This window comes from Ruegeria sp. HKCCD6119 (assembly GCF_013110585.1).
In the GTDB taxonomy this organism is placed as follows: domain Bacteria; phylum Pseudomonadota; class Alphaproteobacteria; order Rhodobacterales; family Rhodobacteraceae; genus Ruegeria.
In genome coordinates this window covers 454,287-509,147 of the sequence record NZ_WVQV01000002.1, presented here as the reverse complement: position 1 = coordinate 509,147, position 54,861 = coordinate 454,287, and the positions used below count along the sequence as shown (strand labels likewise).

Here is a 54,861-nt window from a genome sequence, read left to right as displayed (position 1 = left end):
CGGGTCAGGTCGGGCTGTGGCTGTTGTGGATTGCGGCAACGCTTACATTGATCACCGGCTATGACTATCTACTTAAGGCCATGCCTCATCTGAAGGAGAGCTAACCGATGGATGTTCTGTATTTCGCCTGGGTGCGCGAACGCATCGGCTTGCCAAAGGAAAAGGTCGAAACGCAAGCGGCGACGGTCGGCGAATTGGTGGCAGAACTGAGCGCTCGGGAAGAGCGCTATGCCGCGGCATTTGCCGATCTGTCCGCGCTGCGCGTTGCGTTGGATCAGGAGCTGTCGGATTTCGATGCGTCGCTGTCAGGTGTTCGGGAAGTTGCGTTTTTCCCGCCGATGACGGGCGGTTGACCGATGCGGATCGCGGTTCAGGAAGAGGCATTTGATCTGGGGGCCGAGGCCAATGCCTTTGCCGCCGGGGATGATTCCAACGGCGCCATCGTCACCTTCACCGGCGTTGTGCGTGATCTGGCGAGCGGTGATCTGGATGTGATGGAGATCGAGCACTATCCCGGTATGACCGAACGCGCCCTGACCAAGATCGCCGAAGAGGCGCAGGCGCGTTGGGCATTGGGCGATGTGCTGGTGATTCACCGCCATGGACGTCTGGCCCCGGGCGACAAGATCATGATGGTGGCCACCGCTGCACGGCATCGCAAGGATGCGTTCGAGGCGGCGGAGTACCTGATGGATTACCTGAAATCCCGTGCTCCCTTCTGGAAGAAAGAAATCACCCGGTCGGGTGCGGAATGGGTTGCCGCCAAGGATGAGGATGAAGACGCGCTGACCCGGTGGTGAGGATGCGTCGAGCGGGCGGATCGGCTGTCGCGGCCTTATTTCGGCAGATCATTGAACGGGCAAACATCGTCTTCGAACGGAACTCTCTTGCGGCGGAACATGGCACCCTCAACGCATTCCGGGTCGCTGATCCTGTCCATGCGGAAATGCCGAAAATCATCTCGCTGCGGATCCCAGGCAACCAGGTACCAGAGCGGTGGCAGGATCAGCATAGCTTGCGGTTCAACTTCGCGAAAACTCTGGACACCTTTGGCGTCGCGATAACCAAAGCGCAGGTAAAGCCGGTTCAGAAACGCCTGTTCGAAGGCGGGCAGAAGGGCCGCATCCATGGGTCCGAGGTCTGACAGGTTCTGCTGAGGCGACAATTGTCCAACGTAGAGGCAATCGAGAAAGCGACGCAGATCGCGCACCCGGTCCGCTGGCAGGGATTTTTCGATCTTGGCCAGACCTGCATCCGCCAGATCCGAGAACGGCAATGCACGTGCCGCCCGCATTGACGCCACGCCGAGCAGCAGGGCAAAAACCTCGGTTGCCGACAACCGGGCGGTTGTTAGGACGGATTGCGGATCAAGTTGCAGCCCGCCACCCCGGCCACATTCGGAATAGATTACAAATCCCTGATCACGCAGTGCAGCGATGTCGCGCAGGATGGTGCGGCACGAGACGCCGACCTCTGCGGCCAGCGCATCTACGGTGGAACTGCTGTTGCGTCGTAGGATAAGGGCGATGGCGTCTTGTCTGGTCGCGGCTTTCATTAGCCCAACCTAGCATATTCAGTGACAAAATTTGGCACTAATACCGTCTAGACCTGTCCTTGCACCTCAGCAAGGATTTCGAACATGACACTTGAAAAACAAAATCTCGAAACGACCCTGCGTCCTCAGATCGTCAATTCCGGACACCTCCACGACCCATCCCCGAACGGCTATAGCACCGCCGTTGTAACCCCGGGCGCCGGTCGGTTGGCCTTTGTCTCGGGTCAGGGTGGGCAGGATCAAATCGGAGCGTTGTCGCCGGATTTCGGCGCGCAGGTCGAACAGGCCTATACCAATCTCAAGGCGGTGATCCACGCGCTTGGGGCGCAGTGCGATCAGGTTGTGAAGTTGACGGTTTAAGTGGTGGACCACGACTTGTCGAAACTCGGCCTGCTGACTGACGCCGTCAAACGCGTGTTTCGAGATACTCTGCCAGCGCAAACCCTGGTTCCGGTGCCAAAGCTGGCAATCGAACCGATGCTGTTCGAAGTTGAGGCTGTCGTTTACCTGAACTGATACTGTAGCGTCTAGTCGGCGTTGTTGATCCGACCGCGCATTTCCTCGGCCTCTTGCCGCGCGGCGCGCAGACCGTCCATGGCTGCGGCCAGTTCTGCCTCTGTCTGGGTCAGCTGGTTGGTTAACTCGGCTTCACGTTGCTGAAGATAGGTTATGGCCTGATCGCGGGTTTCTTCCGCTTCGTGCAGTTCCTGGCTCATGCGATCCAGATCGGCAACGTCGCTTTGGCGGACGCGGGACAGGCGGTGTGCCAGCCAGTTGGCAAACCAGCCCATGCAGAAGGCCGCAAACAGGATGACGGCTGTGGCAATGATGAATTCGGTTCTGTTCAACTTACTGGTCCTCTGCGTCCGTGTCTGGTGCGGTCGATTCGGTCTGATCCGTTTCAGGCGCGTCAGCCTCAGCCCCAGCCTCGGCCTCGAGCGCTTCGAGGCCTGTTTCGGAGGCTTCGACCGGCTCGGGACGGATCAGCCGGAACTCGATCCGCCGGTTGGCTTCGCGGCCTTCTTCGGTGTCGTTGTCCGCGATGGGCTGTGTTTCACCATATCCAACGGCAGTGTAGCTGCTGGTGGGAATGCGCCGCCCGCGCAGCTCGTTCAGAATCGATTGCGCCCGTGCCTGGCTGAGCTGCTGGTTCATCTCTTCGCGGCCCTGGCTGTCGGTATGGCCCTGGATCTCCAGCCGGATCGGCCCGCAGTCGCGCAGGATGTCGGCGATCTGGTTCACCGTATCGCGCGAGTCGGATGCGATCGTCGCTGATCCGGGTTCGAACGCAATTTTGCTGACGGTCTGGATTTCGGCGATCTGCGCTTCGCAGACTTCAGGATCGGGCAGCGCGTCTTCGGGCTCTGGCGGAGGCTGATAGGTGATCGTCAGGGTGAATTCCTGCCCTTCGCCCAGCTTGTCCGACAACTGACCTGCGATACGGGCCTTGGCATCCTCTTCATGGCTGAGGCCGGTCAGTTCGACCGAGCCTGGTGTTACGGTCAGGGCCCCGTTGTGAAGCTGGGCCAACGCCTCGAGGCCGGCCAGAACACGCACCGGCCAATCTGCCGGAAGCCCCGGCGCGATGCGGGTCGCGGTATAGACCTGATCCGAGCCGAAGGCCGCGCGGGCATAGCTGTCGACCATGTCCCGCAACGTTTCATCCCCCAGGCGCCCTCGTAGTTGCACAAGCCCTTCGGGGCTGCGGGTCGCCGAGAACTCGACGGGTCCGGTCTGTTCGCTGGTTTCAGGTTCCGGCAGCACGGCATGCAGGGCAAAGACCTGAGGCAACGCTGTTTCAAGTTCACCTACAACCCGGTCGAACAAGGCTGGATCCGTGCCTTGCGCCGCAACCAGGGTGATGTCCGCATCCGACATCGTGACCGAGCCTTTGCCGATTCTGGCCAGTGCCTGAATGCTCTTCTCGGCGGCTTCGGGCCAGCGTGGCGAGGGCTCGCCCAGACCGATGGTGCAGGAATATGTTCCCGACAAGCCGGCATCGCGCGCAGCGGTCACGATCCGGTCGCGTGCTTTTGCATCTTGTGCCGAGCAGGCGTCAAATTGCCCACCGTTTTCGTTGATCAGAAAACGCAGCGTAAAGGGCGTTATGACGGGACGAGGTGCCGAGATCGCCAGCCCGATCCGCAGGCTGGGCGGCGCGGCGCGGGTCAGATCGCGTTCGAGACGTTGTTTTTCCTGTTGGCTGTCCGCAATGGCAGTGATTTTGACCAAATCGGCGTTTGCGGAAATTTTGGCACGTGGCAGGCTGGCCAGCGCCTCGATGGCATATGATATCGCGGCATCCCAACCGTCGGGCTTGGGGTAATCCGCGGTTTCCATCAGGTCCGAAACTGCGATGTTGCGGTCGAGGTTGCCCAGCCTTCTGATCAGGGCATCTCTGTCTTCGCTGGCCGGGATCAGGCCGATGATCGAGATGCCGTGATCGTTGCGCAGAATTTCCGCCGAAAAGCGCGGCGGCGCCAGGGCAGAGGTCGCTTCAACCTCCATTTCATCGATTACGCGGGACGCATCGACCTCGGTTCCGGCTGCGGTCAGTGCGTTGAACCGTGTCGCCTCATCGGGTGCAATCCCGGTCAGGACCACGCGCAAGCCGTCTGACTCGACCTCGGCCCAGTCGTGCCCTTTGAGGTCAAGCGCCCGGCGCACAGCGAATTCCGATGTCTCTTCGATCTTTGTGACGGCATAGCTGGCTGCCAAAAGCGACAGCCCGGCTGATACAAGAAAGATCAGGGAAACAACGATAAAATACGGCAGACGCATATTTGGGTTTGACACTCCTCAGGCGGTTGGGCCGATCTTTACAGGCCACGTTCAGCAGGTGCAATCAGAGCAACAGGGCGACGCAGAGGAAGATCAGCGGAATCAAGCCAGTGTCGCGGTTGACCCTGAACAATTGCAACAGCCTGGCATTGTCTTCGATGTCCAGCGCGCGGAGTTGCCACATCATGTGCCAGCCCATTGCCCAAGGCCCACAGAGCGCAACACCCAATGCCAGCATCGAGGTATCCGGCACCCCTGCATCGACGATGGCCAGCCCCATCAGCGACACGGTCGCCACCAAAAAGTACTTCAGCCACCGCGCTGTATCGGCTCCGAACAGACGAGCGGTTGATTTGATGCCGATCAGTTCGTCATCCTCGGCATCCTGATGCGCATAGATGGTATCGTAGAACAGAGTCCACGCGATTCCAGACAGGTAAAGCGTCACCGCTGGCCATCCCACGGAACCGCTATGGGCCGCCCAGGCCAGAAGGGCGCCCCAGTTGAAGGCCAGCCCCAGAAACACCTGAGGCCACCAGGTAAATCGTTTGGCAAACGGATAGATCGTCACGGGCAACAGGGACAGAACACCCATTGCGATTGCCGCCTGATTGAAGCTGAGAAGGATACCAAGCGCCAGAATGCATTGCAGGATCATCCAGACCACGGCCTGCCGGACACTGACCTGACCCGACGGAATCGGGCGCGAGCGTGTGCGTTCGACCTGCCCGTCGAATTCCCGGTCCGTAATGTCATTCCACGTGCAACCGGCGCCCCGCATCAGAAAGGCCCCAAATGCGCATCCCAAGGCGATCCACAGATCTTCCCAACGCGGCTGACCATCATGCAGGATCGCCAGCGCCAGCCCCCACCAACAGGGAATCAGCAGCAGCCATGTCCCGATGGGCCGGTCCGCGCGGCTGAGGCGCAGATAGGGGCGGGCAAAGGCCGGGGCGTGGGTGTCGACCCAGTTGCCGCTGACGGCATCGGCGACTTGACCATCTGGTGTTGGGGCATTGCCTTGCATATGTAGGGTCTCATGAGTGCTAAGATCAGACTGTATGTAGAGCAGCCCTTGGGTCAGGGGCAATCGGTTCCTTTGACGCGCGACCAGGCGCACTACCTTTTTGGTGTCATGCGCCTTGCGGTCAAAGGGCAGGTCGCCCTGTTCAACGGGCAGGACGGAGAGTGGTTGGCCGAAGTCTCCGAGGCGGGAAAACGCGGCGGGACGCTAACCTGCCTTGAACAGACGAAACCGTTGCAGCTGCCGCCCGATCTGTGGTTCCTGTTCGCGCCCATAAAAAAGGCCCGCACCGATTTCATCGTGGAAAAAGCCGCCGAAATGGGCGCGGCGCGTATCCTGCCGGTGCAGACCGAGTTCACCAATTCCGAACGCATTCGTCAGGACCGCCTGCAGGCCCATGCCGTCGAGGCGGCCGAGCAGTGTGGCGGAACCTTCGTGCCTGAGGTTGCCGAATTGCAGCGGTTGGATCGGCTGCTGGATGCATGGCCCGAAGATCGGCAACTGATGTTCTGCAACGAAGCCGAGGTTGGATCGGCCCTGCGATTGGCCGCCAATGAAAAAGGGCGGCCCTGGGCAATTCTCATCGGCCCAGAAGGCGGGTTTTCGGACCAGGAACGCGCGCGTCTGACAGGGTTGCCATTCGCGCATGTGGTCAGCCTTGGCCCTCGTATCTTACGGGCCGATACGGCAGCGGTGGCTGCATTGACCATGTGGCAGCAGGCGCTGGGGGATTGGGCGTGATCCAAGAAGCCTCGCCGTCTGATGCCCCGGCCATTGAGGCGTTTTTGGCCAAACATCCCGATACTTCCATGTTTCTGCGCAGCAACCTGTTGGCGCACGGGATTGGATTTGGAGACGATGACCACTCCACCCGGTTCTTCATTTGGGGGCAGGATCGCATCCAAGGCGTATTCGGCCTGACCAAAAAGGGCTACCTGATGGCGCAACTGCCCGATTGTTCGCCAGAGGCAGCTCAGGCCTTTGCGGGTCGGATCGCAGGTCAGACCGTACTGGGCATGACAGGGGCTGCACAACAGGTTGAGATGATATTGGACGCGCTAGGGCTTGGACAGGCCGGTTATCGCCTGCATCATGATGAACCCCTGTACCGCCTGGATCTGGGCGAAATCCCAGAGGCACCGATTCCATTTCGTGCCCTGTCCGAGGCAGACCGGCCGTTACTGACGCGTTGGTTTGCGGATTACTTCGAGGATACCGACCAGGCCAAAGGGCAAGAGGCGCGTGAAATGGCCTCAGATCGGATCACCACCGATATTCAATCAGGCAGGGCGATTGTCATGCTGGAAGACGACGCCCCCGTAGCCATGGCCGCCATCAATGCATCAGTCCGGGATCAGGTTCAGGTCGGCGGTGTATTCGTGCCGCGCGAGAAAAGAAACTGTGGGCTCGGGCGCAAGGTCACAACGGCTGTGCTGCAAAAGGCGAGGACCGAGGGCGCGAACAAGGCCATCCTGTTCGCCAACAATCCACCTGCCGCGCGAGCCTATGAGGCGATGGGGTTTCAGCAGATCGGCTGGTATCGGATCGCCCTGTTGCAAACACCACAAAAGGTGCTGTCATGAGTTTCATCCGACCCGAGGCAAAACTGGCCCTGTGGCGCTGGCGCGAAGTGCTGGTAGCCGGGTTTGTCCTGATCCTCGGTCTCAGCTGGATCAACGGGCCCGGTGGTCTGCTGGGGTGGATCGGCTGGCTGCTTGTCGCTGTCGCAATCGCCCTGGCGGTGATCGGGGTGCAGCGCGCGCGGTTCAGAACCGGCACTGGCGGACAGGGTGTCGTGACCGTCGATGAAGGTCAGATCACCTATTTCGGCCCATTGGATGGCGGCATCATCGCCACGCGCGAGATCGAGCGGCTGGCGCTCGATCCGACCTCGACGCCGGCGCATTGGGTGTTGGAACAACCGGGTCAGGCGGTGCTTCACATTCCTGTGAATGCGGAAGGGGCCGAGGCGCTGTTCGATGTCTTCTCGGCGCTGCCGGGCCTGAAAACCGAGCATATGCTGGCCGAACTGAACGGTGGATCGGCCCATCCGGTCGTGATTTGGGAGCGTACGTCCTCGCGCCCTCCAAACCTTCGGCTGCATTGACACTGGCGCGGTTTGCCCCCACGACTGGCCAAAAGACAGACACATCAGGATCGGAGCACGGGTCTCATGTCCATCCCCCAGTCCGGCGGCGGACCAATCGAACGCCATGAGCAATTGGCCGAATATCTGGAGTCGGGCTGCAAGCCCAAGGCAGACTGGCGCATCGGCACCGAGCATGAGAAATTCGGCTACTGCAAAGACACGCTGAAACCGTTGCCGTTTGAGGGTGCGCGATCCATCGTGGCGGTGTTGGAGGGCCTGCGCGACCGGCACGGTTGGGCCGAAGTCCGTGAAGCGGGTCATCTGATCGGTCTGGAAAAGGATGGCGCCAATGTCAGCCTGGAGCCGGGCGGCGCGCTGGAGCTGTCGGGTGCTCCGCTCGAGACCATCCACGAAACCTGCGATGAGGTGAACACCCACCTGCGCGAGGTGAAGGACATCGCTGATGAGATCGGCGTGGGTTTCATCGGTCTGGGCGCGGCACCGACCTGGACACATGAGGAAATGCCGCTGATGCCCAAGGGGCGGTATCGGCTGATGAATGACTATATGGAAAAGGTCGGCACCATGGGCCGCGCCATGATGCGACGGACCTGCACGGTTCAGGTCAACATCGATTTCGGGTCCGAGGCCGACATGGTGCAGAAACTGCGCGTGGCGTTGGCCTTGCAGCCGGTGGCAACGGCGTTGTTTGCGAACTCGCCCTTTTTCGAAGGCAAGGTAAATGGCCAGAAAAGCTGGCGCAGTTACATCTGGCGGCATCTGGACGATGCGCGTACGGGCATGCTGCCTTTCGTGTTCGAAGACGGCTTCGGGTTCGAGCGCTACGTGCAATACGCGCTCGATGTTCCGATGTATTTCGTCTATCGCGATGGCCAGTACATCAATGCGCTGGGCATGTCGTTCCGCGACTTCCTGAAAGGCGAACTGCCCGCTCTGCCGGGTGAAACGCCCACGCTCAGCGATTGGGCCGATCACCTGACCACCGCCTTCCCCGAGGCGCGGATCAAGAAATTCATGGAAATGCGCGGGGCCGATGGCGGCCCATGGCGTCGTCTGTGTGCCTTGCCCGCCTTCTGGGTTGGCCTGACTTACGATCAAACGGCCCTGGACGCGGCCTGGGATCTGGTCAAAGGCTGGGATACCGAGACCCGCGAGGCGCTGCGTGTCGCGGCTGCCAAAGACGGTCTGCAAGCGAAGGTCGGCACCATCAACATGCACGATCTGGCGCGTGAGGTTGTGGCGATCTCCGAAGCCGGCCTGAAAGCCCGCGCCTATCCCGGGGCCGGTGGCCTGGTTCCGGACGAGACCCATTTCCTCAACGCGCTCAAGGACAGCATCCAAAGCGGGAAAGTGCCTGCGGATGAGTTGCTGGAACACTACAACGGCGACTGGAACGGTGATCTGACCCGGATTTTCCCCGAATACAGCTATTGATCCGCCCGGTCCCGCTTGCATTCGCGGGGCTGGCCCGATAGCAGGTTGGCGACCAAATTCAGAGGGCGTCATGGACGATCTTAAGGCAAAATATCTGGGCCAAATCGCCGAGGCAGGCGACGAGAACGCGCTTGAGGCGATCCGTGTCGCCGCCGTGGGCAAAAAAGGCGAGGTCGCGCTGAAGATGCGCGAGTTGGGCAAAATGACGCCCGAGGAACGCCAGGTGGCAGGCCCCGCGCTGAATGCCCTGAAGGATGAGATCAACTCGGCCCTGTCCGCCAAAAAGGCCGCTCTGGCCGATGCCGCGCTGGATGAACGTCTGCGCACCGAATGGCTGGACGTCACCCTGCCGACCCGCGCGCGTCGTCAGGGCTCGATCCACCCGGTCAGCCAGGCGACCGAGGAACTGACCGCGATCTTTGCCGAACTGGGCTTTTCGGTGGCCGAAGGGCCGCGGATCGAGACCGACTGGCACAATTTCGACGCCCTGAACATCCCCGGCCACCACCCCGCGCGGGCCGAGATGGACACGTTCTACATGCACCGTGCCGAAGGCGACAATCGCCCGCCGCATGTGCTGCGGACGCACACATCCCCTGTGCAGATCCGGTCGATGGAGAAACAGGGCGCGCCGATCCGCGTCATCTGTCCGGGCGGTGTGTATCGCGCCGATTATGATCAGACTCACACGCCGATGTTCCATCAGGTCGAGGGGTTGGCGATCGACAAGGACATCTCGATGGCGAACCTGAAATGGGTTCTGGAAGAGTTCGTGAAGGCGTTTTTCGAGGTCGACGACGTCGAACTGCGCTTCCGCGCCTCACACTTCCCTTTCACCGAGCCATCGGCCGAGGTCGATATCCGCTGTTCCTGGGATAACGGTCAGCTGAAGATCGGCGAGGGCGACGACTGGATGGAGATTCTGGGCTCGGGCATGGTCCACCCCAAGGTGATCGCCGCCGGCGGCATCGACCCCGAGGTCTATCAGGGCTTTGCGTTCGGTATTGGGATCGACCGTCTGGCGATGCTAAAATACGGCATTCCGGATTTGCGGGCGTTCTTTGACAGCGACCTGCGCTGGCTGCGGCACTACGGGTTTGCAGCGCTGGATATGCCGAACCTGCATGGTGGTTTGAGTAGGTGAGCGAAGCTGAGGCGATTACGGCATGCGAGAACATGTGCCGCGATTTTGGGTTTCTGCTATCAGATTGGCTGAAAAGCTTCGCGCAAAACCCCATCTGGGCGTTGGTGCTCGGGGGAATCATTTCGCTGCTTATCTGGCGGTCACAGATTAAGCTTTCTGAAAGAATCCAATTCAATAGGGAAAAGAGAGAGTTATACGCTTCTTTCGTAAATCACGTTGAAGTTGCTCATCTGGCCGCGAGGACAAAATCTCACCTCGGTGTGAATGATGTTCCCGAGATAATGATGCTACTCGGACTGCAAAAACAGATAAACTTGATCGCTGAACGTGACACGGCGATCAGCGCATCTCAAGTCGTTGGGAGAGTGGGGGCGATTCATGCTCGAGTTGAGGGTGAGCGTGAAAGCTACCGCGAGACACTTCAAGAATGCGAAGACATTATGAGAAAAGAACTTGCGAGGTCTGAGTCGTTGTTTGGAGTGAAAGAACAGCGGAGCAAAGGCCGATAGGCCGCCGCGCCATCGGTCGTTCATTGAGGCGCCATTGGTTCGAGCCCAATGGACGACACCGTCCGCACGGGCTGGCGATTTGTCTCCACCAGCACTCCGTTTATACGACACACGGACTTGGCCAGCATAAACTGCCCACCACTGCCCGAGGATCGCCATCCCGCGGTCTGGCGATGGCGTGGCTTGTTACAGGTTCCCACAGGGTTGTGACGTGACTTGGCGCTCAAGCTGGGTAGGGTCGGGCGCATGATCCATCGACTGCTTTTTCTTCTGTTGACCGCAACCCCCGCTTTCGCCATGGGACCATGGAAGTCGGATTGCCATGGCGATACGGCCTGTGAGGTCGGCGACCGCTCGTACCATGTGCTGGAACCCGATGGATGGGATGGCGAAACGCCTCTGCCTGTGTTGCTGCATTTCCACGGCTGGGCGCGGCAGGGGGCCGTTGTGGTGAACCACGAACGCATCGCGGGCGCGACGAAGCTGCGGGGTGTGCTACTGGTGGCACCGAACGGGTTGGGCAAAAGCTGGGATTTCTGGACCTCGGACACGGGCGACGTGCCTTTTGCTGATCGGGTGCTTGAGGATGTAGCCCAACGCTATCCGATTGACCCGGATCGCATCTATGTCTCGGGCTATTCCTTTGGCGGCGCGATGGCGTGGCGTTATGTCTGCCAGTCGGGCAATGACACTGCCGCGCTCTTGGGCATTGCAGGCACCATTCGTCAGACTGAGCACTGCCCGCAGGCCCCGGCCGAGGTGCGCCATGTGCACGGAACCAGCGATACCGTAATGGACTTCCCCTTTGGCCCGGGAGGGGACACGACCTATCCGGTGGCGCTGTGGCGGCAGAAATTCGGCTGCGAAACAGCGACGCCGCGTGGCGATTGGAGCGTGGTGCCGATCCTGACGCTCAGCCGGGTGGAGTGGACCGATTGCACGCAGGGGCAGGTTTCACTGGACACGCATCCGGGTGGGCATTTCATCCCACACGGCTGGATCGGACGGCAGCTGGACGAGCTTTTGGGCCGCACCCCTACCTATCCGTGACGCAGGGCGCTTGCACCCCGGCCCATTCTTTGTCATTGCCTGTGCCGACTGGATGTTTGCCCAAAAAGGCCTGTAGCAATGAAATTCACTCTGTCCTGGCTGAAAGACCACCTCGACACCGATGCGTCGGTTGATGAGATCACTGAGGCGCTGACCGACCTTGGCCTTGAGGTCGAAGAGGTCATCAACCCGGCTGACAAGCTCAAGGACTTTACGCTGGGCTATGTGAAACACGCGGAAAAACACCCTGACGCCGACAAGCTGCGTGTCTGCAAGGTGGACACGGATGAAGGCGAGTTGCAGATCATCTGCGGCGCGCCAAACGCCCGCGAAGGGATCACTGTCGTCGTCTGTAAACCGGGCATGTATATCCCTGGTCTGGACCTGACGATCAGCGTCGGCAAGATCCGCGGCGTCGAAAGCTTTGGCATGATGGCATCCGAGCGCGAGCTGGAATTGTCGGACGAACATGACGGCATCATCGAATTGCCCTCGGGCGAGGTCGGTGACAGGTTCGTTGATTGGCTTGCCGAGAATGACCCGTCGAAAGTCGATCCCGTGATCGAGATCGCAATCACTCCCAACCGGCCCGATGCGCTGGGCGTGGAAGGCATCGCGCGTGATCTGGCGGCGCGTGGGATCGGCACTTTGAAACAGCGCGACTACGTGCCGGTGCCCGGAGATTTCGAAAGCCCGATCAAGGTGACGATTGACGACGACACGCTGGACGGCGCGCCGCATTTCACCGGCCGTCTGATCCGTGGTGTGAAGAATGGCCCCAGCCCGCAATGGTTGCAGGATCAGTTGAAGGCGATTGGTCTGCGTCCGATTTCGGCGCTGGTGGATATCACCAACTATATGACCTTTGACCATAACCGCCCGCTGCATGTGTTTGACGCGGACAAGGTGCAGGGCAACCTTCGCGTTCACCGCGCCAAAGGCGGTGAAACCCTGGTGGCGCTGGACGAGAAGGAATACACGCTACAGCCCGGCATGATGGTTATTTCCGATGACAAAGGCCCGGAATCCATCGCAGGCATCATGGGCGGTCAGGAAACTGGCTGCACCGAGGATACTGTGAACGTCTTCCTGGAAAGCGCGTTCTGGGATCATGTGCAGATCGCGCTGACGGGTCGGGCGCTGAAAATCAATTCGGACGCGCGGTATCGGTTCGAACGCGGCGTGGACCCTGAATACACGCTGGAAGGGCTCGAGCACGCAACCCAGTTGATTCTGGACATCTGCGGCGGCGAAGCGTCCAAAGTGGTCGAGGCGGGCAAAGCGCCGAACCACGCGCGTGCGTACAAGCTGGATGCCGAACGGGTGCAGTCTCTGGTCGGGATGGACATTCCCGAAAGCGAGCAGCGTCAGACGCTGACCCGTCTGGGTTTCCGTCTGGAGGGCGAGATGGCCCACGTGCCCAGCTGGCGCCCCGATATCATGGGTGAGGCCGATCTGGTGGAAGAGGTCGCACGGATCGCCTCGTTGACCAAGTTGCAGGGCAAACCCTTGCCGCGTGTCACCGATGGTATTCCCAAGCCGGTGATGACACCGACGCAGCGCCGCCAGTCCATGGCGCGCCGCACCTGCGCCGCGCTGGGTTACAACGAATGCGTCACCTATACGTTCATCGATCAGGCTTCGGCTGCTTTGTTCGGTGGCGGGGATGACGCGACCATGCTTGAAAACCCGATCTCGTCCGAGATGAGTCACATGCGCCCCGATCTGCTGCCCGGATTGTTGCAGGCCGCAGCCCGCAATCAGGCACGCGGATACGCCGACGTCGCCCTGTTCGAGGTTGGCCCCGTTTTCCATGATGGCGAACCCGGCGAGCAGAAAACCCAGATCGCCGGCCTGCTGGTTGGCCGCAACGGCCCCAAGGATGTGCACGGGGCCTCGCGCCCGGTGGATGTCTTTGATGCCAAGGCGGATGCCGAGGCCGTTCTTGCGGCGATCGGAGCACCGGCCAAGGTGCAGATTCTGCGCGACGGCGATGCCTGGTGGCATCCGGGTCGTCACGGCAAGATCTGTCTGGGTCCCAAAAAGGTGCTGGGTGTTTTTGGTGAGCTGCACCCGCGCGTGTTGCAGGCGATGGATATCAAGGGTCCGGCAATGGCCTTTACGATCTGGCCCGACGAGGTTCCCTTGCCCCGCAAGTCCGGCGCCACACGTGCCGCATTGGAATTGCGTGACTTGCAAGCGGTTGAACGTGACTTTGCCTTTGTCGTTGATGACAACGTCGAGGCGCTGACATTGGTGAACGCGGCGGCAGGTGCCGACAAGGCGCTGATCGAAGATGTACGTGTCTTTGACGAATTCATCGGCGGCAGCCTGGGTGAAGGTAAAAAATCGTTGGCCATAACGGTACGTTTGCAGCCGACAGAGCAGACGCTGAAGGAAAAGGACATCGAAGCGGTGGCCGAAAAGATCATCGCCAAGGTTACCAAGGCAACCGGCGGTGTTCTGCGGGGCTGATGCAGGACCGCCTCCGGCGGTAGTATTTCAGAAAAGATGAAGGGGCGGTGGCGCCCTTTCCGTGTTTACGGAGGACGAAAGATGCTGAACGTGTACCTCTCTGGCGAAATCCACACCGATTGGCGCGAACAGATCATCGACGGCGCGCAGGGGTTGGACATCACATTCAACAGCCCGGTGACGGACCACGCGGCAAGCGACGATTGCGGCGTTGCCATTCTGGGGGAAGAGCCGAACAAATACTGGCATGACCACAAGGGGGCGATGGTCAACGCGATCCGGACCCGAAAGGGCATTTCGGATGCCGACGTGGTGGTTGTCCGGTTTGGCGACAAGTACAAACAGTGGAACGCGGCTTTTGATGCGGGCTATGCCGCAGCGCTGGGTAAATCCATTATCGTGCTGCACGGTCCCGAGCATCAGCACGCGTTGAAAGAAGTGGATGCAGCCGCGCTGGCCGTGGCGGAAAAGCCCGAGCAGGTTGTTGAAATCCTGCGGTATGTGCTGACGGGCGCACTGCCGGGCTGAGTTTTGCAATGCGGGTGCCGGTTTCGGCACCCCGTCGATTGCGAAGCAGATCAAGCGCGTGCGGGTATGGTCTTGCCGCGCTGCACCGCCGGGCGTTGCATGAAACGGTCGACATAGGCGACGACATTGGCGTAGCCGTCCCAGCCAACAACCTCTTTCGCGCCGTAGAAGTCCAGAGCATTCAACCAGGGGGCAAGAGCGATATCGGCGATGGAGTAATCGCCGGCGATCCAGTCTTTCCCTTCCAGTTGCGTGTTGACCACGTTCAAAAGGCGTTTGGCCTCGTTGATATAGCGTTCGCGCGGTCGGGGGTCTTCGATTTCGCTGCCCGCGAATTTGTAGAAAAAGCCAAGCTGGCCAAACATTGGCCCCACGCCCCCCATTTGGAACATCAGCCATTGCGTAATGCGATGCTTGTCTGCTGCGCTTTGTCCCAGCAACATGCCTGATTTCTCGGCCAGATACAGCAGGATTGCCCCGCTTTCGAACAGGGCCAGCGGCTCACCGTCCGGCCCGTTGGGATCGATTATGGCTGGGATTTTGTTGTTTGGGTTCAGCGACAGAAACTCGGGGCTTTTGACATCCGCATCCGACAGCGTCACCAGATGGGGCTCATAGGGCAGGCCGGTTTCCTCCAGCATGATCGACGCCTTCACGCCGTTTGGAGTCGGATAGGAATACAGTTGAATCCTGTCCGGGGATTGCGCGGGCCAGCGCGCCATGATCGGATGCGGTTCGTTGTCCAGCATTGGGGGCTCCTGTTTGGCTGTCCTTGTAAAAGCTAGGGGCCACGCCTGATTTATTTAAGCCCTTGGCGATGTGCATTTCCGGTCAGGCCGTGTTTTCTGACGAACAAAGGGGAAATCCCACGAAACTCGCACCTAGACCGGAAGCCAAACTTGGCTCACAATCTGGTGACCCCCGCGAAAACCTCGCGGGTTTCTTGCTGTTGAAAGGAGATGGGCGTGGATGAGGTCGTAACACAGGTGGGTGCATTTGCTCCGCTGATCATGAGTGCCGTCAAGGCGCTTGTCGTTCTGATCCTGGGCTGGATCGTGGCTGGTGCAATCGGGGGCATGGTTCGCCGCCGGATCAATTCGACGCCGCATATTGATCCGACGCTTGGGAACTTTATGGCAAGCCTGGTCAAATGGGCCATTCTCGCCATGGTTCTGGTTGCGGTTCTAGGCATCTTCGGAATTGAAGCCACCAGCATCGTCGCCATTCTGGGTGCTGCGTCCCTGGCTATCGGCCTGGCGCTGCAAGGCACACTCAGCGATCTGGCGGCCGGTGTGATGCTGGTTGTCTTCCGGCCCTACAAGCTGGGACAATTTGTTGATATCGGCGGCACGTCGGGCACCGTAAAGGACCTGAACCTGTTCACCACCGAACTGGTGACGCCGGACAACGTGCAGATCATTGTTCCGAACGGTCAGGCATGGGGCTCGATCATCACGAACTACTCTGCCCATGACACGCGTCGTGTCGATCTGGTATTCGGAATCGACTATGGTGACAGCGCTGACAAAGCCATGCAGATCATTCTGGATGTGGCCAAAGCGGACAGCCGCATTCACAGCGACCCGGAACCCTGGGTTCGGGTAACGAACCTGGGTGACAGTTCGGTGGATCTGACAGCACGGCTGTGGTGCTCGGCGCCAGACTATTGGGATGTCAAATTCGAGCTGACGAAAACGATCAAAGAAGCCTTTGACGACAAGGGTATTTCGATCCCTTACCCTCATTCTGTGGAGATCCAGAAACAGGGGTGACGGCTCCCGCCCGTCGATCGGGCATTCGAAAATGCCCTCCTCCCGTTGGGCCGGGCACCGCGCAAGGGCGCGGTGCCCTTTTCTTTGTTCAAACCATCGCTTTGAGTCCAACCGCGCCACGCCTGTGGCGTGGCGCTATGCCCAACGCTGGAAACCGCTTTTCAAAAACGATTTCAGGGGCAGGAGTGGTTACGACTTGACGATCACGTTGGGCGAGACGACGTCAATACCAAGGGCCTTGCCGACCGCATAGTAGGTCAGCTTGCCAGCGTGGACGTTCAGACCTTCCAGCAGATGCGGATCGTCCTGACACGCCTGTTTCCAGCCTTTGTCCGCCAGAGACAGCATGAACGGCATTGTTGCGTTGCCCAAGGCGATGGTCGAGGTGCGCGCCACCGCGCCCGGCATGTTGGCAACGCAGTAGTGCATGATGCCGTCGACGTCGTAGATCGGGTCGGCATGGGTGGTGGCTTTCGACGTTTCGAAGCACCCGCCCTGATCGATGGCAACATCGACAAGTACGGCACCGGGTTTCATCGTCGACAGCTGGGCGCGCGAGACAAGTTTTGGGGCCGCAGCGCCGGGGATCAGAACGGCACCGATGACCATATCGGCATCCTGGATCAGCTCGGCAGTGGCACCTGCCGTCGAATACTGGTTCTTGAAGGTGCCGCCAAAGACGTCGTCCAGATAGCGCAGCCGCGGCAAAGAGCGATCCAGAACGGTGACATCCGCGCCCATACCGGCGGCGATCTTCGCCGCATGGGTTCCTACGACACCGCCGCCGATTACGACCACTTTGGCAGGGCCGACACCGGGTACGCCACCCATCAGCACGCCGCGCCCGCCATTGGCCTTTTGCAGGGTCCACGACCCGACCTGAGGGGCCAGACGACCGGCGACTTCGGACATCGGTGCCAGCAGGGGCAGGCCGCCGTTCGCATCGGTCACAGTTTCATAGGCGATGGCAGTACAACCCGATTCCAGCAGGTCATACGTCTGATCCGGGTCCGGAGCCAGGTGCAGATAGGTGAACAGCAGCTGCCCTTCGCGCAGCATCTTGCGTTCCACGGCCTGGGGTTCCTTGACCTTGACGATCATGTCGGCGGTGGCAAACACCTCTTCCGCAGTGTCGATGATACGTGCGCCAGCCGCGACATAGGCGTCGTTGTCAAATCCCGCGCCGATGCCTGCGCCGGATTCGATCAGGACTTCGTGACCACGTGCAACTGCTTCCTGAGCAGCATTGGGCGTCATCCCGACGCGGAATTCCTGAGGTTTGATTTCCTTGGGGCAACCGATTTTCATTGGGCTCTCCGTTCATAAGCTGCTTAAATTATGTGCATTTTGTCGCGCAATTTCTGTGAAAGAAAACGTGTCAATGCGTTTTTCTTTGGAAGAATTTCGCGCAATGTGTAAAAATATCGCAAAGGACTTGCGCAAATGAGCTTGGATACGACTGATCGAAAGATTCTGGCGGCACTGCAAAAAAACGGCAGGATGTCGAATTCGGAATTGTCTGAACAGGTCAACCTGTCTCCGTCGGCTTGCCACCGGCGTGTTCAGCGGCTGGAGGTTGAAGGCTACATTCGCAACTACGTGGCGCTGCTGGATGCGCGGAAGATGAACGTGCCGACAACGGTCTTTGTCGAGATCACGCTACAGGGTCAGGCCGAAGAGGTTTTGGATGCGTTTGAAAAGGCGGTAGCCCGGATACCGGATGTGCTGGAATGCCATCTGATGGCTGGTACGGCGGATTACATTCTGAAAGTTGTGGCGGAAAACACCGAAGATTTCGCCCGCATCCATCGGCAATACCTGTCGCGCCTGCCCGGGGTGGCGCAAATGCAAAGCTCGTTTGCCTTGCGTACCGTGTTCAAGACCACTGCCTTGCCCGTCTGATTGTCATAAAGACCCGGGATAGGTGAACAGAAAAAGGTGGGTCAGGTTGAACCCAAAATGCATCATCACAGGCACCCACAGGCGTCTGGTTGCATAGTATCCCAATCCGCAGGCCAGCCCGAGAATGGAAGCAAAAACCACCAGCGCCGTACCCCCGGCGACATGGGCCAGTCCGAACAGCAGGCTGGCTGCGATCACGCTGCAAGCGGCCCCGAAGCGCGAGGAGATGGCCGATTGCAGATAGCCACGAAAGAAGGCTTCTTCCGTAAGGCAGGTCAGAAACAGGTTGGACAGGGTAAATACCAGCCACCAGGGCGGGACCGAAAATTCCGGCTGCACCGCGCCAAAGGCAAGCCCCAACAGAAACAGCCCCGGCAAGAGCAGCAACCCTGCCAGCAAAGCCGTGCGTTTGATCTGCGTTTTGCCGCGCAGCATCCGGGGCCAGGCCAGAAGAACGGCAAAGAAGACCATCGGTTTGTCCAGGTTCAGATGCAGGGTGAAACTGGCGCTTCCCGCACCTGCCTGTACCTGATCCAGAATTTTCAAATTTTCGAATCCCGGCAGCAGATGTGCACCCATCACCAGACACCACAGGATCAACAACAGGTGTCCGGCGACAGCAGGCCATCCTTTCAGATGGGGCAGCAACGAAGCTCCGACCAGACCAAAGGCCACCGCTGCGATCGCCATGGGTGACATCAATCCTGTCGCCGAGGCAATGCTGATGAACAAAGCCAGCAACGAAAAGCCGATGCCTGTCCGCCGGGTCAGCACCATCAATTGCGCTAATATCAGAACAAGCCAGGGCCAGATCGCGGGCATCACGGAAAGAAGGAATGTCACAATCGCCTCGTCTTTGTCATGCGCACCGTGATGCCGCACCAAAACGAGGCAATGCAAGCAGCCATGGCCAAGCGCCGTGCATTGCGTCAATTCAGACGCTTGTATCCCGCGGGCCAGATGTACAAATTCAGGGGAAAGACCGTATACCCGCGCTGGACCTGATTTGTAGGCGTGACAACAGCCGCAGGACTCGTGACCCTCGCATCAATTCATCTGGTGACATCAGACGGTAACACGGGCCCGATATGGTCCGAACCCGAAGACCGAGAAGGAGCTGACCTTGGACAACGAAAACACTGGCGCCCCCAAAGACTGGCTGGAAGCCGAGCTGGAGGACACGCTGGACGAAGATTTCGAGATAGAATTCAGTGAGCCGATGCTGTCGATGGAAGTCCGCAAAATCTATCGGGAACAGCATCCGGACATGTTGGATCGCAAGGTTTACTTCCGCAACCTGCTGCGCCTGCAAGCCGAATTGATCAAGGTTCAGGACTGGGTACAGCATACCGGAGCCAAGGTCTGTATCCTGTTTGAAGGCCGTGACAGTGCCGGTAAAGGGGGCGTGATCAAGCGGATCACCCAGCGTCTGAACCCGCGCGTCGCGCGCGTGGTGGCATTGCCGGCACCCAGCCGCCGAGAGCAAAGCCAGTGGTATTTCCAGCGCTACGTACCGCATCTGCCGGCGGCGGGTGAAATCGTTCTGTTCGACCGCTCCTGGTACAACCGGGCCGGCGTCGAGCGGGTGATGGGTTTTGCGTCCGAGGACCAGGTTGAACAATTCTTTCAGGACGTTCCGGAATTCGAACGGATGCTGGTGCGGTCAGGGATCATTCTGCTGAAATACTGGTTCTCGATCACGGATGAGGAACAGCAGTTGCGATTCCTCATGCGTATTCACGATCCGATGAAGCAATGGAAGCTGTCACCGATGGATCTGGAATCCCGCATCCGCTGGGAATCCTACACAAAGGCCAAAGAGGATATGCTTTTCCGAACCAATATTCCCGAGGCCCCGTGGTACATCGTCGAAGGCAATGACAAAAAACGCGAAAGGCTGAACTGTATCGAGCATCTTTTGACAAAAATCCCTTACGAGGACGTGCCTCAAGAAAAGGTCAATCTGCCCGATCGCAAGTACAACCCGGAATACGAACGCCGCGTTTTGCCGGATGAACTTTATGTACCAAAGATCTACTGAAGCAAAATCAGGCTCTGAGCCGGAATATGCGAGGCCGACACGGCCGGCCTCGCACAGGGTCAACTGATCAGGCTGCATCCATCATGCAGTCAAAGTGGAAGAAGTTGACCATTGTGATGTCACAGTCATCGACGTCGGCTGTTTCGGTACCCGCAGGCTCGGATTCCGTTTCCGGCGTGACGTCGACGGTCGGCATCATGTCGATATCATCGGTGTCCGCCACGTCCGTGTCGCCGTTCATATCGTCACCCCAGTTGAACTCGTCAAACTGCGCTTGCAGGTTTTCGAGGAAACTGGCGATTTCATCCAGGAAGGCCTGAACGTCAAAGCAGAACGTCTCGGCCTCACCGCCGTCAACCACGTCCACGTCCGGCGTTTCGGGCTCCGGTTCCTCGGTCTCGGTGACGTCGGTATCGGGTGTTTCGGGCTCCGGTTCCTCGGTCTCGGTGACGTCGGTGTCAGGTGTTTCGGGTTCCGGCTCTTCTGTCTCGGTGACGTCGGTGTCAGGTGTTTCAGGTTCCGGCTCTTCCGGAACGGCAACTTCGTCCGGCGTGGTTGGCGGAACGGGCGGTGTGTTCGTATTGCCGTTGTCCAGCATGACTGCCGCGTCGGTTGCGGCAAAGTTCTGGGTGACCATCACCGCATCAAAACCCTGCATATCGCCGGTTTCGATACCGATCCCGATATATTTGAAATCCGGGTTCAGAATATTGGCGCGGTGGCCCGGGCTGTTCATCAGGTTCTGGTGCAACTGAGCCACGTCATCGCTGATGCCGGGCTGCCCGCGTTCGGACTGCCATGCGATGTTTTCGCCGGTTCGCCAGTTGCCCTCAAGATCGAACCCGGCGTTTTGCATCCGCTGGGTCGCACTGGAACCGCCCGAACCGGTGTGGCTGAACGTGTCTGTGTCCAGCATCCAGGTGCTGTGATCTTCGGATGAATCGTTCAGCTGCGTCTCAAGCTGAAGCGGGTTGAGCCCGCGGGATGTGCGTTCCTGGTTGATCAGCTCCAGCATCTCGCGTTCAAATGTACTTGCAGTCGACATTTTTGCCTCCGTTTGTGTTTGTGTCCTTCCGGACGGGCTCACTTAGAGGTCGGGATATCGACGGTGGTAGGGGGTGGTTCACTACAGGCGAGTTTTGGCGGCGCGATGCTACCGGTGCGGGATTCGCTGCGCTGCAAAATGCCGGGCAAAATGTTGCTGGTGAGGAAATGGCGGCTTGCCGCACAGCCGGTACCACGAGTCGGCGGATTGAAACCGATCCCCGAAACGACAAACCCCCGGGCGATGCCTCGGGGGTCGTCAAATAGTGTCATCCAAAGCTGGACGAGACCAAAGGTCTTAGAGCAAACCTTCGCGCTGTGCTTTCTTACGTGCCAGTTTACGGGCACGACGGATCGCTTCAGCCTTCTCGCGCGCTTTTTTCTCGGACGGTTTCTCGAAATGTTGCTTAAGCTTCATTTCACGGAACACGCCTTCGCGCTGCAGCTTTTTCTTCAGGGCACGAAGCGCCTGATCGACGTTGTTGTCGCGAACACTAACCTGCATGTGGTTGTCACCACCTTTCTAGATAGAGTTGCAAGGAAATTGCAGGAGTTGGCCGTATAGCAAAGCCGCTCTAACTTGTCTAGTACTGGGCCCGACAACCGGAGAACCGCCATGACGACCACATATGAAGATGCAAAACAGCGGCTTTTGGATGCGATGCTGATCCATGTTCCCTTCGATGGGTGGTCGGAATCCAGTTTCCGCGCCTCCATTTCCGACTGTGGTCTGGACGACGGTCTGGCACGCGCGATTTGTCCGCGCGGCGCGGTGGATCTGGCGCTGGCCTACCACGCGCGCGGGGATCAGGCGATGCTGGACCGCATCAGGTCCGAGGACCTGAGCGAACTGAAATTCCGCGACAGGATTGCCGCTGCGGTTCGGTTCCGCTTGCAGGCCGTCGAGGACAAAGAACTGGTGCGCCGGGGCATGACGCTGTTTTCCCTGCCAACCCATGCGGCCGACGGTGCCAAGGCGGTTTGGCAGACCTGCGATTTGATCTGGGATGCGCTGGGCGACAGCTCGGATGATGTGAACTGGTACACGAAGCGGGCCACTTTGTCGGGTGTCTATTCCTCGACCCTGCTGTTTTGGCTGGGTGATGACAGCCCGGATCATCAGAACACGTGGGAGTTTCTGGATCGCCGGATCGCAAATGTCATGGAGTTTGAAAAGCTCAAGGCGCAGTTGCGCGACAACCCGGTGTTGAAACCGTTTCTGGCGGTTCCGAACTGGCTGGCGGGTCAGGTGAAGGCTCCGGTAAAAATGCGGGCCGATCTTCCGGGAATGCTGAACCCCCGAAAGTAGCGCGTCTTGGTGCTGGGCCTTGGCCCTGATGCCTGCTAGGCATTGGGCAAAGGAGGTGCCTATGACCCAGATGATGCGCGCTGTTGAGATCACCGAACCGGGTGGTCCCGATGTTTTGCAACTGACCGAGCGACCGATTCCCGAACCGGGTGCGGGGCAGGTCGTTCTGAAAGTGGCCTATGCCGGTGTGAACCGTCCGGATGCGTTGCAGCGCGCGGGCGCTTACGATCCGCCGCCCGGCGCCAGCGACTTGCCGGGGCTTGAGGCTTCGGGCGAAGTGGTCTCGATCGGGGCCGGGGTCGAAGGACTGTCCGTCGGGGATCAGGTCTGCGCGTTGCTGCCGGGCGGCGGCTATGCCGAATATGTCGCCACCCCTGCTGCCCATTGCCTGCCGGTTCCTGCCGGCATGGGAATGAAAGAGGCGGCCTGCCTGCCCGAGACCTTTTTCACCGTCTGGTCCAACGTGTTTACGCGGGGCGGGCTGAAGGCCGGTGAACGATTTCTGGTCCATGGCGGCTCGAGCGGGATTGGCACGACGGCCATCCAGTTGGCCAATGCCTTTGGCGCCCGCGTTTTTGCCACCGCAGGGTCGGATGAAAAATGTCAGGCTTGCGTCAAGCTGGGTGCGGAAAGGTCGATCAACTACCGCGATGAGGATTTTGTGGCCGTCATGCGGGCCGAAGGTGGGGCAAACTTGATCCTCGACATGGTCGGAGGCGACTATATCCCGCGCAACGTCAAAGCTCTGGCCGAGGATGGGCGGCTGGTCCAGATCGCGTTTCTGCAAGGCCCGGTGGTCGAGCTGAACTTTGCGCTGATGATGGTCAAGCGCCTGACCCTGACCGGCAGCACCCTGCGCCCGCAAAGCGATCTGGCCAAGGCCCGGATTGCGCAGGACCTGCGCGAAGCTGTCTGGCCTCTGCTTGAGGCTGGCAAGGTTGCGCCTGTCATGGACAGCGAATTTGATCTGGCCGAGGCTGCGGCCGCCCATGCACGCATGGAAAGCTCGGGCCATATTGGCAAGATCGTCCTGAACGTGGCGGGCTGAACTCTGCGCGCGCGGGGCAGACCCGCGCGTTCACGCAACCGCGCGGCGGTACAGGTGCCATGTGGCATGGCCCAGAACCGGCATCACTATGATCAGGCCCAACAGCATCGGCAGGGCACCCACAAACAGAAGGGCCGCCACGATGAACCCCCAGGTCAAGATGACGCCGGGGTTGTGACGCAACACGCGAAACGACGTCACGACCGCCACCGGCAATCCGACTTGCCGGTCCAGAAGCAACGGAAAGCTGACGACGCTGATCGCCAGAGCGCAAAGAGCGAACACGAACCCAACGGCGAGTCCGACAACCATCATGGTCCAGCCTGCAACCGTAGTGACGGCCTGCTTGGCAAAAGTGCCAAGTGACGCGGGGGCTTCTGGCCCCATTGTATGCGTGTAAATGCTCTGCGCCACCATCAGCCAGATCAGCAGAAGCATCACCAGATAGAAGCCCAAAACCAGAATTGCGCCGAAAGCCGGAGAGCGGAATACACCGAACGCATCCAACCAATGCACCGTGCTGCCTTGTTCTCGTTTGCGGCTGATCTCATACAGCCCCACAGCTGCGACTGGACCGATCAAGGCAAAACCGGCGATCAGAGGCGCCAGAAGTGGCACCATGTTGACGTTCAGGGCAAAGCCGAACATCAAAAGTCCCGCGATCGGGTAGATCAGCACGATGAATATGGCATCCGCCCGTGTTTCGACAAAGTCGTGATACCCCGCCTTCAGGCAGGCGCGCAGATCTTGCATCGTCAATGTCTGCACCATCGGCAAATGCTTGGTATCTGCGCTTCCGAGTTTTGAAACGCTATCCGAGACATGATCACTGGCCGCCCCCAGATTCTGGGCTGCCCAACTGATCGGATTTCCGATTGTTTTAGCCATTTTCATCCCCTTTCCTGGCGAGATTTGCGCCGCGGAATGGATCCGGCATAAAGTTGTCCGTGGCCGGACCAGCCGACAACGCCTGATCGCAGTATAGCACAGTTTGGCGGAATCCTGATCAACACTCTGATATCGGACGATTGCTCCGCATCGCAGTCATGTTAGCTTGATGTCAGGCAAGAGGAGGTCAGGATGCAGACAACAGCGAAAACGGTGGTATTGCACGAATTCGGCGGGCCCGAGGTTCTGCGGATCGAAGACAGGCCATTGGGCGACCCCGGACCGGGTGAAATACGTATCCGTCATCATGCCTGCGGTCTTAATTTCATCGATGTTTATCAACGCACTGGATTGTATCCCCTGGAACTCCCCCATGCGTTGGGGATGGAAGCGGCGGGTGTCGTCGAGGCCGTTGGGGAAGGGGTAACGCACCTGCAACCCGGTCAGCGGGCCGCGTATGCGGCAGCCCCACCCGGCGCGTATTGCGAGGCCCGCGTAATGCCTGCGGCACAGGTGTGCCCTTTGCCGGATGGCATCTCTTTCGACGCTGCTGCGGCAATGATGTTGAAGGGTTTGACAGTTGAATACCTGTTTCACCGAACCACTCCGCTGAAACGCGGGGATACGGTGCTGTTCCACGCAGCGGCGGGTGGGGTCGGACTGATCGCCTGCCAATGGGCGAAGTCAGAAGGGATTACTCTGATTGGCACGGCGGGAACCGACGAGAAATGCAGCCTCGCCCGGTTCAACGGGGCCGCGCATTGCATCAACTACCGCTCTGAGAATTTCGCCGAACGGGTGGCCGAGATCACCAAAGGCAAGGGTGTGGATGTGGTTATGGATTCCGTGGGGGCGGACACGTTCGAAGGATCGTTGAACTGCCTGAAACCCTTGGGAATGATGATTTCCTTCGGCAACGCCTCAGGGCCGGTGCCGCCATTCGATATTGGTGTTCTGGGCCAGAAAGGATCGCTCAAGATCACCCGCCCCACTTTGTTCACCCATATTGCGGACCACTCCGTCTGTCAGGCAATGGCGCGCCGCTTGTTCGGCAAGGTCGAGGGCAGAGAAGTCAAGATCCACATCGATCAGCGCTTTGCACTTGACCAGATCGCCGATGCACATCGCGCGTTAGAAGCGCGGCAGACGACCGGCAGCACAATTCTGGACCTTTGACGCGAAACCCGGCCTGTCAGGCCGGGTTCAACTTTATCCGGAGTGCCGTTCAGAACCGGTAAGAGACACGAACCTGCAATGTGGTTGCGTCGACATCCACATTGTTTCCGTTGAAGTTATCGAATTCGTGGTACAGCAACTCTCCACCGACGCTCACGTTCGGTGCTACGATCTGTTCATAGCCTGCGCCGATGAACCACCCGTCATCACTGCCCAAGGTGTCGGTGCTCGCTTCAGCGTAGCCTGCCGTGCCGTACAGCAGACCTTGCGGGTTTACCTTGTAGCCGGCGCGCGCTTTCAGCCGCCAGACATCTTCGACAGTTGCGGCGCCGGACAGACCCACGTCAGTCCAGTCATAGTCAAATCCGCCGCCAACGACCCAGTCGCCCAGATCATAATCATAGCCCAGGATGATACCACCGATCACGCCATCGCCATCGACACCCGACAGGCTGGTGTCTACATCGGCATAACCCAGTTGCAGACCGCCATAAAACCCGGTCCAGTTGCCCGAGGATTGTGCCATTGCCGATCCCGCGACCACGGTTGCGACAGTAGTGATGAGAGCCAATTTCAAAGTCATCTCATTTCCTTTCGATTGTCACTCTGCTCCAGTGAAATTCGGTTCACTTATGCAGACAGTTACGATCCGCGAACGTCATCGGATCAGTGATACCTACGAACCCCTGCCCGAATTCTGCCTCTGAAACGTGAAAAGACACGCCGGGGACCTTTGAAGTCGGGCACTTCTGATACTGATGAGATAGGTAGAGATGAGAGGTCTTCAAACGATATACGGCGGCGGAACATTCCGCCGCCGACACATCTGAAGATTTAGGCGGATTATTGCTTTTGCAATTCAGCGGGGGTCTTGTCCGCGATGTTTTCCCAGTTTGCGCTTGCGCTTTCGATAAAGCCCGGGATGTCGCCTTCCCAGCGTTCCTGGATGTCTTCCGACAAGTTCAGGTACAGTTTGTTGTCGACGATTTTCCAGTGGTTCGGGTCACCGTCGAATTTGAAGCCCATGGCTGTACCAAAAGCACAATAGCCGCCATAGGCAGGCAGGTAAGCTTCCGGGTTGGCTTCGAAGGCGGCTTTGTTCTCCTCGGACGAGAAACGGTACAGCGCATCGTCGTGCAGCGTGGTGATGCGGTAGTCACCCTTGGTCGCTTCACCGACGGTGAAATAGGCAACCGGGTCATAACCCTGCATGGCCAGACCGGTCGAGCTTGCGTTGATGTCCACTCCAGCGGCCAGAGCGGATGTTGCCAGTGCAACGGACAGAGCGACGCCACCGATCAGAGATTTAAACTTGTTCATTGTTCCACCTTTCGTGAAAGGAGCCTCGTCTGTGTGCCGATCGAAGGCTCCGGATTGTTGTCCTGTGTGGCCCGTAATTGACCGTCACGACAGCGATCTGGGAAGCAGACGGATCACGTTCAAAACAATGAATCGTGATTGTGCGTCAGAGAGGAACGTCTGTTCAAAAATGCAGGCCTGACATTACGCGTCCGGTTCAAAATCCAGAACAAACGCGATGACTTTGCACGCCGCCATTTCACAAGGCCTCAGCAGCGTGCCGCTGATGCGTGTCTGATACAGGTTCATGCTGATATAGTCGGTGCCGCCCAGTTCGTGCGCAACCAGCTTGTGGGATTTCCCCTTTGCCAAATGTTGGCGCACGACGACATAGCGCCGATCCCCCGATGTACCGGTAAAACTGCCTTCGGGCAGTGCGAAAAACGCGGAAACGAAAGCGTCCGGCGGTGTCACGACTTTCCGATTTTCGGTTCAGTTCCGGCCTTGATCCGCGCGACATTGGTGCTGTGACGCCAGTAGATCATAAGGGTCAGGATAATCCCAAGGATAAAGGAGTGTCCGTTTGTCAGAACCAGTACCCAGGTCGTTGAAAGCGCGGCCGCAGCCAGCGCGCCGACCGAAGATATCCGCCAGATCGCCGCCGCCACCAGCCAGCTGAGACAGCACGCAACTCCGACGCGCCAGTCCAGCGCCAGCCAGAGGCCCAGAAAGGTGGCCACGCCTTTTCCGCCCTTGAAACCCAGCCAGATGGGAAAGCAATGACCCAGAAAGGCAAAAAGGGCTGCGATCTGCGCGGCGTCTTCTCCGGCATAAGCACGGGCAATCAGAACCGCGACCGCGCCCTTGGCCGCGTCGAACAGCAAGGTCAGCGCCGCGGCGGCTTTGTTGCCGGTGCGCAGGACGTTGGTCGCGCCGATATTTCCGGATCCGATTTCGCGCAGATTTCCCAGCCCCATGACCTTTGCAAGCAGCAGGCCGAAGGGAATGGAGCCCAAGAGATATCCAACCACCGCCCACTGGAGCAGTTCGCTAGTCGAGTTGTCGATCGGGGGCATCAGGAACTCCGGAACACTTCTTTACCTGCAACATAGGTCGAAATGACCTTACCTTGCATCCGCTGGCCGTCAAATGGCGTGTTCTGAGATTTGGATTTTAAGGCAAAGCGATCAAGCACAAAAGGCACATCCGGGTCGAACAGAACCAGATCCGCCGGGGCGCCTTCCGACAATCGGCCGCTTTCCAGACCCAGCCGTTTGGCCGGGTTCAATGCCATCGCCCGGAACAGGGTCGGTAGGTCCAACTGGTCGGCATGATACAGGCGCAATGCCGCCGGCAAGAGCGTTTCCAGCGCCACCGCGCCCGAGGCGGCCTCTTCGAACGGCAGGCGTTTGCTTTCTTCGTCCTGCGGCGTGTGCATCGAACTGATCGTGTCGATCAGGCCGGTGCGCACCGCCTCGATCACCGCCTGCCGGTCATCCTCGGATCGCAGCGGCGGCTTGACCTTGAAGAAGGTGCGATAGTCGGCCGCGTCCAGTTCGTTCAGCGTCAGGTGATGGATCGAGGTGCCGGCGGTTATGTCCAGCCCGTTGCGCTTGGCCCGTTCCAGCGCGGGCAGGGCGCGGGCGGTGGTGATCTGGTCGGCGTGATAGGCCGCGCCCGTCATTTCCAACAGCGCGATGTCACGGTCCAGTCCCATGCGCTCGGCCATGGGCGAGACCGCAGGCAAGCCGCGCAGGGCGGCGAATTTGCCGCTGGTGGCCGCGGCGCCATGGCTCAGGCCCGGATCCTGTGGGTGGGCAATCACCAGCGCTCCGCAGGATTTTGCATAGGTCAGGGCGCGGGAAAACACCTTGGTATTGGTGATGACGTGATCGCAATCGGTGAAGGCCACGGCGCCTGCGTCCTGCAAAAACCCGATTTCCGTCATCTCTCGCCCGTCGCGCCCTTTGGTCAGCGCGGCCATCGGCAGAACATTGACCGGCGCATCCGCCTGAGCACGCCGGGTCGCGAATTCCAGCGTTTCCGGCGTATCGACCGCGGGCAGTGTATCCGGGCGGGTGACAATGGTGGTGACACCACCGGCTGCGGCAGCGAGGCCTGCGGATTTGTAGCTTTCCTTGTGCCGTTCGCCCGGCTCACACACCTTGACGCCGATATCGACGATGCCGGGGGCGAGGCACTTGCCGCCGCAGTCGATGACCTGGGCGTCAGCGACGGGCACGTCCCCGTTGCCCTTGCCCTGAATGAGGCCGTCAGTAATGTGCAGCCAGCCGGGACTGTCCGTGCCGCTATCAGGGTCGATCAGGCGGGCATTGGTGAAGATCAAGGTGGTCATGGAATGGCCCTTTCAATCGCGGCTTTGGTGGCGGCCGGGTCTGACTGGTACTTGATCAGATGCTTGTCGCCGGTTTTGGTGACAACCTGGACGAAGCTGCCCATGATATTCACGGCGGTGATCTGGTTCAGCGGCATGCTGCGTCCGCCGGGACCGGTCAGTGCGGTGTCTGACAATTGCCAATTGGCGACCATCTCTTCCGAGGCCAGATACCAAGCGCGTATGCCAATGGCGGCAAGGCCAGCAGGCGCTCCGGTCCAGACGTAAGGATTGCCGATCAGCCACAAAACGATCATCGCACCGGCCATAGCAACAGCAGCCAGCCATGCATTTGTGCGGATATAGGCCCCTTTGTCCGGGGTGAAGATCACAGGATCAGCCATAAGATGCCTCCGATGACCAAAAGCGCGACCAGTGCCAGAATGGCCGATCCTACGCGGCGGGGGGTGTCACCCGCTGTGACGGTTTGCGGGGCGGAAAAGGGTTTGGCGCTTTCGGTTTCGATGATCCCCCCGATCCAGTTCGTGGCTTCTTCCGTGAACAGGCCGATCAGGCGCAGTCGCGGATCGGGGTTCAGCGTCGCCGGGTGTCCGTTGAAAGCCGCGCTGCGAAGGACCATGACCCAACCGTCGACAGAGGCCAGAGCGTTCCGGTCCAACTGATCCGCAGACACGCCGCAGCCCTCGGTCATGTAGCCGTACAGGCCGAGCTCTTCGAGGTCGGAGACCGGGAAAATATCGATTTGGCTGGGGTCCAGCCCGTCGACCCCAAGCACCTGATCGGCGGCACCCGGTTCGCGCAGGAATTTCGCCTCTTCCGGGCGCATGTCCAGCGTGAACAGGCGCAAAACGCCGCGTTCATGGGGGGCGACGGTCAGATCGCTCATGCGGCCTCGCGCAGGTTGCGGGCCAACAGATCCATCGCCGCCATGCGGACGGCGACACCCATTTCCACCTGTTCCTGAATGACGGATCGGTTGATATCATCGGCTAGCGTGCCGTCGATCTCGACCCCGCGGTTCATCGGGCCGGGATGCATCACGATCGCGTCTGGCTTGGCCTGCGCCAGCTTTGCGGCGTCCAGACCGTAGCGGTGGTAATATTCGCGTTCCGAGGGGATGAACCCGCCATCCATCCGCTCTTTCTGAAGGCGCAGCATCATGACGACGTCAACGTCCTTGAGGCCCTCGTTCATGTCGTCATAGATTTCGGCCCCGAACTCGGCGAACTGGCTGGGCACCAGCGTCGGCGGGCCAATCAGGCGGATGCGGTTTTCCATCTTGCCCAGCAGAATCAGGTTCGATCGGGCGACGCGGGAATGGGCGACATCGCCGCAAATGGCAATGTTCAGTCGGTGCAGGCGACCTTTGGCCCGACGGATGGTCAGGGCGTCCAGCAGGGCTTGCGTGGGGTGTTCATGTTTGCCGTCACCGGCGTTCAGAACGGCGCAATTGACCTTCTGCGCCAGCAGATCGACCGCGCCGGAATGCGGGTGCCGCACCACCAGAAGATCCGGGTGCATCGCGTTCAGCGTCATCGCGGTGTCGATCAGGGTTTCACCCTTTTTGATCGAGCTGGCCTGCATCGCCATGTTCATCACATCCGCACCCAGACGCTTGCCTGCCAGTTCGAAACTGGCTTGCGTGCGCGTCGAGTTTTCAAAGAACATGTTGATCTGGGTCAGCCCCGACAGCACGTCGGAATGCTTGGTCGACTGGCGGTTCATGGCGACATAGGTCTCGGCCAGATCCAGGATTTCGGTGATATCGGATTGGGACAGATGCTCGATGCCAAGTAGGTGACGATGGGCGAAACGCATGGGCGGGCTCCTGTCTGACAATCGCGCCGCTTATAGGAAGCCGGGCGGCGCAAGGCAACCTAAGGTTCCGTACCCTCAGGCAGTTTTTCGCAACCGCCGTCGGGCAGGCATTGCTCACCTGGTTTGCACCACTTGCCATAACCGCAGTCGATGGCCTTGATCGGTACGCAGCCTTGATGCGCCGAGCATTTGAAACCGGGGCGGCATTGTGATCCGGTTTCCTCGCACAGGAACCACCCCGGACGAGAGCAGCCCCCGCCGGGCAGGCAGGCCGAACCGCGTGCGCAGGTTCTGCCATCAGCGCATGTGGTCGGTGGCGTCGTATCCAGTTCGGGTGCGCTTCGTTCACACTCGCCACGGCCATTGCAGAAACTGTCGCCGGGACAATCCAGCCGTGATGCGCATTTGTTCAGGCCAGCGGGCGCACATCTGAGTCCACCGGCAACGCAGCGTTCGAACGGACCGCAACTGCGCCCGCCGCCGCAATAGGTGCCGCCCAGTGGAATGCAATGGCCATCAAAACTGCATCTTTGCCCGCCTGAACAACATGTGCTGCCACATTTGAACTGACCCGCACGGCACTGCCCGTGTTTGTCATGAAATGTGGCCCATGCCGGATCATCGGTGACAACCAGCACTAATCCAATGATGAGGAATCGCAGAAATCTGAGCATCGCATGCCGATGGTCGGCGCGACAGAGCGACCGATCAAGCCCTATTCGCTTTCCCTCAGCCCTCAGGCGGGTAAGTTATCCCTATGGAATCGGGCTTGGACTATTATTCTGCGCAGGCGCTGCTGGAATGGCAGATCGAACTGGGTGTGACCGAGGCAATAGGTGATGCGCCGGTTGACCGGTACGCGTTGCCCGACACCACGGCCAAACCGAGGAAACCGGAAACGTCCGCCGCCGCCCCGGCAAAGCCAAGGGATGTGGACCCGGTAGAAATCGCTGGATCCGCAGCACGGGGCGCGGGATCGCTGGATCAGCTGCGCGCAGCGATGGACGCGTTCGAACATTGCAAGCTCAAGCGCGGTGCGCGGCAATTGGTCTTTGCCGACGGGACCCCCGGCGCGCGCGTGATGATCATCGGCGAGGCGCCGGGTCGCGATGAGGACCGCGAGGGCAAACCCTTTGTCGGCCGTGCGGGTCAGTTGCTGGACCGGATGCTGGCGGCAATTGATCTGGATCGTCGCGAAAACGTCTATATCACCAATGTGCTGCCATGGCGGCCCCCGCAGAACCGCGACCCCAAACCCGAAGAGATCGGGATGATGAAGCCGTTTCTGGAACGCCACGTGGCCCTGGCCAGACCCGAGGTTCTGGTTGTGATGGGGAATATCAGCTGTCAGGCGGTGCTGGGCAAACGCGGCATCACCCGCCTGCGCGGCAAATGGGATCAGGCAATGGATCTGCCGGTGATTCCGATGTTCCACCCGGCTTATCTGCTACGACAACCGCAGATGAAACGGCAGGCCTGGGCGGATCTGCTGGAACTGAAAGCGCGGCTGCGAGGTGCAACATGAAGGTTCTGGCATTCTCTGATCTGCACATGGCGCGCAACCGGGCAGCCGATCTTGTTTCCGCCAGCGCCGAGGCTGATCTTGTCATCGGTGCCGGTGATTATTGCAATTCGCGTCAGGGGCTGGACGAGGCGATGCAGATGCTGTCCGGCATTTCGACGCCGCTGGTCCTGATCCCTGGGAACGCGGAAAGTGCAGAAGAGCTGGGCAATGCGGCCCCGAACGGTGTCCATGTCCTGCATGGGTCTGGCATGACCATAGACGGCTTGCGCTTGTTTGGTCTTGGCTATGGCGTACCACCGACCCCGTTCGGAGACTGGTCCTGTGACCTGACAGAAGGTGAGGCGACCGAGATGCTCGACCGGTGTGAAACGGCGGATGTCCTGATCGTTCATTCTCCGCCCAAAGGGTATGGGGATCAGACATCGCAAGGCCTTTCGGTCGGATCGACTGCCATACGGGATGCGGTGGAACGCCTTCAGCCGGGATTTGCGTTCTTCGGTCATGTGCATGAAAGCTGGGGCTATCGCGGTTCCCTGGGGCGAACGCATTTGGCCAATCTGGGCCCGATGCCAAGTTGGTTCGAGGTGGATGCGTGATCGAATTCCAGACCTTGCTGGTCTTTGTTCCAGCGGCACTGGCACTGAACCTGACGCCCGGTTCTGATATGATGTTCTGCTTTGGCCAAGGGCTGCGATCCGGGGCGTGGCCTTCGGTATCGGCAAGCGCCGGCGTGTCCGTGGGTTCGATGATTCACGTGCTGCTGGCAGGGCTTGGACTGGGCGCTGCGGTGTCGGCGCTGCCCTGGCTTTTTGAAGTGATCCGCTGGATGGGTGCCGCTTACCTGATGTATCTGGCTTGGGGTGCGGTCCGGCATGGCGCTTCGACGGGGGATACGCCTGTGCGGTCGACGCGCATGGCCTTTCGGGATGGGATGTTGGTCAACCTAACCAATCCCAAGGTCATTCTGTTCGTGCTGGCGTTCATACCGCAATTCGTCGACCCGACCGCGGGATCGGTTCTGGTGCAGTTCCTGATCTTCGGGCTGATCATCGCGTTTGGCGGGTTCTTGGTGAACGGGCTGGTCGGGGTTTTTGCCGGCGGGGCAGGCAAGGTGCTAATCGGCAACCCGCGCGCCGCGCGTATTATTGGTTGGATCACGGGGGGTATTTTTTCCGCCCTTGCGATCCGGCTTGTCATGATGGAAAGGGCCTGACGCAAGATGTCGCACATTGACGAAACCAAGGAGTTCATCCCCGTCAGAATTGCCGTTCTGACCGTTTCGGACACCCGATCGATGGACGAAGATCGCTCGGGGCAGACATTGGTGGACCGGATCGAAAAAGCGGGCCATGTGGTTGCGGACCGCCAGATCATCCGGGATGAGCGCGACCAGATCGCCGATCAGTTGCGGGCATGGGTGGCTGATGAGCAGATCGATGTCGTGATCTCGACCGGTGGAACGGGTCTGACCGGGCGGGACGTGACGGTCGAAGCGCATCGGGACGTGTACGAAAAAGAGATCGACGCATTCGGTACTGTCTTTACCGTCATTTCGATGGAGAAAATCGGCACTTCGGCGGTGCAGTCCCGCGCAACCGGGGGGGTTGCGGGGGGAACATACCTTTTTGCATTGCCCGGCAGCCCGGGGGCCTGCAAGGATGCGTGGGATGGGATTTTGGAAAAACAGTTCGATTACCGGCATCGCCCCTGCAATTTTGTGGAAATAATGCCCAGATTGGACGAACATCTGCGACGGAAGTAGACTGGTCGTACGTTCAATTCCGTATAACCGCTTTGTGGCTTGGCATAATTCGTGATCCGGCTACATGTTGTGGACGGCAGCTTGGTGCAACCGGGGTAACTGTTTGATGCGATTTCTACGGCAGAGTCTTGTCGGTATCTTTCTGGCGTTCCTGACGCTTGCTCTGCTGTTTGTTGCCGCGCAGATCATCATGGGTGCCGTTCAGGACGTCCTGACGCGTGAGGACCAGGCGCCCGCGGCCCGCGAACGGGTCTTCGCGGTTGCCGTACGTCAGGCCGAGGCGGAAACCGTAATCCCATATCTCGAAGCATTCGGAGAGGTCCAGAGCCGGCGCAGGCTGGAATTGCGCGCGGCACTGGGTGGCCGCGTTGTCGCCCTGGCAGAGGATTTCGTGGATGGCGGAACGGTAACTGCCGGGGAAGTTCTGGTTGAACTGGATCCGGCGGATGCCCAATCCGCGCTGGATCGGGCCAAGTCCGATCTTTTGGACGCACAATTCGAAGAACGTGATGCCGAACGGTCTTTGCTGCTGGCGCAGGACGAATTGAAATCGGCCGAGGCGCAAGCCGAACTGCGGGAACGGGCGCTGCAACGGCAACGCGATCTGGAGGCCCGAGGGGTAGGCGCCGCCGCCAGCGTGGAAGAGGCGGAACTGGCGGCTGCTTCGGCACAACAGGCCGTGCTGGCGCGTCGTATCGCGCTTGCACAGGCTGAATCTCGCGTCGATCAGGCAACGACGTTGTTGGCGCGCGCGGTGATTGCCTTGGAGGCAGCGGAACGCGATCTTGACGATATGACCATTCGGGCCGGATTCAGCGGCACTCTGACCGATGTGACGCTTGTGGAAGGGCGGTTGGTGTCGGCGAATGAAAAACTGGCTGAACTGGTTGATCCAAACGCTCTTGAAGTGGCGTTCCGGGTGTCGACAGCACAATATGTACGTCTGTTGGACGAGAATGACAGGCTGATCAACGCACCGGTCACGGTTTCGCTTGAGGTGACGGGCACCGATCTGACCGCGACTGGTCATATCAGCCGCGACAGCGGTTCTGCGGGCGAGGGTCAGACCGGACGTTTGATCTATGCGCGTTTGCAAGAGGCGTCCGGTTTCAAGCCCGAAGATTTCGTCACCGTCTCGGTTCAGGAACAACCGCTTGCCAATGTGTTCCGCTTGCCGTCTTCGGCATTGGACGCATCGGGAACGGTTCTCGTGCTGGGTGCGGATGACCGCCTGGAAAGTTTGCCGGTGCAGCTTGTCCGCAGACAGGGTGACGAGGTTTTGCTGCGGGGCGACGGGTTGGAAGGGCGCGAGGTTGTGATCGGACGCACGCCGTTGCTTGGATCTGGCGTGCGGGTGCGCCCCTTGCGGCTTGAGGCCGGGGCAGACCCGGGCATGGTCGAACTGTCAGATGCGAAACGCGCTGAACTCGTGGCCCGGGTCGAGGCCAGCGAAACCATGCCTCAGGATGAGAAAACTCAGGTTCTCGGTCAGTTGCGCGAAGCGCGCGTCCCTTCATCTCTGGTGCGGCGCATTGAAACCAAGGCCGGGGGCTGAGCGTCATGATGCGCGAGATACCTGGCGCAGCGGGGGGCCTTCTCAGCTATTTCACACGGCACCGGACGGTGGCCAATTTGCTGTTGCTGGTGATGCTGGTTCTGGGTGCGGCAGCTATCCCGAACATGCGGGCGCAGTTCTTTCCGGATGTCATTCTGGAACGCGTTGATGTGACCGTCTCGTGGGAAGGTGCAGGCCCCGGGGACATGGATGCCGGTATCGTGCAGTTGTTGGAACCTGCGCTGCTGGCCGTTGAAGGGGTAACCAGTACCGAGGCCAGTTCCCACCCAGGTTGGACCCGCGTCAGACTGGAGTTTGAGCCGAACTGGGACATGTCCCGCGCGGTCGAAGACGTCCGGACCGCGATAGACGGTGTGACGGATCTGCCCGAAGGCTCGGAAGAACCTGAAATTCGACGCGGCGCTTGGCGGGATCGGGTAACGGATGTCGTTATCAGTGGCCCCACCGACACCAATCAACTGGCGAAGCTGACGGATGAGTTCATCAACCGTTTGTTTTCGGCAGGGGTTACGCGAACCGAAATCAGGGGCATTGCCGCGCCTCAGATCATTGTCGAGATCACAACGGCGCAATTGATCGCCAATGACATCACCATGGAAGAGATCGCGTCCGCGATTGCGGCCGAGGTCAGCACCGATCCCGCTGGTGAGGTTGAGGGCGCAGGTGCGCGTATCCGGGCCGGAACCGAAAAGAGGACCCCGGAGCAGATCGAAGACATCGCGCTGCGGACCTTTGCCAACGGGTCGAAGCTGAAGGTCGGTGATATTGCCAGGATTCGGGTCGAAGGTGTCACACGGTATCGCAGTTATTTCGTCGGCGACGATCCGGCCATGTCCATCCGGGTTGATCGGTCAAATCTGGGCGATGCGATAGACATCCAGCACACGGTCGAAGATGTTGCCCGTGAAATGCAGGCCAGCTTGCCCGAAGGTGTGAAGATTGAGCTGATCCGCACCCGCGCCCAGGCCATAACCGACCGATTGAACATCCTGGTCAACAACGGGTTGATGGGTCTTGGCCTTGTCGTCTGCCTGCTGTTCTTGTTCCTCAACGCGCGCATCGCCTTCTGGGTTGCGGCGGGTATCCCCGTGGCGATGTCGGCCGCAATCGCATTGATGTATCTGGGGGGCTTGTCGCTGAACATGGTCTCGCTGTTCGGCCTGATCATCACGCTGGGCATCGTGGTTGATGACGCCATCGTGGTGGGGGAACACGCGGATTTCCGCGCCCGGCGTTTGGGTGAGCCGCCTGTTGTGGCTGCGGAACGTGCGGCGCGGCGGATGGCCATGCCGGTGCTGGCTGCGACTGTCACGACGGTAATCGCGTTTTTCGGTCTGACCCTGGTGGGCGGACGATTCGGAGAATTGATCCGCGACATTCCCTTTACGGTGATCGCCGTTTTGATCGCTTCGCTGGTCGAATGCTTTCTGATCCTTCCCAATCACATGGCGCACGCCATCGCGCATTCGGCCAAGGAACACTGGTATGATCTGCCCAACCGGGTCGTCAACCGTGGTTTCCGTTGGGTTCGGGATCACCTGTTCCGCCCCTTGATCGCCTGGGTGATATGGGCACGCTACGTCGTCGTGGCGCTGATGATCGCGGTACTGGCCAGCCAGGTTGCACTGTTCATTCGCGGCGACGTGAACTGGCGTTTCTTCAATGCACCAGAGCGAAGTTCCGTGACCGGCGGCTTTATCATGCGCGAAGGTTCGGCGCGATCGGATACGCTGGAAATGATGCGCCTTCTGCAAAAGGCGGTCAATGACCTGGGCCAGATCTATGAAGAGCGTCATGGGCGCAATCCGATCGACTATGTCCTGGCCGAGGTTGGCGGCAATGCAGGCCGACAGCTGGCTGCTGCGGATGGCAAGGATGGCAGTTTGTTGGGTGGTATCTCGATCGAACTCATCGATGCCGATCTGCGCCCTTATTCGAGTTTCGAATTCGTCGGAGAGTTGCAGGAATTCGCGCCGCGCCATCCCAAGCTCGAAGTGATCAGCTTCCGGGGGTGGCGCTCTGGACCGGGTGGCGACGCCATCGACGTGCAGTTTTTCGGCTCGGACGTGAGCGTTCTCAAGGCCGCGTCCGAAGACTTGCAGGCCGAGCTGTCGAAATTTCCCGAAGTCTCGGCGCTGGAAGACAACCTGGCTTATGACAAGGAAGAGTTCATCCTGGACCTGACTGCACAGGGAGAGGCGCTGGGATTCCGGATTGAAACGCTTGGTCGCGCCCTGCGCAATCGCCTGAACGGTATCGAAGCGGCAACTTTCCCGGACGGGCCGCGCAGTGCCGAGATCCGTGTGGAACTGCCTGAAGGCGAACTGACGGCAGATTTCCTCGAGCGTACACTCATGCGGTCTCCTGACGGGGTTTACGTACCGCTGGCCGACATCGTTTCGGTCGAGCGTGAATCCGGTTTCTCGACGGTTCGGCGCGAAAACGGCCTGAGGGTTGTTTCGGTCTATGGCGACATCTCCGAGGATGATCCGGCCCGCGCGGCTGAAATCGAACGGGCGATGCAGGAAGAAATCCTGCCGAATATCGCTGCCGAACGGCAAGTCGAGTGGCGCATGTCGGGCCTGAGTGAACAGGAGAATGAATTCCTTGCCGAAGCCCGCACCGGTTTGATCCTGTGCCTGACAGGTATCTACCTTGTTCTGGCCTGGGTGTTCGCCAGCTGGACACGGCCAGTGGTTGTCATGGCAATCATACCCTTTGGCCTCGTTGGTGCGATCTGGGGCCACTACATCTGGGATGTGCCGCTCAGCATGTTCACGGTGGTCGGGTTGCTGGGCATGACGGGGATTATCATCAACGACTCGATCGTTCTGGTGACGACGATAGATGCGTATCAAAAAGACCGTGGTCTGGTTCCGTCCATTGTCGAAGGTACCGCAGACAGGTTGCGTCCCGTGATGCTGACCACTTTGACCACGGTTCTTGGACTTGCACCGTTGCTTTATGAAGGTTCGCAACAAGCGCAATTCCTCAAGCCGACCGTGATCACGCTGGTTTACGGGCTTGGGTTCGGGATGTTGCTGGTTCTGATTCTGGTGCCTGCCCTGCTGGCGATCCTCAATGACGTGGCGCGTCCGATGACAGCCATGCGCCGTGCCGCGCGGGCACCCGACCGGGTGGTTCGCGGGGCGCTGGCGGCAACCGGTGCCGCATTGGCTGTTTGGTTCGGCCTGACGATGATTTGGCCCGCGGTTTCAGGCGCGCCGCTTGGCGTGCTGCAAGGCCTCTATGCGGGTGGAGATGGCATTGCGGTGCTGCGAATGGGGTTGGGTGCATTCCTGGCCGGGGCGATTCTGATCGTGGTCCTGAGCGTGATCCTGTCAGGTTTGCTTTATGGGCGGCTGACAAGATCGGCCGATGCCTGATCCGCGCGGATCGCGTGTTCCAATAGGTCGATGACCCGCGCGCTCATCGGCAGGTCGCCCCGGCGTATCTGCTCGATGGCAAACCAGTGGGCATCCAGCGCGTCATCACCAGCCTGTGGTGTGCCGGACTGATAGCGGCAGGCAACGCCGACCAACAGGTAATGGGACAAAACCTGCCCCGCCTTGTCGTGACGCAGCAGATCCAGATTTCTCAGGTAGTGTGACGGTTCCGCAATCACCGAGGTTTCTTCCCGCAACTCACGCTGCGCCGCCTGCAGAACGGTTTCACCCCACTCTACGTGGCCGCCGGGGAACCCCCACAGCCCTTTGTCCGGCTGTTTGCTGCGCTGAACCAGAAGAACCTTGTCCTGATGCAGAACAACCGCCAATGCACCGATCTTGGGGGATTGGCTCATGCATTCAGCCCGCGCTACAGCCCAGAATATCCACCGCGTGGTCAGACCCCAGAACGGTGATCCGGATCTCGGACCGGTCCAGCGCAAAAGGTGCACCTGATGCGTGTATGATTTCTGCTTCGGCCACCAATGTATCCCCCTGCCTTAGAGATACGGGTTGCGAGGCCCAAAGCGAAGGATTGCCGGGTTCGATCACGGCGACTTCTCGACCGCCCGCGGACGGCATCGTCATCCGCGCCTCGATCCGCATCCCATCTTTCGTGGGCGTCAGGTTGCAGGTGGTCTTGGTGACACGGGCTTCGCGCGCGGAATAGGGCCTTTGCGCCATCGCTGCGGCAATCGCCGGGTTGCGATCAGCTTCGGCGTCCAGCGTGTGGTCGAAATCCAGGCGTTCCGGTATGCAAACGTCTTTGCAGACCCCCAGATCCATCTTGCCTTTCAGACGGACCGGTTTTGCCGGGTTGCGCGGAGTGACCTTGATGGGCAAGACCAGCTGATTTTCATAGCCAATCGATTGCAGGCCATTCTGATCAAAGATTTCGGGCGAGGGCCAGATGATTTCCACCTGGCCGACATTTCTGGATCGCTTCCAGTCGAACTCGGGCGGGATGCCGGAATCTCCTGGCGCGCGCCAGTAGGTTTTCCAGCCATCCTTGAGCGTTAGTTTCAACGCGGACATATAGGTGCCGTTGGCCGTCCGACCACCATCCAGAACATCCAGCCGAACCACGTTGTCCAAATCTTGCGCGGCAACTGGAACGGACAGGCTCAGACACGCGAGCGCGGCGACGGCGGTGGGTTTGATCGGCATCTTCATACCCCATAAATGCGCGTCGATGGCGCGGATTCCAAGTCACGATCCGGTCACCGCGCTGAAATCTGTCGAAATACGGGTTGGTCTCTTGCAAACTGGGGTGCGGCAGGGCCATTGTTGACGTGAACGGACAAAGAGATGAAGGCCCATGGACCTGACCGGAAAACTGTTGATTGCGATGCCCGGAATGGGCGATCCGCGATTCGACCATTCGGTGGTGTATATGTGCAGCCATGGCGACGATGGCGCCATGGGATTGATCGTGAACAAGCCTTCGGATCTGCGAATCAAGACGTTGCTGGGGCAACTGAACATTGCCTGCAGTATCCCGGTGATCGGAGAGCGCCTTGTGCATTTCGGTGGCCCGGTCGAGATGTCGCGCGGATTTGTCCTGCACAGCGCCGATTACGAGGCCAATCTGCATTCGATGCAAATTTCCGCGGATTTCAGCATGACGGCGACGCTGGATGTGCTTGAAGATCTGGCCTCTGGTAGCGGACCACTGAATTCGATGCTGACGCTGGGCTATTCCGGCTGGGGGCCAGGTCAGCTTGAGGACGAAATCGCGATGAACGGCTGGCTGACCACCGAAGCGACGACGAAACTTGTCTTTGACGTGCCTGATGACGAAAAATGGGAAGCTGCCTTGGCGACGCTAGGGGTGGACCCTCTGACGTTGTCCGCCAGCGCAGGCCGGGCCTGATCAGCTGTCGCGTGGCGCAGCGGCGCGGCGCAGCCGGTCGTTGATTGCAGCCCCCAATCCGGTGTTCGGGATCGGAGATACGGCAATTGGTCGGCCGGTCTCGTTCAATCTGTGAAGGGCTGCAAAGAGGTTCGCGGCCGCCTCGGTCAGACGTCCTTCGACAGACAGGTTCAGGTCGCAATCCACCGCTCCAAAGCCCAGCAGAACCTCATCCCCGTGACGCGCAGTGGCGTTCAGGCGGACCGGGGCGTCGGGCGCATAATGCGACTGCAATTGCCCCGGAGCGGTCAGCAGATCGCCGGATTGGTGCAGGTGCAGGTGCAGGTTCAGCACGCTTTCGATCCGGTCCAACGCAACGCCGCCCGGACGCAGCAATGTGAGCTCTCCGGCCAGACCGACAATGGTGGATTCCAGCCCCACCGCACAGGGGCCGTCGTCCAGAACTGCCGCGATCCGTCCGCCAAGACCGGACCACACATGAGCCGCCGTCGTGGGGCTGATCTGACCCGAGGGATTAGCCGAAGGGGCCGCGACCGGTCCGTCAAAGTCGGCCAGCAGCGCACGCGCCGTCGGATGCGCAGGCACCCGCACGGCCAGAGTGTCCAGCCCGGCGGTCACCAGCGAGGAAACCCCGTGCCCTTCGCGCAACGGCAGAACCAGGGTCAGAGGACCGGGCCAGAAGGCCTGTGCCAGCTGCTCGGCCAGATCCGACCATTGCACAAAGCGCTGGGCCGCTTCGACCGAGGCGACATGGGCGATCAGCGGGTTGAAGCTGGGCCGTCCCTTGGCCTCGTAAATCGATGCGACGGCCTGTCCGTTGCGGGCATCGCCGCCAAGGCCATAGACCGTTTCGGTCGGAAAAGCGACCAGAAGACCCTGGCGCAAAAAATCGGCAGCCTGCGCGATGCCGCCGGGATCTGCCGTCAATTCCTGTGTGCCGGATGAGATCATATCTGATGACGCCGCGTTTTGGTTGCCTGGAACTTGAGGTAAGGTACGTAATCGGTTCAGGCCCACACGCTTACCGGCGCTTGCATTTGATTCCAAGCCCGCCGATGTATTCTGATCCGTTAGACCCCGAGAGAAATCATGCCATATCGCGCCCCAATCTCAGATTATCAATTTCTGCTGGACCATGTCGTCGGGTTCGACCAGGTCGCCGCCACCGAGATTTTCGAAGATGCCAGCGCCGATGTCGTCACGGCCATCCTGACCGAAGCGGCCAAGATGAGCGAAGAGGTTCTGGCCCCGTTGCAGCGTGCCGGTGATCTGGAACCGGCTCGGCTTGAGAATGGCGTGCTGCGCAGCTCTCCGGGTTATGCCGATGGCTGGAAGGCGATTGCCGAAGGCGGGTGGATCGGGATCAGCGCTGATCCCCAATTCGGCGGAATGGGCCTGCCGATGGCTGTCACCACTGCCGTGAACGAGATGATGAGCGCCGCTTGCCTGTCGCTGCAACTTGCTCCGCTGATGGCGCAGGGCCAGATCGAGGCGTTGGAACACCACGCCAGCGACGAATTGAAGTCGCTGTATCTGCCCAAAATGATTTCGGGTGAGTGGTCTGCGACCATGAACCTGACCGAAGCTCAGGCCGGATCGGATGTGGGTGCGCTGACCTCGAAGGCCGAGCCAAATGGTGATGGCACATACTCGGTGACCGGGCAGAAGATCTTCATCTCTTGGGGCGACAACGACTTTGCTGAAAATGTCTGCCATCTGGTTCTGGCCCGTCTGCCGGATGGTGTGCCCGGCACCAAGGGCATTTCCTTGTTTCTGGTGCCGAAATACATCCCCGATGCGGATGGCAATCCCGGCCTGGCCAACGACCTTAAGGTTGTTTCCGTCGAACACAAGATGGGCCTGCATGGCTCACCCACCTGCGTGATGCAATATGACGGCGCCAAAGGATGGCTTGTCGGTAAGGAACATGGCGGTATGGCGGCCATGTTCACCATGATGAACAACGCCCGCCTGGGCGTGGGTGGCCAGGGTGTGGGCGTTGCGGAAGGCGCCTATCAGCACGCTTTGGCCTATGCGCTGGAACGCAAGCAGGGCAGGACGCCTTCTGGTACGATCATCGATCATGCGGATGTGCGTCGCATGATCATGGATATGCGCGCCGATATCTTTGCCGCTCGGGCTATTCTTCTGGCCAATGCGACCGCGATTGACATGGCGAAAGCCACCGGCGACGCCGATTGGGCCGCGCGGGCCGCGTTGTTGACGCCAATCGGCAAGAACTTTGGGGCCCGGACCGGGATACGCGTGGCCGAAACCGGCGTACAGGTGCATGGCGGAATGGGCTTTGTCGAAGAAACAGGCGCGGCGCAATATTCCCGCGATGTTCGCGTGACCGCGATTTACGAGGGAACCGACGGCATTCAGGCCATGGACCTTGTTGCACGCAAAATGATGGACGGGGGCGAGGCGGCGTCGAACCTTCTGGACGAGATCGAAGAACAGGCCGAGCGCGCGCGCGCGACGATGCCCGATCTGGCCGGTCCAGTGTGGGAAGCAACAGAAACCCTGCGCGAGGCAACCGAATGGTTGGTGGCACAGGACGACATGAACGACCGATTTGCAGGCGCAACGTCCTATCTTCAGGCGTTTGCCCGGGTTCTTGGCGGGCATTATCACCTGTCCGCGGCACTGGCCGATCCGGAAGGACCGCGGGCCAAACTGGCGCGCTACTACATCAACGCCTTGTTGCCCGAGCATTCCGGGCTTCTGACGCGGGTGCAAAGCGGTGCGGGTGACCTCTTTTCGCTCAGCCCGGATGAGTTGGCGGCGTGATGGACGGGGATCGCGTATCGGGGATCAGATATCCGTGGGCTGAACCGCCCGCGCCGGGTGAAGCCGTCGAAGTTACCGAGGGTGTACTGTGGATGCGCCTGCCTCTTCCGATGGCGCTGGATCACGTCAATATCTACGCGCTGGACGATGGCGAAGGTTGGACGGTGATTGACACCGGGCTGTCGTCGAACAAGACGCGGCGTATCTGGGAAACCCTGATGGGCGGGCCTTTGAAAGGCAAACCGATCACCCGTGTGGTGGTGACGCATCATCATCCAGACCATGTCGGTAATGCCGGGTGGTTTCAGTCGGAACACGGGGCTGAGCTGGTCACAAGCCGCACCTCATGGCTGTTCGCGCGGATGCTGACGCTGGATGTGCAAGAGACATGGCCGCAGGAAACGCTTGATTTCTATCGCAGCGCCGGCATGGCACCCGAGGTTCTGAATGCGCGGATGAAGGATCGTCCGTTCAACTTTGCCGACACGGTTTACCCCATGCCGTTGGGCTTTGCCCGGATCAAGCAGGGCGACGTGATCCGAATGGGAGGGCGCGACTGGGATGTGCATATGGGCAATGGCCACGCGCCGGAACACGCCACCTTCTGGAGCCGTGACGACAATCTGGTGTTGAGCGGCGATCAGATTCTCAGCTCGATCAGTCCCAATCTGGGCGTCTATGCCACGGAACCGATGGCCGATCCGGTTTCAGCGTGGCTGGAAGCCTGCGAGCGGTTGCAGACGCTTGCCCGGCCCGATCATCTGGTTCTGGGCGGGCACAAGCTGCCGTTTTCGGGCCTGCCGCTGAGGATGAAACAGCTGATCGACAACCACCACGGCGCGTTGGGCCGCCTGTTGAAACATCTGGATCAACCCAGAGCGGCCGCAGATTGTTTTCTGCCCCTGTTCAAACGCACGATCCGCGAAGGCGAATATGGGCTTGCGCTGGTTGAGGCGGTTGCGCATGTGAATCATCTCTACCACATTGGTGCAGTAACTCGGACGCAACGCGCTGACGGGGCATGGCTGTATCAGCGCAAAGGGTAGAAGAATGCAGGACCAGATCGAAACCTCGGCCGAGGCCGCCGAAGCCGCCGCTTTGCCGCGGTGTCACGAGGTGCACGCGGATCCCAATGCCGAATCCGGGGCCAAGGACCTGCCCGAGGGGTTGAAGAAGCCTGTTGCCAACAAAAGCCCGGCGCAATGGGCTTACGAGCGTCTGATCATGTATATCCAGAACTTTGAAAAGACTCTGGACGGCGATCACGAAGTCGCGATGGGCTTTACCGGCGGCGATGCCGGCGTCATGCGGATCGAAGGGATGGGGTATTTCGACCCCGACATGATCACCTTTTACGGATCCGACGGAACCGGGGCCCGCACGCAATTGGTGCAGCATGTCAGCCAGTTGAACGTGATGCTGCGCGCCCTGCCCAAATCGGTCGAGGACAAACCCGCCAACCGCATCGGTTTCCGTCTGGCGGCGGATCTGGAAGACAGCTGACTTGCAATTCACGCTTGCGCGCCTTTGAATGACTGCATCAGTCCGGAGGCGCCCACGTGACAAGATTTTTTCAAGCAGTAACACATGCCTATGCAGGTGCCTGGGAACGGCGCCGGGTCTTTGTGCCAATTTATGTCGCTGTGCGCTTGCTGCTGGTGGCGCTGATCGCGCCGGGTGTGGCTGTGGCTGTCAATCTGGCGGTCTCTCTGTCAAATCAGACCGCTCTGACCGATCAGGACATTGCGATGTTCCTGCTGTCTCCGGCAGGGTTCATTGCGGGTGTTGCGGTACTCAGTCTGTTTTTGCTGGCTGAGGTTATTGTGTTCGCGGTCATGGCCGGGTCCTTGCGTATGGGAGAAAATGACCCTTGGCGCGCAGGCAGTGCGGCACTGGCACTGAACCTGTCCCGCTTTCCGGCGCTGTTCGGATTTGCCGTTCGGTTCATCCTGCGCGTCCTGCTGCTTGCCCTGCCGTTTGTGGCCGTCGCGGGGTTGATCGCATGGTGGACGCTGACGGAATATGACATCAACTATTACCTGACATTCCACCCTCCGGCCTTTCAGGTGGCCGTGGTACTGATCGGGCTTGTCGTTCTTGCGTTGGCATGGGTGTTGATCCGCCGTCTGTCGGGATGGGCGCTGGCGTTGCATCTGGTCCTGTTCGAGGGGGCCTCACCACGCGGAGCATTTGCGAAAAGCGAACAAAAGATGGAAGGCAAGCGCGGGCGTTTGAAGATCGAGCTTGCCCTTTGGCTGGGACTGCGGCTTGTGATTGCAGCTTTGATTGCGGCGGTGGCCAGTCTGTTGTTTGCAGTTGTGCCCTTGCAGGAAGGCGGCAGCCTCAGACTGGCGTTGATCCTCAGCCTGATCATTGCGGGGCTTTGGTCCCTGGCGGGGTTGGTTCTGGCGGCGACGGCGCTGGGCGCATTGGCGGTCTTGCTGGACGGCTTCTTTGAAGCTGAGACCAAGGACGTTCCCCATCCCGAACCCCGAAGGATTCGCGTGCCGGTTCTTGTCACTGTCGCGACGGCCTCGGCCGCATTGGGCGTGGGCTTCTGGCTTGGGCAAAGCTTGCTGGAACGCGTGCAGGCGCCGGATCAAGCCGAGGTCATCGGCCATCGGGGCGCTGCGGCCTTGCGACCTGAAAACACAATGGCCTCGGTCCTGAAAGCGATCGAGGATGGAGCGGACTGGGTTGAGATAGACGTTCAGGAAACGGCGGATGATGTAGTTGTCGTGGCCCATGACAGCGATTTCATGAAGTTGGCCGGCGTCAACCTGAAGGTCTGGGATGCGACGATGCAGGATGTTGCTGATATCGACATTGGCAGCTGGTTCGGACCGGAATACGCCGCAGAGCGGACCCCGACCCTGCGAGAGGTTCTGGAAGCGGCCAAGGGCAAGTCGAAGGTTCTTATCGAGCTGAAATATTATGGTCACGACGTCGATCTGGAAAATCGGGTGATCGGCCTTGTCGAAGAGCTAGGGATGCAGAACGACGTTGCCACCATGTCGCTGAAATACCCGGCCGTGCAAAAGATGGAAAAGTTGCGGCCCGACTGGCGCTCTGGTGTGCTGGCGGCCACGGCCATTGGGGATCTGTCGGGGCTGGAAGGTGAATTTGTCGCCGTCAATGCAGGCATGGTTACACCCGGGCTGATCCGCAAAGTGCAGGACGCTGGTAAGGATATCTATGTCTGGACGGTGAATGATCCGTTGCAGATGTCCAGGATGGCCTCGATGGGTGTGGATGGTTTGATTACCGACCGCCCGGCCATGGCCAATGAGGTTTTGCGCGTCCGCGCTGAAATGGGGCCGGGCGAGCGGCTGTTGCTGTGGCTGGCAACCACCTTTGGATTGCAGGTCGATACAGAGGCAATGCGCGATGAAAGTCCTTAACATGGCGCTGTTTCTGTCTCTGCTGCCACTGTCGGCATGGGCACAGGATCTGATGCGCGGATTTGAGATGCCGGGCCACCGCGCCCTGATCGAGCAAAGCAAGGACGCCGAACTGACGCCGTTTGAAACCGATGGCTGTTCAGGCGGGTTGTCAGCCAGTTGGCGCTGGGTGGCAAAGCAATTCCCACAGGTTGGCGCGCTATATCAAGAGCACCCGCCGTGGGAGTACTGCTGCGTCATCCACGACCGGGCATATCACAACGCTGGCGGTGCAGAGACAGCCAGCGAAAGCTATGAGGCACGTCTGGCAGCAGATGACGCCTTGCACGCCTGTGTGGTGCAGCACGGAGACAACCATGCCGAGGACTATGCCGACCAGTACGACATGTCGCCTGAACAGATTCGCAGCGTGCACGCGATCACTGCGGATGCAATGTACGGGGCGGTGCGATTCGGTGGCGGGCCGTGCAGCGGCCTGCCCTGGCGGTGGGGGTTCGGGTATCCCGGTTGTTCGGTTCTCAAGTAACAGCGTCCTGCGCGCGAATGACGTGGTGACAGGCGTTCTGTTTTCTATTATCCAACAGATCAAACACGCGAATTGGGAATCTGAGACTCATGGCTGAACACAAGCACGGCGAAATGGACATCACGGTCCAAACCAAGACATTCAACGGTTTCATCAAAGCCACCACGTGGTGTGTGGTCGCCATTGCCTTCCTTTGCCTGTTCCTGGCGGTTTTCGCCTCCTAATTGTTTCGGGGGCTGACTTGCTCAGGATATTGATTGCTTGCTTGCTGGCAGCGACAGTGGCGGGCTGCGCCAATTCGAACCGACCACAGGCGGATCGGAACGAAATCGTGTCCCGGTCCTACCGTGATCCGGGGCCAGCGACCCTGACGCTGTACACAATGATCAACACACGCACCGGATCGGGCGCGCATACGTCGTTGATGATCTCGGGCAGCGAGCGGGTGATCTTTGACCCTGCCGGTTCGTTCCGGGCGGATGTGGTTCCGGTGAAGGATGATGTGCTTTACGGCATTACCCCGGCGGTCGAACGAGCTTATCGCAGCTCGCACGCGCGCGAGACGCATTATGCCCGCATACAGACCATTCAGGTGAGCCCGCAACAGGCTGAAATCGCCTTGCAACTGGCAAAGCAATCCGGTCCGGTCGCTGGCGCGTTCTGCACCAACTCGACTTCCCAACTGTTGAAGCAGGTACCGGGGTTCGAGCAGATTGATGTGACGTTCTATCCGGTGAACCTGTCGGAACAGTTCGCGCAGATTCCGGGCGTCGTGACCGAAGAATATCGGGAAAATGACGATGCGGATCTGCAAAAGGGGCTGGCGGCAAACAATGCGCGTCTCAACCAGCTCGACGCTGTCTCAACTCAGTAGATAAAGCAGACCATAGAGCGTGGCGGCCCCGGAAAAGATGGCCGCTATCACGTTTTTGCTGATCACTCCCACCGCCAGGGCAACGGCTGCCGCCGACATACGTGGCAGATCAGGCTGCCCTTCGGTGGCAGAGGGCCAAACGACCAGCGGTGCGATCAATGCAGGAAGGATGGCCACTGCTGTATATCGCAGGTGACGCAGCAGCCAAGGCGGCATTGGGCGATCACCCACAAAACCGATAAAGACAAAGCGCAGCGCATAGCTGCCTATGGCAAGCCCGATGATAATGGCCCAGATGGTGACGGAATCGGGCTGAGTCATAACTGCGCCTTTCTACGTTCGAGGATCAGTTCCGCCTGTGCTCCGGCAATCATTCCAGCGCATCCGGCGATCAACAGGCCCAGATTGAACGGGATTACGACGGTCAGCAAAGATACCGCAATGGCCACAAGGGCCGCGACCACATGTGCAAAGGTCCGCATCATCGGCCCTATCATGGCCAGAAAGGTGATCGGCAGGGCAAAATCCAGTGCCCAGCTTTCCGGTATTTGCGCACCCAGCACTGCGCCCAGATAAGTGCCCAGAATCCAGAGCGGTGTGATCGGCGTGACAGAGCCCACGAAATAAGCCATCCGTTGCGGCACTGACAGGTCGGGCTCTTTCTCGAACCGCACGATCGAGCAGGCATAAGATTGATCCACGGTCAGGTATGCCGCAAAGGCACGCTGCCACATGGGCGCGGAACCCAGGTAAGGTGTCAGTGATGCGGAATACATCGCCATACGCAGATTCACAGCCAGCGCCGAGACTATGATGATCACGGTCGGGGTGTTGTCCTGCAACAATTGCAACGCCGCGAATTGCGCGGCACCTGCAAAAACGGTCGATGTAAAAGCCATCGTCTGGACAAGGGTCAACCCGGCTTCGGTCGCAAAAACACCGAACAGAAGGCCAAAGGGCACGGCGACGAAGACAAACGGCGTCCCATCCCGAAAACCTTTCCAGAAGTATGACTTGGATGTGGCAGAGGCCATGGCTAAATCCTATGGTGATTCATGCAGCAGTAACTGTCTTGGGAAGGGGTTGCAATTGGCCACGGAATTCGATCTGTCGGACTATCTTATCGCCCCTGATCCGGCTGCGATGCGCCTGACCCGAGCGGTCGAGGGTGTGGATCAGAACGGTGAAATCAGCCAGATATCTGTGGTCGAGGAACGCCCGCTTACGATCTTTCTCAATTCGCAGGAAATCGTGACGGCGATGACGATTGGCGATTATCCCGAATATCTTGCGCTGGGCTTTCTGCGCAATCAGGGGATGCTGCTGTCGGATGATGAAATCACGCGCGTGGAATATGACGACGACCTTGAAACCGTGATCGTCCGAACCGCGCGCGAAACATCTTATGAAGACAAACTGAAGAAAAAGACCCGCACCAGTGGGTGTGCCGTGGGTACTGTGTTTGGCGACATGATGGAGGGCCTGGAAGACGTACAACTGCCACAGGTTCAGGTGCGAACTTCCTGGCTGTATGATCTGGCCTCGAAGATCAACCGCACTCCGTCGCTGTACCTCGAAGCCGGAGCGATTCACGGCACGGTCCTGTGCCGTGAAAACCGCCCGCTGGTCTATATGGAGGACGTGGGCCGCCACAACGCCGTCGACAAGATCGCAGGCTGGATGCTGTCAGAAGGAGAAAGTGCCGAGGACAAGATCCTCTATACCACTGGTCGCCTGACATCCGAAATGGTGATCAAATCGGCGATGATGGGGATTCCGGTACTGGCGTCCCGCTCGGGCTTCACCGCCTGGGGCGTCGAGATCGCGCGCGAGGTCGGGCTGACGCTGATCGGGCGGATGCGCGGCCAGCGCTTTGTGTGCCTGTCGGGTGAGGATCGCCTGCTGCGCGACGTGGACCCGTCAACCGTTGCTGTCGAAGACAGGAAACACCGCCGGAAAAGTGCAGGATGATTTTGGAAACCCTTAGACTTTTTTTCTTGTTTGTTGTTGCAGTCAGTATCTTGCCGCTGAGCATTCTTGCTGCACGAAACTACGCACGCAGCAAACGGACAATCGTAGATGGGATGGCGCGGTTGGACGAAGAAACTTTGGATCGATTGGGGTGGGAGGCAAGAGAATACATCGGCACATTCGACCTGTTTGCCCCATTCCGGATGGGATGGGCAGCTTGGGGATTGGCGGTGCAAAAACAACGCGCCGTATTGCAACGTATCCTTCTTCAAAGTTTGCCAGACTCAGTCGTTTTGCCAGGCGAAATCAGTCGATCACTTCGCAGGTATCGGTGCTTGTTCTGGGCGTTTTTCGCGCCTGTGACGGTTTTGGTGCTCTTTTCCGCTTTCATTCGCTTGAGCCATGTCTTGGCCGGCTTTTCCGGACTTCCTTTGAGCCTGTGTTTCATTTGGCTGGGTGCGGGCAACGGGGTTTGGATTTTCACACCGCTGGAGAAATTCCGAAAATGGCCGGAAATCGAGGATTTATCATGACGAAACCGCTCGGAATCATTCTTGCAGGCGGGCAGGCCACACGTATGGGCGGCGGCGACAAGGGCCTGTTGCAGATCGGGGGGCAGAGCCTGCTGTCCCATGTGATTGACCGTTTGTCCCCACAGGTAAGTGGGCTGGCCTTGAACGCGAATGGCGACCCTGAGCGCTTCGCTGATCTGGGCCTGCCCGTCCTGCCTGACACGATCGAAGGGTTCGCCGGGCCTCTGGCCGGTGTGCTGGCCGGGCTCGACTGGGCGGCAGAGCAGGGGGCGGACAGCATCGTGACAGCTGCTGCGGATACGCCGTTTTTCCCGCGCGATCTGGTGGCGCGACTGACGCAGGCTGCGGAAGGGCAGGTACACCCGTTGGTTTTGGCTACCACGCCGCGTTCGGGCGACGAGGCGCTCAAATCCGGTGGCGGCAAGCGAGTCAACCGTCACCCGACATTCGGGCTTTGGCCCGTGGCGCTGCGCGATGATCTGCGGGCGGCGCTGATGGACGGGTTGCGCAAGGTGGTGTTGTGGACTGACAAACATGACGGGCGCGAGGCTTTGTTTTGCGCCGACCCGTTTGATCCGTTTTTCAACGTCAACACGCCTGAAGATCTGGATCGTGCCCGAACACTGTTGGAGCAGGCATGAGGGTCTATGGCGTCACGGGCTGGAAGAATGCCGGCAAAACCGGGCTGATGGAACGGCTGGTGGCCGAGATCACAGGCCGGGGCTTTACGGTCTCTACGGTCAAGCACGCGCATCACAGTGTCGATGTGGATCAGCCGGGCACCGACAGTCACCGGCACCGCGTTGCGGGGGCCAGCGAGGTGCTGCTTGCCTCGGGGCAACGCATTGCTTTGATGCAGGAATTGCGGGGCGCGCCTGAACCGCCGCTGGCCGAGCTGTTGGCGCGGCTCTCGCCGGTCGATCTGGTGTTGGTCGAAGGGTTCAAGCGCGAGGTCCACCCCAAGATCGAAGCGTATCGCGCCGCGGCGGGCCATGTGCTGATGGCACCTGAAAATGGCACCATCCGCGCCGTGGCCAGCGACACTCCGCTGGATTTGGACCGCCCGGTCTATGATCTGGACGATACTGCCGGGATTGCTGACTTCATCCTGAAAGAGGTTGGTTTGTGAGCCTGTTCCAGACCTTTGCAATGGTGGATTGGTCTGGCGGAAACGACACCGGGCCGACCCCGCGCAAGGATGCGATCTGGGCCTGCATTGCACGAAACGGAAAAGCGTTTGACCCCGAATACCTGCGCAACAGGCGGATAGCCGAGCAGAGGTTGGATGCTCTGATCCGGGCCGAGCTTAAGGCCGGTCGCCGTCTGCTTCTTGGGTTCGATTTTCCTTTTGGATATCCTTGCGGCTTCGCACGGGCGATGACCGGAACGGACGATCCGCTGGTGTTGTGGGATTGGTTCGACCAACAAGTCGAGGATTCTCCGAAGGCCAACAACCGCTTTGATCTGGCGGGTCGGATCAACCTTCAGTTTGGCGGCCGTGGTCCGTTCTGGATGAATGGATTGCGCCGAGATATTAACGGCCTGCCGCGTACCAAATCGGACTATTCCAACCCGTTCCCGAACCGTCGTGTCGTTGAGACTTTGGCAAAAGGAAGCTTCACCTGCTGGCAGATGGCAGGGGCAGGCGCGGTTGGTGGCCAAGTCATGATGGGGCTGCCGATTCTGAACCGGCTTCGCCACCGGTTTGCCGGGCAAATCTCGGTCTGGCCGTTCGAGCCGCTGGATAAACCTGTTGCCTTCGTGGAAATCTGGCCGTCTTTGACCCTTGGCGCTGCACCGGATGGGCGGATCAAGGATGCCTGGCAGGTTGAACAGGTCGCCTTGACTCTGTCGCGTTTGACAGAGCAGGAGTTGGATGCGCAATTGAACGTCTCAGCGGCAGAGGAAGGTTGGATATTGGGTGTACCTCAGGACAAGCCGAACATAGCCCCGCCCCCGTTGCGGAACGATTGCTTCGCGTTGCCCGCCGGGGTCAACTGGACACCGGTGGATGAGGCGCTGGCCTGTTTGCGTGACAGGCTGCACCCGATTACCGCGTCTGAGACGATGGCGCTGACCCTGGCATGCGGGCGCGTTCTGACCGGGGATGTGGTCGCCCGACGCTCGAATCCGCCGCAACCGAATTCGGCCGTGGATGGGTACGGGTTTGCCGGTCCCGCCCCTGATGGCCCACAGATCATGCCATTGGTTGACGGGCGCGCGGCGGCAGGGATCCCGTTCGACGGTGACGTGCCTGAAGGCCGGGCCTTGCGCGTGCTGACGGGGGCGGCGCTGCCCGCCGGTGTCGACACGGTCATTCTGGAAGAGGATGTCACGGTCAAGGACGGCCACATAGCCTTCCACGGCCCGCTGAAAAAAGGCGCCAACACACGGCGCGCGGGAGAAGATGTGGCCGCAGGCGATATCGCCCTTCCTGCCGGGCGCAGGCTGACCCCTGCCGATCTTGCGCTGCTGTCTGCCGTGGGGATTGCCGAAGTCAACGTGCGCAAACCGCTTCGCGTGGCCGTGGTCTCTACAGGCGATGAATTGGTCGAAGCCGGAGAGAACGCTGGTCCGGGTCAGATTTTCGACGCCAATCGCCCGATGCTGCTGTCCTTGATCGATCGTATGGGGTTCGTACCCGTGGATATGGGGCGTGTTTCCGATGATCGGGACGCCTTGCGGGATCGATTGGATCAGGCCGCAGAGCAGGCGGATGTGATTTTGACCAGTGGCGGCGCGTCAGCGGGTGACGAAGACCATGTTTCGGCCCTTTTGCGTCAGGCCGGAGCGATGCAGCACTGGCGCATTGCGTTGAAACCCGGGCGGCCGCTGGCTTTGGGTTTGTGGTCTGGCGTGCCGGTGTTTGGCCTGCCCGGAAATCCGGTTGCCGCCATGGTCTGTACGTTGATCTTCGCGCGTCCGGCCTTGGGGCTGATGTCCGGCGAAGGCTGGGCTGAACCGCAAGGTTTCGAAGTGCCTGCCGCCTTTGAAAAGCGCAAGAAGCCCGGTCGCCGGGAATATCTGCGCGCCCGAATGCGGGACGGGCGGGCCGAGGTCTTCCACTCGGAAGGATCAGGCCGGATCAGTGGCCTCAGCTGGGCTGAAGGGTTGGTTGAAATCGAGGACGGTGCGCGCCATGTCAAACCGGGCGATATGGTCCGGTTCCTTCCTTATGGAAGTTTCGGGTTGTGACGGTCACGATTTCCAGAGGGTTCGCCGATCAGGAACGCGCGCAAGCGGCGGCACTTTTCTGGCAGGCATTTGCGGCAAAGCTGGGCAAAGTCATGGGGCCGGACGAAAAAGGACTGGCTTTCT

The 54,861-nt window shown here is 59.7% G+C and carries 64 protein-coding genes (2 of these 64 running past the window's edge); 40 read left to right on the top strand and 24 right to left on the bottom strand.

Going from position 1 to position 54,861, the window contains the following annotated elements:
* The 3 genes in view from pgsA to GS611_RS09810 are tightly spaced (at most 3 nt apart) and all read left to right on the top strand, a layout consistent with a single transcriptional unit that may run on beyond the window.
* A protein-coding gene (pgsA, locus tag GS611_RS09820) for a CDP-diacylglycerol--glycerol-3-phosphate 3-phosphatidyltransferase (protein ID WP_171635092.1) crosses the window boundary here: on the top strand, positions 1-104 show its 3' portion. The gene continues 565 nt to the left of window position 1, outside the view; 104 of the gene's 669 nt are visible here — the last part of the coding sequence; the start codon falls outside the window, past its left edge; it ends in the stop codon at positions 102-104.
* A gap of 3 nt (positions 105-107) precedes the next feature.
* Positions 108-353, top strand: coding sequence for a molybdopterin converting factor subunit 1 (gene moaD, locus GS611_RS09815; protein ID WP_171635090.1), 246 nt, complete (start codon positions 108-110; stop codon positions 351-353).
* Positions 354-356: 3 nt separating this feature from the next.
* A complete protein-coding gene (locus GS611_RS09810; RefSeq protein ID WP_171635087.1) occupies positions 357-800 on the top strand; it encodes a molybdenum cofactor biosynthesis protein MoaE in 444 nt (147 codons plus the stop codon).
* Positions 801-835: 35 nt separating this feature from the next.
* On the opposite strand, the gene GS611_RS09805 is transcribed toward GS611_RS09810, so the two are convergent.
* Positions 836-1,555, bottom strand: a complete 720-nt coding sequence (locus GS611_RS09805; RefSeq protein ID WP_171635086.1) for a YafY family protein — start codon at positions 1,553-1,555, stop codon at positions 836-838.
* An 84-nt stretch (positions 1,556-1,639) separates the two neighbouring features.
* Between GS611_RS09805 and GS611_RS21010 the strand changes: the two genes are divergently transcribed.
* Both GS611_RS21010 and GS611_RS21005 read left to right on the top strand, forming a co-directional pair.
* A complete protein-coding gene (locus tag GS611_RS21010; protein ID WP_216598227.1) occupies positions 1,640-1,915 on the top strand; it encodes a RidA family protein in 276 nt (91 codons plus the stop codon).
* Entirely contained in the window at positions 1,916-2,071 is a 156-nt protein-coding gene (locus GS611_RS21005; RefSeq protein WP_216598226.1) for a hypothetical protein, read from the top strand.
* An 11-nt stretch (positions 2,072-2,082) separates the two neighbouring features.
* On the opposite strand, the gene GS611_RS09795 is transcribed toward GS611_RS21005, so the two are convergent.
* From GS611_RS09795 to ubiA, 3 genes are all read right to left on the bottom strand, one after another.
* Positions 2,083-2,403 carry a hypothetical protein gene (locus GS611_RS09795; protein WP_117870533.1) on the bottom strand — a complete coding sequence of 107 codons (321 nt, stop codon included), beginning with the start codon at positions 2,401-2,403 and terminating at the stop codon, positions 2,083-2,085.
* A gap of 1 nt (position 2,404) precedes the next feature.
* Positions 2,405-4,336, bottom strand: coding sequence for an OmpA family protein (locus GS611_RS09790; RefSeq protein WP_171635085.1), 1,932 nt, complete (start codon positions 4,334-4,336; stop codon positions 2,405-2,407).
* A gap of 64 nt (positions 4,337-4,400) precedes the next feature.
* The gene (gene ubiA, locus GS611_RS09785) at positions 4,401-5,363 is read right to left on the bottom strand and encodes a 4-hydroxybenzoate octaprenyltransferase (protein ID WP_171635084.1); all 963 of its coding nucleotides are present in this window, start codon (positions 5,361-5,363) and stop codon (positions 4,401-4,403) included.
* A 12-nt stretch (positions 5,364-5,375) separates the two neighbouring features.
* On the opposite strand from ubiA, the gene GS611_RS09780 reads away from it, so the two are divergent.
* From GS611_RS09780 to GS611_RS09740, 9 genes are all read left to right on the top strand, one after another.
* Positions 5,376-6,101 (top strand): 16S rRNA (uracil(1498)-N(3))-methyltransferase, encoded by a 726-nt coding sequence (locus GS611_RS09780; RefSeq protein WP_171635083.1) that lies wholly within the window; start codon positions 5,376-5,378, stop codon positions 6,099-6,101.
* Positions 6,098-6,943, top strand: coding sequence for a GNAT family N-acetyltransferase (locus GS611_RS21295; RefSeq protein WP_171635082.1), 846 nt, complete (start codon positions 6,098-6,100; stop codon positions 6,941-6,943). The genes GS611_RS09780 and GS611_RS21295 overlap by 4 nt, the downstream gene beginning before the upstream one ends.
* The gene (locus GS611_RS09770; protein WP_171635081.1) at positions 6,940-7,467 is read left to right on the top strand and encodes a hypothetical protein; all 528 of its coding nucleotides are present in this window, start codon (positions 6,940-6,942) and stop codon (positions 7,465-7,467) included. Before GS611_RS21295 ends, GS611_RS09770 begins: the two co-directional genes overlap by 4 nt.
* Before the next feature lie 66 nt (positions 7,468-7,533).
* The gene (locus tag GS611_RS09765; RefSeq protein WP_152456747.1) at positions 7,534-8,904 is read left to right on the top strand and encodes a glutamate--cysteine ligase; all 1,371 of its coding nucleotides are present in this window, start codon (positions 7,534-7,536) and stop codon (positions 8,902-8,904) included.
* Positions 8,905-8,974: 70 nt separating this feature from the next.
* Entirely contained in the window at positions 8,975-10,048 is a 1,074-nt protein-coding gene (pheS, locus tag GS611_RS09760; protein WP_171635078.1) for a phenylalanine--tRNA ligase subunit alpha, read from the top strand.
* A complete protein-coding gene (locus GS611_RS09755) occupies positions 10,045-10,557 on the top strand; it encodes a hypothetical protein (RefSeq protein WP_171635076.1) in 513 nt (170 codons plus the stop codon). Before pheS ends, GS611_RS09755 begins: the two co-directional genes overlap by 4 nt.
* Positions 10,558-10,803: 246 nt before the next feature.
* On the top strand, positions 10,804-11,607 hold the full coding sequence (locus GS611_RS09750; RefSeq protein WP_171635074.1) for a PHB depolymerase family esterase: 804 nt from the start codon (positions 10,804-10,806) through the stop codon (positions 11,605-11,607).
* A 78-nt stretch (positions 11,608-11,685) separates the two neighbouring features.
* Complete coding sequence (gene pheT, locus GS611_RS09745; RefSeq protein ID WP_171635071.1) at positions 11,686-14,082, top strand: phenylalanine--tRNA ligase subunit beta; 2,397 nt, start codon at positions 11,686-11,688, stop codon at positions 14,080-14,082.
* A gap of 81 nt (positions 14,083-14,163) precedes the next feature.
* Positions 14,164-14,610, top strand: a complete 447-nt coding sequence (locus GS611_RS09740) for a YtoQ family protein (RefSeq protein ID WP_171635069.1) — start codon at positions 14,164-14,166, stop codon at positions 14,608-14,610.
* A 50-nt stretch (positions 14,611-14,660) separates the two neighbouring features.
* Here GS611_RS09740 and GS611_RS09735 read toward each other — a convergent pair whose 3' ends face one another.
* Positions 14,661-15,359 carry a glutathione S-transferase family protein gene (locus GS611_RS09735; protein ID WP_171635067.1) on the bottom strand — a complete coding sequence of 233 codons (699 nt, stop codon included), beginning with the start codon at positions 15,357-15,359 and terminating at the stop codon, positions 14,661-14,663.
* Positions 15,360-15,620: 261 nt separating this feature from the next.
* On the opposite strand from GS611_RS09735, the gene GS611_RS09730 reads away from it, so the two are divergent.
* Positions 15,621-16,382: a mechanosensitive ion channel family protein gene (locus GS611_RS09730; protein WP_245218130.1), complete on the top strand. Its 762-nt coding sequence runs from the start codon at positions 15,621-15,623 to the stop codon at positions 16,380-16,382.
* A 189-nt stretch (positions 16,383-16,571) separates the two neighbouring features.
* On the opposite strand, the gene ald is transcribed toward GS611_RS09730, so the two are convergent.
* On the bottom strand, positions 16,572-17,690 hold the full coding sequence (gene ald / locus GS611_RS09725; protein WP_171635065.1) for an alanine dehydrogenase: 1,119 nt from the start codon (positions 17,688-17,690) through the stop codon (positions 16,572-16,574).
* A gap of 135 nt (positions 17,691-17,825) precedes the next feature.
* Here ald and GS611_RS09720 point away from each other — a divergent pair, with 135 nt between their 5' ends.
* Positions 17,826-18,284, top strand: coding sequence for an Lrp/AsnC family transcriptional regulator (locus tag GS611_RS09720; protein WP_152456756.1), 459 nt, complete (start codon positions 17,826-17,828; stop codon positions 18,282-18,284).
* A gap of 3 nt (positions 18,285-18,287) precedes the next feature.
* Here the strand turns inward: GS611_RS09720 and GS611_RS21290 are convergent, their stop codons facing one another.
* Complete coding sequence (locus tag GS611_RS21290) at positions 18,288-19,127, bottom strand: CPBP family intramembrane glutamic endopeptidase (RefSeq protein ID WP_171635062.1); 840 nt, start codon at positions 19,125-19,127, stop codon at positions 18,288-18,290.
* Positions 19,128-19,407: 280 nt separating this feature from the next.
* Here GS611_RS21290 and ppk2 point away from each other — a divergent pair, with 280 nt between their 5' ends.
* Positions 19,408-20,325, top strand: a complete 918-nt coding sequence (ppk2, locus tag GS611_RS09710; RefSeq protein WP_371419726.1) for a polyphosphate kinase 2 — start codon at positions 19,408-19,410, stop codon at positions 20,323-20,325.
* Between the two features lie 67 nt (positions 20,326-20,392).
* On the opposite strand, the gene GS611_RS09705 is transcribed toward ppk2, so the two are convergent.
* Both GS611_RS09705 and rpsU read right to left on the bottom strand, forming a co-directional pair.
* Entirely contained in the window at positions 20,393-21,370 is a 978-nt protein-coding gene (locus GS611_RS09705; RefSeq protein WP_253284981.1) for a CAP domain-containing protein, read from the bottom strand.
* A 297-nt stretch (positions 21,371-21,667) separates the two neighbouring features.
* Positions 21,668-21,874, bottom strand: coding sequence for a 30S ribosomal protein S21 (rpsU, locus tag GS611_RS09700; RefSeq protein ID WP_005614280.1), 207 nt, complete (start codon positions 21,872-21,874; stop codon positions 21,668-21,670).
* A 111-nt stretch (positions 21,875-21,985) separates the two neighbouring features.
* On the opposite strand from rpsU, the gene GS611_RS09695 reads away from it, so the two are divergent.
* Both GS611_RS09695 and GS611_RS09690 read left to right on the top strand, forming a co-directional pair.
* Positions 21,986-22,678: a COQ9 family protein gene (locus GS611_RS09695; RefSeq protein ID WP_171635060.1), complete on the top strand. Its 693-nt coding sequence runs from the start codon at positions 21,986-21,988 to the stop codon at positions 22,676-22,678.
* Between the two features lie 61 nt (positions 22,679-22,739).
* Entirely contained in the window at positions 22,740-23,726 is a 987-nt protein-coding gene (locus GS611_RS09690) for an NAD(P)H-quinone oxidoreductase (RefSeq protein WP_171635057.1), read from the top strand.
* A gap of 30 nt (positions 23,727-23,756) precedes the next feature.
* Here the strand turns inward: GS611_RS09690 and GS611_RS09685 are convergent, their stop codons facing one another.
* On the bottom strand, positions 23,757-24,614 hold the full coding sequence (locus tag GS611_RS09685; RefSeq protein ID WP_171635055.1) for a DUF2189 domain-containing protein: 858 nt from the start codon (positions 24,612-24,614) through the stop codon (positions 23,757-23,759).
* Between the two features lie 192 nt (positions 24,615-24,806).
* Here GS611_RS09685 and GS611_RS09680 point away from each other — a divergent pair, with 192 nt between their 5' ends.
* Positions 24,807-25,790 (top strand): quinone oxidoreductase, encoded by a 984-nt coding sequence (locus GS611_RS09680; RefSeq protein ID WP_171635052.1) that lies wholly within the window; start codon positions 24,807-24,809, stop codon positions 25,788-25,790.
* A gap of 49 nt (positions 25,791-25,839) precedes the next feature.
* Here the strand turns inward: GS611_RS09680 and GS611_RS09675 are convergent, their stop codons facing one another.
* The 9 genes from GS611_RS09675 to GS611_RS09635 all read right to left on the bottom strand — a co-directional run bounded on the left by GS611_RS09675 (position 25,840) and on the right by GS611_RS09635 (position 31,861).
* The gene (locus GS611_RS09675) at positions 25,840-26,373 is read right to left on the bottom strand and encodes an outer membrane protein (protein ID WP_171635050.1); all 534 of its coding nucleotides are present in this window, start codon (positions 26,371-26,373) and stop codon (positions 25,840-25,842) included.
* A gap of 260 nt (positions 26,374-26,633) precedes the next feature.
* Positions 26,634-27,110, bottom strand: coding sequence for a YHS domain-containing (seleno)protein (locus tag GS611_RS09670; protein ID WP_171635047.1), 477 nt, complete (start codon positions 27,108-27,110; stop codon positions 26,634-26,636).
* A gap of 183 nt (positions 27,111-27,293) precedes the next feature.
* Positions 27,294-27,563, bottom strand: a complete 270-nt coding sequence (locus tag GS611_RS09665) for a hypothetical protein (RefSeq protein WP_171635045.1) — start codon at positions 27,561-27,563, stop codon at positions 27,294-27,296.
* Complete coding sequence (plsY, locus tag GS611_RS09660) at positions 27,560-28,165, bottom strand: glycerol-3-phosphate 1-O-acyltransferase PlsY (protein WP_171635042.1); 606 nt, start codon at positions 28,163-28,165, stop codon at positions 27,560-27,562. The genes GS611_RS09665 and plsY overlap by 4 nt, the downstream gene beginning before the upstream one ends.
* Positions 28,165-29,445, bottom strand: coding sequence for a dihydroorotase (pyrC, locus tag GS611_RS09655; RefSeq protein WP_171635038.1), 1,281 nt, complete (start codon positions 29,443-29,445; stop codon positions 28,165-28,167). Before pyrC ends, plsY begins: the two co-directional genes overlap by 1 nt.
* Positions 29,442-29,828, bottom strand: coding sequence for a hypothetical protein (locus GS611_RS09650; protein WP_171635036.1), 387 nt, complete (start codon positions 29,826-29,828; stop codon positions 29,442-29,444). Before GS611_RS09650 ends, pyrC begins: the two co-directional genes overlap by 4 nt.
* Positions 29,813-30,331, bottom strand: coding sequence for a hypothetical protein (locus tag GS611_RS09645; RefSeq protein ID WP_171635033.1), 519 nt, complete (start codon positions 30,329-30,331; stop codon positions 29,813-29,815). The genes GS611_RS09650 and GS611_RS09645 overlap by 16 nt, the downstream gene beginning before the upstream one ends.
* Positions 30,328-31,263 (bottom strand): aspartate carbamoyltransferase catalytic subunit, encoded by a 936-nt coding sequence (locus GS611_RS09640; protein ID WP_050604003.1) that lies wholly within the window; start codon positions 31,261-31,263, stop codon positions 30,328-30,330. Before GS611_RS09640 ends, GS611_RS09645 begins: the two co-directional genes overlap by 4 nt.
* 409 nt (positions 31,264-31,672) lie before the next feature.
* Positions 31,673-31,861, bottom strand: a complete 189-nt coding sequence (locus GS611_RS09635) for a hypothetical protein (RefSeq protein ID WP_171635031.1) — start codon at positions 31,859-31,861, stop codon at positions 31,673-31,675.
* Between the two features lie 159 nt (positions 31,862-32,020).
* Between GS611_RS09635 and GS611_RS09630 the strand changes: the two genes are divergently transcribed.
* The 6 genes from GS611_RS09630 (at position 32,021) to GS611_RS09605 (ending at position 39,512) form a co-directional block, all read left to right on the top strand.
* Complete coding sequence (locus GS611_RS09630) at positions 32,021-32,788, top strand: uracil-DNA glycosylase family protein (RefSeq protein WP_171635029.1); 768 nt, start codon at positions 32,021-32,023, stop codon at positions 32,786-32,788.
* Complete coding sequence (locus tag GS611_RS09625; protein ID WP_171635026.1) at positions 32,785-33,384, top strand: metallophosphoesterase; 600 nt, start codon at positions 32,785-32,787, stop codon at positions 33,382-33,384. The genes GS611_RS09630 and GS611_RS09625 overlap by 4 nt, the downstream gene beginning before the upstream one ends.
* A complete protein-coding gene (locus GS611_RS09620; RefSeq protein WP_171635024.1) occupies positions 33,381-34,001 on the top strand; it encodes a LysE family transporter in 621 nt (206 codons plus the stop codon). The genes GS611_RS09625 and GS611_RS09620 overlap by 4 nt, the downstream gene beginning before the upstream one ends.
* A 6-nt stretch (positions 34,002-34,007) precedes the next feature.
* Positions 34,008-34,550, top strand: a complete 543-nt coding sequence (moaB, locus tag GS611_RS09615) for a molybdenum cofactor biosynthesis protein B (protein WP_171635021.1) — start codon at positions 34,008-34,010, stop codon at positions 34,548-34,550.
* Between the two features lie 106 nt (positions 34,551-34,656).
* A complete protein-coding gene (locus GS611_RS09610) occupies positions 34,657-36,105 on the top strand; it encodes an efflux RND transporter periplasmic adaptor subunit (protein ID WP_171635019.1) in 1,449 nt (482 codons plus the stop codon).
* 5 nt (positions 36,106-36,110) lie between these two features.
* Entirely contained in the window at positions 36,111-39,512 is a 3,402-nt protein-coding gene (locus GS611_RS09605; protein WP_171635016.1) for an efflux RND transporter permease subunit, read from the top strand.
* Here GS611_RS09605 and GS611_RS09600 read toward each other — a convergent pair.
* Together GS611_RS09600 and GS611_RS09595 are read right to left on the bottom strand one after the other, a co-directional pair.
* A complete protein-coding gene (locus GS611_RS09600; protein WP_171635014.1) occupies positions 39,479-39,928 on the bottom strand; it encodes an NUDIX hydrolase in 450 nt (149 codons plus the stop codon). The genes GS611_RS09605 and GS611_RS09600 overlap by 34 nt on opposite strands.
* Positions 39,929-39,932: 4 nt before the next feature.
* Positions 39,933-40,745 (bottom strand): protein-disulfide reductase DsbD domain-containing protein, encoded by an 813-nt coding sequence (locus GS611_RS09595; protein ID WP_371732240.1) that lies wholly within the window; start codon positions 40,743-40,745, stop codon positions 39,933-39,935.
* Positions 40,746-40,890: 145 nt separating this feature from the next.
* Here GS611_RS09595 and GS611_RS09590 point away from each other — a divergent pair, with 145 nt between their 5' ends.
* Complete coding sequence (locus GS611_RS09590) at positions 40,891-41,445, top strand: YqgE/AlgH family protein (protein WP_171635010.1); 555 nt, start codon at positions 40,891-40,893, stop codon at positions 41,443-41,445.
* Here the strand turns inward: GS611_RS09590 and GS611_RS09585 are convergent, their stop codons facing one another.
* Positions 41,446-42,396, bottom strand: coding sequence for an L-threonylcarbamoyladenylate synthase (locus GS611_RS09585; RefSeq protein WP_171635008.1), 951 nt, complete (start codon positions 42,394-42,396; stop codon positions 41,446-41,448).
* A 138-nt stretch (positions 42,397-42,534) separates the two neighbouring features.
* On the opposite strand from GS611_RS09585, the gene GS611_RS09580 reads away from it, so the two are divergent.
* The 7 genes from GS611_RS09580 to GS611_RS09550 all read left to right on the top strand — a co-directional run bounded on the left by GS611_RS09580 (position 42,535) and on the right by GS611_RS09550 (position 49,039).
* Positions 42,535-44,238, top strand: a complete 1,704-nt coding sequence (locus tag GS611_RS09580) for an acyl-CoA dehydrogenase (RefSeq protein WP_171635005.1) — start codon at positions 42,535-42,537, stop codon at positions 44,236-44,238.
* A complete protein-coding gene (locus GS611_RS09575) occupies positions 44,238-45,284 on the top strand; it encodes an MBL fold metallo-hydrolase (protein WP_171635002.1) in 1,047 nt (348 codons plus the stop codon). Before GS611_RS09580 ends, GS611_RS09575 begins: the two co-directional genes overlap by 1 nt.
* Positions 45,285-45,288: 4 nt before the next feature.
* Positions 45,289-45,741, top strand: coding sequence for a DUF6173 family protein (locus tag GS611_RS09570; RefSeq protein WP_170346311.1), 453 nt, complete (start codon positions 45,289-45,291; stop codon positions 45,739-45,741).
* 56 nt (positions 45,742-45,797) lie between these two features.
* Positions 45,798-47,639, top strand: coding sequence for a glycerophosphodiester phosphodiesterase family protein (locus GS611_RS09565; RefSeq protein WP_171635000.1), 1,842 nt, complete (start codon positions 45,798-45,800; stop codon positions 47,637-47,639).
* Positions 47,626-48,165, top strand: a complete 540-nt coding sequence (locus tag GS611_RS09560) for a hypothetical protein (protein ID WP_171206075.1) — start codon at positions 47,626-47,628, stop codon at positions 48,163-48,165. Before GS611_RS09565 ends, GS611_RS09560 begins: the two co-directional genes overlap by 14 nt.
* An 89-nt stretch (positions 48,166-48,254) precedes the next feature.
* Positions 48,255-48,389 carry an aa3-type cytochrome c oxidase subunit IV gene (locus GS611_RS09555; protein WP_050604020.1) on the top strand — a complete coding sequence of 45 codons (135 nt, stop codon included), beginning with the start codon at positions 48,255-48,257 and terminating at the stop codon, positions 48,387-48,389.
* 17 nt (positions 48,390-48,406) lie between these two features.
* Positions 48,407-49,039, top strand: a complete 633-nt coding sequence (locus tag GS611_RS09550; protein WP_171206074.1) for a hypothetical protein — start codon at positions 48,407-48,409, stop codon at positions 49,037-49,039.
* On the opposite strand, the gene GS611_RS09545 is transcribed toward GS611_RS09550, so the two are convergent.
* Complete coding sequence (locus GS611_RS09545; protein ID WP_171634997.1) at positions 49,028-49,360, bottom strand: AzlD domain-containing protein; 333 nt, start codon at positions 49,358-49,360, stop codon at positions 49,028-49,030. The two genes, GS611_RS09550 and GS611_RS09545, sit on opposite strands and share 12 nt — an antisense overlap.
* Positions 49,357-50,073, bottom strand: a complete 717-nt coding sequence (locus tag GS611_RS09540; RefSeq protein ID WP_171634995.1) for an AzlC family ABC transporter permease — start codon at positions 50,071-50,073, stop codon at positions 49,357-49,359. Before GS611_RS09540 ends, GS611_RS09545 begins: the two co-directional genes overlap by 4 nt.
* Before the next feature lie 49 nt (positions 50,074-50,122).
* Here GS611_RS09540 and fdhD point away from each other — a divergent pair, with 49 nt between their 5' ends.
* The 6 genes in view from fdhD to GS611_RS09510 are tightly spaced (at most 20 nt apart) and all read left to right on the top strand, a layout consistent with a single transcriptional unit that may run on beyond the window.
* Positions 50,123-51,010, top strand: a complete 888-nt coding sequence (gene fdhD / locus GS611_RS09535; RefSeq protein ID WP_171635177.1) for a formate dehydrogenase accessory sulfurtransferase FdhD — start codon at positions 50,123-50,125, stop codon at positions 51,008-51,010.
* Positions 51,007-51,543: a hypothetical protein gene (locus GS611_RS09530; protein ID WP_171634993.1), complete on the top strand. Its 537-nt coding sequence runs from the start codon at positions 51,007-51,009 to the stop codon at positions 51,541-51,543. The genes fdhD and GS611_RS09530 overlap by 4 nt, the downstream gene beginning before the upstream one ends.
* The gene (mobA, locus tag GS611_RS09525; RefSeq protein ID WP_171634991.1) at positions 51,540-52,184 is read left to right on the top strand and encodes a molybdenum cofactor guanylyltransferase MobA; all 645 of its coding nucleotides are present in this window, start codon (positions 51,540-51,542) and stop codon (positions 52,182-52,184) included. Before GS611_RS09530 ends, mobA begins: the two co-directional genes overlap by 4 nt.
* Positions 52,181-52,672 carry a molybdopterin-guanine dinucleotide biosynthesis protein B gene (mobB, locus tag GS611_RS09520; RefSeq protein ID WP_171634989.1) on the top strand — a complete coding sequence of 164 codons (492 nt, stop codon included), beginning with the start codon at positions 52,181-52,183 and terminating at the stop codon, positions 52,670-52,672. The genes mobA and mobB overlap by 4 nt, the downstream gene beginning before the upstream one ends.
* A 20-nt stretch (positions 52,673-52,692) precedes the next feature.
* The gene (glp, locus tag GS611_RS09515) at positions 52,693-54,738 is read left to right on the top strand and encodes a gephyrin-like molybdotransferase Glp (RefSeq protein WP_171635172.1); all 2,046 of its coding nucleotides are present in this window, start codon (positions 52,693-52,695) and stop codon (positions 54,736-54,738) included.
* Positions 54,735-54,861 carry the 5' portion of a GNAT family N-acetyltransferase gene (locus GS611_RS09510; protein ID WP_371732239.1) on the top strand. Its footprint extends 467 nt past the window's final position, so 127 of the gene's 594 nt are visible here — the first part of the coding sequence; it begins with the start codon at positions 54,735-54,737; its stop codon lies off the right edge, out of view. The genes glp and GS611_RS09510 overlap by 4 nt, the downstream gene beginning before the upstream one ends.

Bases quoted from the DNA above. Each gene is read 5' to 3' on its own strand.
- GS611_RS09530 (WP_171634993.1), top strand. From the start codon at position 51,007: ATGATTTTGGAAACCCTTAGACTTTTTTTCTTGTTTGTTGTTGCAGTC.
- GS611_RS09770 (WP_171635081.1), top strand. From the start codon at position 6,940: ATGAGTTTCATCCGACCCGAGGCAAAACTGGCCCTGTGGCGCTGGCGC.
- GS611_RS09585 (WP_171635008.1), bottom strand. From the start codon at position 42,396: ATGATCTCATCCGGCACACAGGAATTGACGGCAGATCCCGGCGGCATC.
- GS611_RS09605 (WP_171635016.1), top strand. From the start codon at position 36,111: ATGATGCGCGAGATACCTGGCGCAGCGGGGGGCCTTCTCAGCTATTTC.
- GS611_RS09695 (WP_171635060.1), top strand. From the start codon at position 21,986: ATGACGACCACATATGAAGATGCAAAACAGCGGCTTTTGGATGCGATG.
- GS611_RS09640 (WP_050604003.1), bottom strand. From the start codon at position 31,263: ATGCGTTTCGCCCATCGTCACCTACTTGGCATCGAGCATCTGTCCCAA.
- GS611_RS21010 (WP_216598227.1), top strand. From the start codon at position 1,640: ATGACACTTGAAAAACAAAATCTCGAAACGACCCTGCGTCCTCAGATC.
- GS611_RS09790 (WP_171635085.1), bottom strand. From the start codon at position 4,336: ATGCGTCTGCCGTATTTTATCGTTGTTTCCCTGATCTTTCTTGTATCA.
- GS611_RS09545 (WP_171634997.1), bottom strand. From the start codon at position 49,360: ATGACTCAGCCCGATTCCGTCACCATCTGGGCCATTATCATCGGGCTT.
- GS611_RS09750 (WP_171635074.1), top strand. From the start codon at position 10,804: ATGATCCATCGACTGCTTTTTCTTCTGTTGACCGCAACCCCCGCTTTC.
- GS611_RS09740 (WP_171635069.1), top strand. From the start codon at position 14,164: ATGCTGAACGTGTACCTCTCTGGCGAAATCCACACCGATTGGCGCGAA.
- GS611_RS09780 (WP_171635083.1), top strand. From the start codon at position 5,376: ATGAGTGCTAAGATCAGACTGTATGTAGAGCAGCCCTTGGGTCAGGGG.
- plsY (WP_171635042.1), bottom strand. From the start codon at position 28,165: ATGCCCCCGATCGACAACTCGACTAGCGAACTGCTCCAGTGGGCGGTG.
- pheT (WP_171635071.1), top strand. From the start codon at position 11,686: ATGAAATTCACTCTGTCCTGGCTGAAAGACCACCTCGACACCGATGCG.
- GS611_RS09670 (WP_171635047.1), bottom strand. From the start codon at position 27,110: ATGAACAAGTTTAAATCTCTGATCGGTGGCGTCGCTCTGTCCGTTGCA.
- mobB (WP_171634989.1), top strand. From the start codon at position 52,181: ATGAGGGTCTATGGCGTCACGGGCTGGAAGAATGCCGGCAAAACCGGG.
- GS611_RS09735 (WP_171635067.1), bottom strand. From the start codon at position 15,359: ATGCTGGACAACGAACCGCATCCGATCATGGCGCGCTGGCCCGCGCAA.
- GS611_RS09630 (WP_171635029.1), top strand. From the start codon at position 32,021: ATGGAATCGGGCTTGGACTATTATTCTGCGCAGGCGCTGCTGGAATGG.
- GS611_RS09540 (WP_171634995.1), bottom strand. From the start codon at position 50,073: ATGGCCTCTGCCACATCCAAGTCATACTTCTGGAAAGGTTTTCGGGAT.
- GS611_RS09595 (WP_371732240.1), bottom strand. From the start codon at position 40,745: ATGAAGATGCCGATCAAACCCACCGCCGTCGCCGCGCTCGCGTGTCTG.
- pyrC (WP_171635038.1), bottom strand. From the start codon at position 29,445: ATGACCACCTTGATCTTCACCAATGCCCGCCTGATCGACCCTGATAGC.
- GS611_RS09690 (WP_171635057.1), top strand. From the start codon at position 22,740: ATGACCCAGATGATGCGCGCTGTTGAGATCACCGAACCGGGTGGTCCC.
- GS611_RS09685 (WP_171635055.1), bottom strand. From the start codon at position 24,614: ATGGCTAAAACAATCGGAAATCCGATCAGTTGGGCAGCCCAGAATCTG.
- GS611_RS09635 (WP_171635031.1), bottom strand. From the start codon at position 31,861: ATGACAAACACGGGCAGTGCCGTGCGGGTCAGTTCAAATGTGGCAGCA.
- GS611_RS09555 (WP_050604020.1), top strand. From the start codon at position 48,255: ATGGCTGAACACAAGCACGGCGAAATGGACATCACGGTCCAAACCAAG.
- GS611_RS09575 (WP_171635002.1), top strand. From the start codon at position 44,238: ATGGACGGGGATCGCGTATCGGGGATCAGATATCCGTGGGCTGAACCG.
- GS611_RS09765 (WP_152456747.1), top strand. From the start codon at position 7,534: ATGTCCATCCCCCAGTCCGGCGGCGGACCAATCGAACGCCATGAGCAA.
- mobA (WP_171634991.1), top strand. From the start codon at position 51,540: ATGACGAAACCGCTCGGAATCATTCTTGCAGGCGGGCAGGCCACACGT.
- GS611_RS09610 (WP_171635019.1), top strand. From the start codon at position 34,657: ATGCGATTTCTACGGCAGAGTCTTGTCGGTATCTTTCTGGCGTTCCTG.
- GS611_RS09600 (WP_171635014.1), bottom strand. From the start codon at position 39,928: ATGAGCCAATCCCCCAAGATCGGTGCATTGGCGGTTGTTCTGCATCAG.
- GS611_RS09805 (WP_171635086.1), bottom strand. From the start codon at position 1,555: ATGAAAGCCGCGACCAGACAAGACGCCATCGCCCTTATCCTACGACGC.
- GS611_RS09590 (WP_171635010.1), top strand. From the start codon at position 40,891: ATGGACCTGACCGGAAAACTGTTGATTGCGATGCCCGGAATGGGCGAT.
- GS611_RS09570 (WP_170346311.1), top strand. From the start codon at position 45,289: ATGCAGGACCAGATCGAAACCTCGGCCGAGGCCGCCGAAGCCGCCGCT.
- GS611_RS09810 (WP_171635087.1), top strand. From the start codon at position 357: ATGCGGATCGCGGTTCAGGAAGAGGCATTTGATCTGGGGGCCGAGGCC.
- GS611_RS09730 (WP_245218130.1), top strand. From the start codon at position 15,621: ATGAGTGCCGTCAAGGCGCTTGTCGTTCTGATCCTGGGCTGGATCGTG.
- GS611_RS09705 (WP_253284981.1), bottom strand. From the start codon at position 21,370: ATGTCGACTGCAAGTACATTTGAACGCGAGATGCTGGAGCTGATCAAC.
- GS611_RS09650 (WP_171635036.1), bottom strand. From the start codon at position 29,828: ATGGCTGATCCTGTGATCTTCACCCCGGACAAAGGGGCCTATATCCGC.
- ubiA (WP_171635084.1), bottom strand. From the start codon at position 5,363: ATGCAAGGCAATGCCCCAACACCAGATGGTCAAGTCGCCGATGCCGTC.
- GS611_RS09680 (WP_171635052.1), top strand. From the start codon at position 24,807: ATGCAGACAACAGCGAAAACGGTGGTATTGCACGAATTCGGCGGGCCC.
- GS611_RS09560 (WP_171206075.1), top strand. From the start codon at position 47,626: ATGAAAGTCCTTAACATGGCGCTGTTTCTGTCTCTGCTGCCACTGTCG.
- GS611_RS09645 (WP_171635033.1), bottom strand. From the start codon at position 30,331: ATGAGCGATCTGACCGTCGCCCCCCATGAACGCGGCGTTTTGCGCCTG.
- pheS (WP_171635078.1), top strand. From the start codon at position 8,975: ATGGACGATCTTAAGGCAAAATATCTGGGCCAAATCGCCGAGGCAGGC.
- GS611_RS09720 (WP_152456756.1), top strand. From the start codon at position 17,826: ATGAGCTTGGATACGACTGATCGAAAGATTCTGGCGGCACTGCAAAAA.
- GS611_RS09675 (WP_171635050.1), bottom strand. From the start codon at position 26,373: ATGACTTTGAAATTGGCTCTCATCACTACTGTCGCAACCGTGGTCGCG.
- GS611_RS09625 (WP_171635026.1), top strand. From the start codon at position 32,785: ATGAAGGTTCTGGCATTCTCTGATCTGCACATGGCGCGCAACCGGGCA.
- moaB (WP_171635021.1), top strand. From the start codon at position 34,008: ATGTCGCACATTGACGAAACCAAGGAGTTCATCCCCGTCAGAATTGCC.
- rpsU (WP_005614280.1), bottom strand. From the start codon at position 21,874: ATGCAGGTTAGTGTTCGCGACAACAACGTCGATCAGGCGCTTCGTGCC.
- glp (WP_171635172.1), top strand. From the start codon at position 52,693: ATGGTGGATTGGTCTGGCGGAAACGACACCGGGCCGACCCCGCGCAAG.
- moaD (WP_171635090.1), top strand. From the start codon at position 108: ATGGATGTTCTGTATTTCGCCTGGGTGCGCGAACGCATCGGCTTGCCA.
- ald (WP_171635065.1), bottom strand. From the start codon at position 17,690: ATGAAAATCGGTTGCCCCAAGGAAATCAAACCTCAGGAATTCCGCGTC.
- GS611_RS09580 (WP_171635005.1), top strand. From the start codon at position 42,535: ATGCCATATCGCGCCCCAATCTCAGATTATCAATTTCTGCTGGACCAT.